Source organism: Algoriphagus aquimarinus (genome assembly GCF_007997215.1).
GTDB classification, from domain to species: Bacteria; Bacteroidota; Bacteroidia; order Cytophagales; family Cyclobacteriaceae; genus Algoriphagus; species Algoriphagus aquimarinus_A.
Window position 1 is genome coordinate 1 of record NZ_VORW01000023.1, and the last position, 57,671, is coordinate 57,671.

The 57,671-nt window shown below is 40.3% G+C and carries 58 protein-coding genes (1 of these 58 running past the window's edge); 33 read left to right on the plus strand and 25 right to left on the minus strand.

Annotated features, from left to right (window positions below):
* Positions 1-203 precede the first annotated feature (203 nt).
* Positions 204-1,010 carry a DUF6090 family protein gene (locus ESV85_RS19520; protein ID WP_146920617.1) on the plus strand — a complete coding sequence of 269 codons (807 nt, stop codon included), beginning with the start codon at positions 204-206 and terminating at the stop codon, positions 1,008-1,010.
* A 129-nt stretch (positions 1,011-1,139) separates the two neighbouring features.
* Here the strand turns inward: ESV85_RS19520 and ESV85_RS19525 are convergent, their stop codons facing one another.
* A complete protein-coding gene (locus ESV85_RS19525) occupies positions 1,140-1,304 on the minus strand; it encodes a hypothetical protein (protein WP_223276053.1) in 165 nt (54 codons plus the stop codon).
* Positions 1,305-1,425: 121 nt separating this feature from the next.
* Between ESV85_RS19525 and ESV85_RS19530 the strand changes: the two genes are divergently transcribed.
* Entirely contained in the window at positions 1,426-1,743 is a 318-nt protein-coding gene (locus ESV85_RS19530) for a hypothetical protein (RefSeq protein ID WP_191322066.1), read from the plus strand.
* Between the two features lie 223 nt (positions 1,744-1,966).
* On the opposite strand, the gene ESV85_RS19535 is transcribed toward ESV85_RS19530, so the two are convergent.
* Positions 1,967-2,362 carry a DUF1573 domain-containing protein gene (locus tag ESV85_RS19535; RefSeq protein WP_092897467.1) on the minus strand — a complete coding sequence of 132 codons (396 nt, stop codon included), beginning with the start codon at positions 2,360-2,362 and terminating at the stop codon, positions 1,967-1,969.
* 521 nt (positions 2,363-2,883) lie between these two features.
* Positions 2,884-4,338, minus strand: coding sequence for an ATP-dependent RecD-like DNA helicase (locus ESV85_RS19540; protein WP_146920621.1), 1,455 nt, complete (start codon positions 4,336-4,338; stop codon positions 2,884-2,886).
* 14 nt (positions 4,339-4,352) lie between these two features.
* On the opposite strand from ESV85_RS19540, the gene ESV85_RS19545 reads away from it, so the two are divergent.
* The 4 genes from ESV85_RS19545 (at position 4,353) to coaD (ending at position 6,881) form a co-directional block, all read left to right on the plus strand.
* The gene (locus ESV85_RS19545; RefSeq protein ID WP_146920623.1) at positions 4,353-4,862 is read left to right on the plus strand and encodes an NUDIX domain-containing protein; all 510 of its coding nucleotides are present in this window, start codon (positions 4,353-4,355) and stop codon (positions 4,860-4,862) included.
* A gap of 48 nt (positions 4,863-4,910) precedes the next feature.
* The gene (locus ESV85_RS19550; protein ID WP_146920625.1) at positions 4,911-5,492 is read left to right on the plus strand and encodes a hypothetical protein; all 582 of its coding nucleotides are present in this window, start codon (positions 4,911-4,913) and stop codon (positions 5,490-5,492) included.
* Between the two features lie 11 nt (positions 5,493-5,503).
* Positions 5,504-6,322, plus strand: coding sequence for a DUF3822 family protein (locus tag ESV85_RS19555; RefSeq protein ID WP_191322067.1), 819 nt, complete (start codon positions 5,504-5,506; stop codon positions 6,320-6,322).
* Between the two features lie 103 nt (positions 6,323-6,425).
* On the plus strand, positions 6,426-6,881 hold the full coding sequence (gene coaD, locus ESV85_RS19560) for a pantetheine-phosphate adenylyltransferase (protein ID WP_146920629.1): 456 nt from the start codon (positions 6,426-6,428) through the stop codon (positions 6,879-6,881).
* On the opposite strand, the gene ESV85_RS19565 is transcribed toward coaD, so the two are convergent.
* Positions 6,869-7,555, minus strand: coding sequence for an NUDIX hydrolase (locus ESV85_RS19565; protein ID WP_146920630.1), 687 nt, complete (start codon positions 7,553-7,555; stop codon positions 6,869-6,871). The two genes, coaD and ESV85_RS19565, sit on opposite strands and share 13 nt — an antisense overlap.
* Before the next feature lie 99 nt (positions 7,556-7,654).
* Between ESV85_RS19565 and pyrE the strand changes: the two genes are divergently transcribed.
* The gene (gene pyrE, locus ESV85_RS19570) at positions 7,655-8,299 is read left to right on the plus strand and encodes an orotate phosphoribosyltransferase (RefSeq protein WP_146920632.1); all 645 of its coding nucleotides are present in this window, start codon (positions 7,655-7,657) and stop codon (positions 8,297-8,299) included.
* 64 nt (positions 8,300-8,363) lie between these two features.
* Here pyrE and ESV85_RS19575 read toward each other — a convergent pair whose 3' ends face one another.
* The 7 genes from ESV85_RS19575 to ESV85_RS19605 form a co-directional block, all read right to left on the minus strand.
* Positions 8,364-9,554, minus strand: coding sequence for a hypothetical protein (locus ESV85_RS19575; RefSeq protein ID WP_146920634.1), 1,191 nt, complete (start codon positions 9,552-9,554; stop codon positions 8,364-8,366).
* A gap of 6 nt (positions 9,555-9,560) precedes the next feature.
* Complete coding sequence (locus tag ESV85_RS19580) at positions 9,561-10,391, minus strand: glutamine amidotransferase-related protein (protein WP_317130807.1); 831 nt, start codon at positions 10,389-10,391, stop codon at positions 9,561-9,563.
* A 215-nt stretch (positions 10,392-10,606) separates the two neighbouring features.
* Entirely contained in the window at positions 10,607-11,725 is a 1,119-nt protein-coding gene (locus ESV85_RS19585) for a carboxylate-amine ligase (protein ID WP_146920636.1), read from the minus strand.
* Between the two features lie 23 nt (positions 11,726-11,748).
* Positions 11,749-12,705 (minus strand): RimK family alpha-L-glutamate ligase, encoded by a 957-nt coding sequence (locus tag ESV85_RS19590; RefSeq protein WP_146920638.1) that lies wholly within the window; start codon positions 12,703-12,705, stop codon positions 11,749-11,751.
* 142 nt (positions 12,706-12,847) lie between these two features.
* On the minus strand, positions 12,848-13,561 hold the full coding sequence (locus ESV85_RS19595; protein WP_146920640.1) for an esterase family protein: 714 nt from the start codon (positions 13,559-13,561) through the stop codon (positions 12,848-12,850).
* A gap of 118 nt (positions 13,562-13,679) precedes the next feature.
* Positions 13,680-14,099: a hypothetical protein gene (locus ESV85_RS19600; RefSeq protein ID WP_146920642.1), complete on the minus strand. Its 420-nt coding sequence runs from the start codon at positions 14,097-14,099 to the stop codon at positions 13,680-13,682.
* A gap of 186 nt (positions 14,100-14,285) precedes the next feature.
* On the minus strand, positions 14,286-14,798 hold the full coding sequence (locus ESV85_RS19605; RefSeq protein ID WP_146920644.1) for a gamma carbonic anhydrase family protein: 513 nt from the start codon (positions 14,796-14,798) through the stop codon (positions 14,286-14,288).
* Between the two features lie 137 nt (positions 14,799-14,935).
* Between ESV85_RS19605 and ESV85_RS19610 the strand changes: the two genes are divergently transcribed.
* The 8 genes from ESV85_RS19610 to secG all read left to right on the plus strand — a co-directional run bounded on the left by ESV85_RS19610 (position 14,936) and on the right by secG (position 23,285).
* Positions 14,936-15,658 (plus strand): YceI family protein, encoded by a 723-nt coding sequence (locus ESV85_RS19610; protein ID WP_146920646.1) that lies wholly within the window; start codon positions 14,936-14,938, stop codon positions 15,656-15,658.
* A gap of 61 nt (positions 15,659-15,719) precedes the next feature.
* Positions 15,720-16,970: an anthranilate synthase component I family protein gene (locus ESV85_RS19615; protein WP_146920648.1), complete on the plus strand. Its 1,251-nt coding sequence runs from the start codon at positions 15,720-15,722 to the stop codon at positions 16,968-16,970.
* Between the two features lie 46 nt (positions 16,971-17,016).
* Entirely contained in the window at positions 17,017-18,063 is a 1,047-nt protein-coding gene (gene dinB, locus ESV85_RS19620) for a DNA polymerase IV (protein WP_410488867.1), read from the plus strand.
* Positions 18,064-18,197: 134 nt separating this feature from the next.
* Positions 18,198-19,673, plus strand: coding sequence for a tRNA (N6-isopentenyl adenosine(37)-C2)-methylthiotransferase MiaB (gene miaB / locus ESV85_RS19625; protein ID WP_146920650.1), 1,476 nt, complete (start codon positions 18,198-18,200; stop codon positions 19,671-19,673).
* A complete protein-coding gene (locus ESV85_RS19630) occupies positions 19,673-20,962 on the plus strand; it encodes a sigma-54 interaction domain-containing protein (RefSeq protein ID WP_146920652.1) in 1,290 nt (429 codons plus the stop codon). The genes miaB and ESV85_RS19630 overlap by 1 nt, the downstream gene beginning before the upstream one ends.
* Entirely contained in the window at positions 20,946-21,485 is a 540-nt protein-coding gene (gene lptE / locus ESV85_RS19635) for an LPS assembly lipoprotein LptE (protein WP_146920654.1), read from the plus strand. The genes ESV85_RS19630 and lptE overlap by 17 nt, the downstream gene beginning before the upstream one ends.
* A 33-nt stretch (positions 21,486-21,518) precedes the next feature.
* Entirely contained in the window at positions 21,519-22,907 is a 1,389-nt protein-coding gene (locus ESV85_RS22590) for a hypothetical protein (RefSeq protein WP_223276055.1), read from the plus strand.
* 12 nt (positions 22,908-22,919) lie between these two features.
* A complete protein-coding gene (gene secG / locus ESV85_RS19645) occupies positions 22,920-23,285 on the plus strand; it encodes a preprotein translocase subunit SecG (RefSeq protein WP_146920656.1) in 366 nt (121 codons plus the stop codon).
* A gap of 104 nt (positions 23,286-23,389) precedes the next feature.
* On the opposite strand, the gene ESV85_RS19650 is transcribed toward secG, so the two are convergent.
* Positions 23,390-24,100: a hypothetical protein gene (locus ESV85_RS19650; RefSeq protein WP_146920658.1), complete on the minus strand. Its 711-nt coding sequence runs from the start codon at positions 24,098-24,100 to the stop codon at positions 23,390-23,392.
* 213 nt (positions 24,101-24,313) lie between these two features.
* Here ESV85_RS19650 and groES point away from each other — a divergent pair, with 213 nt between their 5' ends.
* The 3 genes from groES to ESV85_RS19665 all read left to right on the plus strand — a co-directional run bounded on the left by groES (position 24,314) and on the right by ESV85_RS19665 (position 26,821).
* Positions 24,314-24,592 (plus strand): co-chaperone GroES, encoded by a 279-nt coding sequence (groES, locus tag ESV85_RS19655; RefSeq protein WP_086542933.1) that lies wholly within the window; start codon positions 24,314-24,316, stop codon positions 24,590-24,592.
* Between the two features lie 39 nt (positions 24,593-24,631).
* Complete coding sequence (gene groL / locus ESV85_RS19660) at positions 24,632-26,260, plus strand: chaperonin GroEL (protein WP_146920660.1); 1,629 nt, start codon at positions 24,632-24,634, stop codon at positions 26,258-26,260.
* A 171-nt stretch (positions 26,261-26,431) separates the two neighbouring features.
* Positions 26,432-26,821 carry a response regulator gene (locus ESV85_RS19665; protein ID WP_146920662.1) on the plus strand — a complete coding sequence of 130 codons (390 nt, stop codon included), beginning with the start codon at positions 26,432-26,434 and terminating at the stop codon, positions 26,819-26,821.
* A gap of 16 nt (positions 26,822-26,837) precedes the next feature.
* On the opposite strand, the gene ESV85_RS19670 is transcribed toward ESV85_RS19665, so the two are convergent.
* The 4 genes from ESV85_RS19670 to ESV85_RS19685 form a co-directional block, all read right to left on the minus strand.
* Positions 26,838-27,950, minus strand: a complete 1,113-nt coding sequence (locus ESV85_RS19670) for a serine hydrolase domain-containing protein (RefSeq protein ID WP_146920664.1) — start codon at positions 27,948-27,950, stop codon at positions 26,838-26,840.
* 18 nt (positions 27,951-27,968) lie between these two features.
* Positions 27,969-29,477, minus strand: a complete 1,509-nt coding sequence (locus tag ESV85_RS19675; protein WP_146920666.1) for a S10 family peptidase — start codon at positions 29,475-29,477, stop codon at positions 27,969-27,971.
* Between the two features lie 67 nt (positions 29,478-29,544).
* Positions 29,545-30,822 (minus strand): metal-dependent hydrolase family protein, encoded by a 1,278-nt coding sequence (locus ESV85_RS19680; protein ID WP_146920668.1) that lies wholly within the window; start codon positions 30,820-30,822, stop codon positions 29,545-29,547.
* 48 nt (positions 30,823-30,870) lie between these two features.
* Positions 30,871-31,278 (minus strand): GNAT family N-acetyltransferase, encoded by a 408-nt coding sequence (locus ESV85_RS19685; protein ID WP_146920670.1) that lies wholly within the window; start codon positions 31,276-31,278, stop codon positions 30,871-30,873.
* 25 nt (positions 31,279-31,303) lie between these two features.
* On the opposite strand from ESV85_RS19685, the gene ESV85_RS19690 reads away from it, so the two are divergent.
* Positions 31,304-31,564, plus strand: a complete 261-nt coding sequence (locus ESV85_RS19690) for a hypothetical protein (RefSeq protein WP_146920671.1) — start codon at positions 31,304-31,306, stop codon at positions 31,562-31,564.
* Positions 31,565-31,700: 136 nt separating this feature from the next.
* Here the strand turns inward: ESV85_RS19690 and ESV85_RS19695 are convergent, their stop codons facing one another.
* Positions 31,701-31,943, minus strand: coding sequence for a GNAT family N-acetyltransferase (locus ESV85_RS19695; protein ID WP_223276056.1), 243 nt, complete (start codon positions 31,941-31,943; stop codon positions 31,701-31,703).
* Positions 31,944-32,452: 509 nt separating this feature from the next.
* On the opposite strand from ESV85_RS19695, the gene ESV85_RS19705 reads away from it, so the two are divergent.
* Entirely contained in the window at positions 32,453-32,851 is a 399-nt protein-coding gene (locus tag ESV85_RS19705) for an endonuclease domain-containing protein (protein WP_146920673.1), read from the plus strand.
* 188 nt (positions 32,852-33,039) lie between these two features.
* On the opposite strand, the gene ESV85_RS19710 is transcribed toward ESV85_RS19705, so the two are convergent.
* From ESV85_RS19710 to ESV85_RS19720, 3 genes are all read right to left on the minus strand, one after another.
* The gene (locus ESV85_RS19710) at positions 33,040-34,365 is read right to left on the minus strand and encodes a DEAD/DEAH box helicase (RefSeq protein ID WP_223276057.1); all 1,326 of its coding nucleotides are present in this window, start codon (positions 34,363-34,365) and stop codon (positions 33,040-33,042) included.
* Positions 34,366-34,418: 53 nt separating this feature from the next.
* Positions 34,419-34,787, minus strand: coding sequence for a DUF2116 family Zn-ribbon domain-containing protein (locus tag ESV85_RS19715; protein WP_146920675.1), 369 nt, complete (start codon positions 34,785-34,787; stop codon positions 34,419-34,421).
* 81 nt (positions 34,788-34,868) lie between these two features.
* Positions 34,869-35,279, minus strand: a complete 411-nt coding sequence (locus tag ESV85_RS19720) for a hypothetical protein (RefSeq protein WP_191322068.1) — start codon at positions 35,277-35,279, stop codon at positions 34,869-34,871.
* Between the two features lie 523 nt (positions 35,280-35,802).
* Between ESV85_RS19720 and ESV85_RS19725 the strand changes: the two genes are divergently transcribed.
* Positions 35,803-40,434 (plus strand): chemotaxis protein CheB, encoded by a 4,632-nt coding sequence (locus ESV85_RS19725; RefSeq protein WP_146920678.1) that lies wholly within the window; start codon positions 35,803-35,805, stop codon positions 40,432-40,434.
* A gap of 21 nt (positions 40,435-40,455) precedes the next feature.
* Positions 40,456-40,842 carry a response regulator gene (locus ESV85_RS19730; protein WP_146920680.1) on the plus strand — a complete coding sequence of 129 codons (387 nt, stop codon included), beginning with the start codon at positions 40,456-40,458 and terminating at the stop codon, positions 40,840-40,842.
* 164 nt (positions 40,843-41,006) lie between these two features.
* Here ESV85_RS19730 and ESV85_RS22795 read toward each other — a convergent pair whose 3' ends face one another.
* From ESV85_RS22795 to ESV85_RS19755, 5 genes are all read right to left on the minus strand, one after another.
* The gene (locus ESV85_RS22795) at positions 41,007-41,162 is read right to left on the minus strand and encodes a four helix bundle protein (protein ID WP_146920682.1); all 156 of its coding nucleotides are present in this window, start codon (positions 41,160-41,162) and stop codon (positions 41,007-41,009) included.
* Positions 41,159-41,674, minus strand: coding sequence for an ABC transporter permease (locus tag ESV85_RS19740; RefSeq protein ID WP_146920683.1), 516 nt, complete (start codon positions 41,672-41,674; stop codon positions 41,159-41,161). Before ESV85_RS19740 ends, ESV85_RS22795 begins: the two co-directional genes overlap by 4 nt.
* 774 nt (positions 41,675-42,448) lie before the next feature.
* On the minus strand, positions 42,449-43,006 hold the full coding sequence (locus ESV85_RS19745) for a transposase (RefSeq protein WP_223276058.1): 558 nt from the start codon (positions 43,004-43,006) through the stop codon (positions 42,449-42,451).
* Positions 43,007-43,413: 407 nt separating this feature from the next.
* Positions 43,414-44,061: a hypothetical protein gene (locus ESV85_RS19750; protein ID WP_317130808.1), complete on the minus strand. Its 648-nt coding sequence runs from the start codon at positions 44,059-44,061 to the stop codon at positions 43,414-43,416.
* A gap of 200 nt (positions 44,062-44,261) precedes the next feature.
* Positions 44,262-46,625 carry an ABC transporter permease gene (locus ESV85_RS19755; protein ID WP_146920685.1) on the minus strand — a complete coding sequence of 788 codons (2,364 nt, stop codon included), beginning with the start codon at positions 46,623-46,625 and terminating at the stop codon, positions 44,262-44,264.
* Between the two features lie 635 nt (positions 46,626-47,260).
* On the opposite strand from ESV85_RS19755, the gene ESV85_RS19760 reads away from it, so the two are divergent.
* The 11 genes from ESV85_RS19760 to ESV85_RS19810 form a co-directional block, all read left to right on the plus strand.
* Positions 47,261-47,440: a hypothetical protein gene (locus tag ESV85_RS19760; protein WP_191322069.1), complete on the plus strand. Its 180-nt coding sequence runs from the start codon at positions 47,261-47,263 to the stop codon at positions 47,438-47,440.
* A gap of 11 nt (positions 47,441-47,451) precedes the next feature.
* Positions 47,452-48,321 (plus strand): SDR family oxidoreductase, encoded by an 870-nt coding sequence (locus ESV85_RS19765; protein ID WP_146920689.1) that lies wholly within the window; start codon positions 47,452-47,454, stop codon positions 48,319-48,321.
* Between the two features lie 395 nt (positions 48,322-48,716).
* Positions 48,717-49,880 (plus strand): FG-GAP-like repeat-containing protein, encoded by a 1,164-nt coding sequence (locus ESV85_RS19770; protein ID WP_146920691.1) that lies wholly within the window; start codon positions 48,717-48,719, stop codon positions 49,878-49,880.
* A 328-nt stretch (positions 49,881-50,208) separates the two neighbouring features.
* The gene (locus ESV85_RS19775) at positions 50,209-51,537 is read left to right on the plus strand and encodes a hypothetical protein (protein ID WP_146920693.1); all 1,329 of its coding nucleotides are present in this window, start codon (positions 50,209-50,211) and stop codon (positions 51,535-51,537) included.
* Between the two features lie 152 nt (positions 51,538-51,689).
* Positions 51,690-52,595 (plus strand): hypothetical protein, encoded by a 906-nt coding sequence (locus ESV85_RS19780; protein ID WP_146920695.1) that lies wholly within the window; start codon positions 51,690-51,692, stop codon positions 52,593-52,595.
* The gene (locus tag ESV85_RS19785) at positions 52,588-53,238 is read left to right on the plus strand and encodes a hypothetical protein (protein ID WP_146920697.1); all 651 of its coding nucleotides are present in this window, start codon (positions 52,588-52,590) and stop codon (positions 53,236-53,238) included. The genes ESV85_RS19780 and ESV85_RS19785 overlap by 8 nt, the downstream gene beginning before the upstream one ends.
* A gap of 502 nt (positions 53,239-53,740) precedes the next feature.
* Positions 53,741-54,205 (plus strand): helix-hairpin-helix domain-containing protein, encoded by a 465-nt coding sequence (locus ESV85_RS19790; protein ID WP_146920699.1) that lies wholly within the window; start codon positions 53,741-53,743, stop codon positions 54,203-54,205.
* 221 nt (positions 54,206-54,426) lie between these two features.
* Complete coding sequence (locus ESV85_RS19795) at positions 54,427-54,867, plus strand: hypothetical protein (RefSeq protein WP_146920701.1); 441 nt, start codon at positions 54,427-54,429, stop codon at positions 54,865-54,867.
* A 2-nt stretch (positions 54,868-54,869) separates the two neighbouring features.
* Positions 54,870-55,211, plus strand: coding sequence for a hypothetical protein (locus tag ESV85_RS19800; RefSeq protein WP_146920703.1), 342 nt, complete (start codon positions 54,870-54,872; stop codon positions 55,209-55,211).
* 413 nt (positions 55,212-55,624) lie between these two features.
* A complete protein-coding gene (locus ESV85_RS22595; RefSeq protein ID WP_223276059.1) occupies positions 55,625-56,641 on the plus strand; it encodes a DUF1566 domain-containing protein in 1,017 nt (338 codons plus the stop codon).
* 265 nt (positions 56,642-56,906) lie between these two features.
* Positions 56,907-57,671 carry the 5' portion of an alpha/beta hydrolase family protein gene (locus tag ESV85_RS19810; protein ID WP_146920704.1) on the plus strand. Its footprint extends 36 nt past the window's final position, so only the first 765 of its 801 coding nucleotides appear in the window; it begins with the start codon at positions 56,907-56,909; its stop codon lies off the right edge, out of view.

The window sequence follows — 57,671 nt, forward strand, 5'->3', positions numbered from 1 at the left end:
TGCATACCTCGCGGTAAACCACCTTGCCACTTGCTTGGCTTCGGGTAACGACTCCCGCGCTTAAGGGACTTTCACCCGTTGGAACGACCATCTTTTTGGTCTATATTCACCATTCAAGGCACACACATTCTGTATAGTGCATACCCTGCGGGATACGCACCATACAGTTGCCGTTAGCCTTCATTAAGAAACAAAAAAAACCAATGATAAAATTCTTTAGAAAAATTAGAGAACGGCTTTTGACTGAAAATAAGTTTAGCAAATACCTACTTTATGCAATTGGAGAAATTGTTTTAGTTGTAATAGGAATTTTGATTGCTTTACAGATAAATAATGCAAATGAGATTCAAAAAACAGAACTAAGAAATACAAAGAATTTAAAGTCATTGGTGGAAGAACTTAAGTCCAATAAGGTGACTATTACAAAGAACCTGAATACTGTTAGAAATCAAATTAGCAATTCACTTCATCATATCGATTCATTGAGTAATCCAGATTACGAAATAGCTGATTTAGAGACTTATTTTCTGCACTCGCAAAATGATCTTGGCCCAATATCTATTAATTCAGTTGCTACAACTTCATTAAGCGAATTGGTTTCATCTGGCGGGTACAGTGAAATCGCATCTGATTCGATAAAAGGAAGCGTTTCGGAATATCAAAGGCAAATAAATGATTTAGATAAAAGCATTTCTGCATTTCAAACCTATTGGAACAATATAGAACTTCCTTATACAATAGACCATCACAGTCTTTTGGATATGTGGCTCAAAGAACAACATGTAGACTTAAAGAAAACAGAAAAGCAAATAGAACGTAAACTTCCTGATTTCAAGAGAAACATCCGCTATTTCCCTGTTCAAATGGATGCCTATAAAAATAATCGTGCCTATGCAAATATGTATGTTCTTCGGTTTTTTGAACTGAGTCGTATACTGGAGAGTATAGAAACCCTCGATAGTTCGGTCGATAAATTAACTGAAAAGATTATTGAAGTTCTTGAAGAATAATTACATAAAAAACGAAAGGCTAGTCGAGTAGACGGCCTCGCCAACCATTAAGTTGACGAGGTGCGCCTCTCACACCACCGTACGTACGGGTCTTCCCGATAAAAATCGGGACAGGCTGTATACGGCGGTTCACTGGATTGTAGGTTGCGTTTTGAGGTAGTAGAAAAGCATCGATTCGTACCCTTTTCTTCTCAGGCGAGACAAAGTGATCGTAGTATTCAGTATCGCACTCTGAGCTACTACCCATCCTCCTTTTCTGGTTCTACTCCATGCATACGCATGATTCTGATCCACTCCCAATTTGATCAGGTTTTTACGTTTCCGCTCAGGCTTCTTCCAGTCATCATATGTTCGAACTCACCTGGCAGCCGATTTCGATGAATGTGCATCCCTTTATGCAGAAAAGGCAGTTTATATGATTCCTGGAAGACCTCCACTTATAGGCAGAAGTGAAATAAAGGCTTATTTAAAAGAATCATTTACAGGTCATGAAGATGTTAAAATTCTTGACATGAAAGAACCTGCTGAAAAGATGGTATTATTTGGAAATTATGCTGCTGTCAGAGGAACTGGTTATGATGATATTTTAAACGCAGATTCATCGATAACTAAATCGACTTATAAATGGATGGTATTAGCTCATAAAAATCCAGAAGGTATTTGGGAGATTGACTGGGATATTTATAACAATGACCAAATAAAAACAAAAGCTAATACTGTATATAGCAAATAGTGCATTTGGTGGTTTACAAAAGTTCAGTTCTTTTTTACGAATACCGCCAAATCATAGATTTGGCTTTTAGGAATGAATAAATTAAAAAGAAAAAACAACGTATTGGCTCAGCACAAACTTGAAAGGTTATCGATTTCTACTGCCTTACTTGCCATATACTAAACGTTACCAAAAAAGCCTCCCGATTTCTCAAGAGGCTTTACTAATTATTTTTACTTTTTAATTACTTGGTCTTAGGCAGAACGTTTGAAATCAAGGATACTTTCTCGATAGGCTCTGAAGCATTGGAGTAAATTCTCACTACAGAATTCTGCTTGCCCATTTTTCCAGTTGAATTGAAAGATACTTTGATCTCTGAAGTTTTACCTGGAGCGATAGGCTCCTTCGGCCAGCTTGGAACTGTACATCCACAAGTTGCGGCTACATTCGAAATGATCAATGGGGTAGTTCCCGTGTTTGTCAACTGAAAGGTGTGCTCTACTTTATCTCCTTGGGTGATGTCACCGAAATCAATTGATTTTTCTTTAAAAGTGATGGCAGCACCACTTTGTTCCTGAGCATTGGCATTAAAAGCAAATACCAAAGCAAAGACGGTCAATAAGAATCCTAATTTTTTCATATGGTTTTAATTTATTTTTTAATGATCATCCAAATAACTATTGGGGGAAATCTCGCATGGATAAAATTCATATCACAGGGTGACAATCTCCCTCAAGCTCGATTTCATGGCTATAATTATTTGGTTATCAAATATTCAATTTTTTGTGTCAACTTCAAAATAACGGAATCCAAAGGTTTTAGATGCCTTCGACCTAGACTATATTGAAAATACCTTGCCAAAAGCGATTTCCAAGGGCTGAATTATTTTAACCACGGTGGGCACAGAGGATACCACAGAGACCACAGCTATAAGTTTTTCATTTTTCGAGACACAACTTGAGTACTGTTCCCCTCGACCATGGTCGGGGTCCGAATTTTAGACTCACATTATTCCAAATGCACGGTGGCCGAGCGAAGTCGAGGCCAACCTCCTGCCTCAAAACTACTTACTTTTTACTTCTCTCCCCCTACTTCCTACTTCTCACATTTCGCCTCCACTCTGTCTTGATACTTATGTCTTGCGTCTAATATCTTATCCCACTAAAACTCCGGATCCTCAGTCTCCTTTGGCTTTACGAAGAATACAGGGGCAAAATTCACTAGGTAAAGTTCCTCTGTAGCTCTGGTAATCGCAGTATAAAGCCACCTGGTAAAATCCTTATCCACTTGATTTTCGGGCAGGTATCCTTGATCCACGAACACCGCTTTCCACTGTCCTCCTTGCGCTTTATGGCAAGTCAAAGCATAGGCAAACTTGATTTGCAGCGCATTGAGAAAAGGATCTTTCTTGATCAACTCCTTGCGCTCCACCTTACTGGCCACGTCTGCATAATCTTCTGACACTTGCTGGTACAAGCTTCTGTATTGATCACGCGTCAGCGAAGGGCTGGGGGAATAAAGGGTATCCAGAATCACTTTTGCCTCAAAATGGGGCTCTTCTGGGTAATCTAGCAGCCGAAGTTCCAATGTGGCAAATCGCAACCCATAGAACTCCTCAAAAGAACGGATTTTCATTACCTCTGCCATGTCTCCGTTTGCCAAGAAATTCACCTTTTCGGACTCAGCCATGTAGGTGTAATTGTTCTTCACGATCATCAGTAAATCTCCAGAGCTGATTTCATCCTCGAAAAAATGGATCGTTCGCCTGATGTACAGGTTATATTGTACTGCTGCTTTATTAGATCGGGTGATGATCGTCGTATTCTCCGTATCATACTTATCATACGCATACCTCAGCCCATCCTCCAGTCGCTCTCCGGTCATTTTGAAAGTGTCTTTAAACTGACTCGTGCTGATCTGTATCTCTTGCTTCTCCTGTAGCAGCTGATGCCTTAGATTAGTGGCATTATAAAGAATACCAGATTCCAGTCGCTGACGCATCACTTCCGTCAATTCGATAAAGTCTGCATCCAGTCGAAAATGTCTCAGCAGGTAATCAGCTTCAAGTGCAGGACTAAATTCAGATCCCACTGGTGGAAGTTGGGCAGTGTCACCTACTAAGATTAGTCGATTATTCTGTCCGTGGAAAACAAAGTTGATTAAGTCCCCGAGCAAATTACCCGACATTCCTCCATCATCAGCGAGCATGGATGATTCATCAATAATAAAAACGGTGTCCTTGTAATAATTCTTTTGAAGGATAAATCCCCCTCCCAAACTCCCATCCTCGGCCTTGGGCTTATAAATAATCTTATGAATCGTATAAGCAGCTCTCCCAGAGTAATTACTCATTACCTTGGCAGCACGACCTGTGGGAGCAAGCAAAAGCGAGCGCATGGATAATTTGGGAAGCGCCTGCACCAAAGCTGAGATCACAGAAGTCTTTCCTGTACCCGCATAGCCACGCAGGACAAAAGTTGGCTTTTTCTCTGGCTCCATGAGTAGGAAGTAATCCATCTTGGAGAAAAAAGCAGCCTGACCCGAAGTGGGCTCAAATGGAAAATATTTACTTAGCAATGCGGATGGTCTCGGCAAGGACTCATTATCTTTACTCATACAGACGAATGTAAATGCCAAAAGACAAAATCAGCAAGGAAATCGAAGCAAAGTTCGGAAATCATCTCAGGTCACGCGTGAATGGCATCCTGATAGAAGACGGAAAAATCCTGATGATCAAACATTTAATGGGAAATGGCAAGATCATGTGGTCTGTTCCCGGTGGTGGAATGCATTTTGGACACAATGCATCTGAAAATTTAATACGAGAGTTTTCTGAGGAAACAGGCCTAGATATAGAAGTAAAAGACTATCTTTTCGTCCATGAATACCTTGCGGCACCACTTCATGCGATGGAACATTTCTTTAGTGTGGAAAAAATTGGGGGGAATTTAACAGTAGGTACGGATCCTGAGCTCTATGCAGATTCTCAAATTATCGAAGAAGTCACTTGGATGAGCATAAATGAAATCCGATCATTGCCTAATGAAGCCCTTCATCAAATCTTTTGGGGAATTAAATCCCTTGAGGACTTAGTATTGTTGCGAGGATATTTTAATTTTGAAAATAATTCTCTAAAATAGCACGATTTAAAACCTTCAACCTTACCCAGATTCTTAAAATTTTAGCAAATGAATTTATCAAAAGTACTATCCTTAGTCTTCTTAGTAGTTGCACTTGGTCTTGGCTACCTTCTCTGGAAAGGTGTTGACGACGTAGTTGAAGGCGAGAAAAGAATTGCTCTCATAGAAGCAGCAATCATCGAAAAATTGCAAATGCTTAGAGATGCTGAGTTGGCGTTTCAAGCTTCTAATGGTAGGTATGCCGCGAACTGGAATGAATTGAAAACATTTATCGCATCTGGTCAGATTTGGCTTGTCCAAAGAACTGAATCAACTAAACTTCTTGACTACGGTAAGGAAGAAACTACTGTAACATTCGATACACTTGGTTCCGTACCAGTAATCGATTCTCTATTCAACGAAAGAAAATATCCTGATTTCAATCTAGAGGCGCTAGCAGTAGTTCCAGGTTCTGGTGGAAAACAATTCGAATTCTTCGCTGACAAAGTGGAAAGAAACTCTTATGAAGTCTCTGTTTTTGAGATTAGAGATCCTGCTCCAGTAAATCCAAACAGAAGATTGAACAACAACGAAAAAGCCTTGAAAGTAGGTTCAAGAACAGATGCCTCTACAGAGGGTAACTGGAAATAATACCTCCTATTTTGGAAAGCAACCTTAAAGTATTTAAAAGTGATAGGTTTGATGTGGAAGACGCAGCAAGCCTATCACTTTTTTTATATCCTGATTCCTTATTCATTTTTGCAAAGGATAAGAACCAGTCGAATATTGGTATTCACGAATACATAAACTTCAACTGGGCTTCTTTGGAACAGCTGCTGACTTCTGATCATCTACTGAGAACAGACCTACCAGCGAAGATCTATCTGCATCAACCTGAATTCAGCCTTGTTCCTGGTGTTTTATTTCAACCTGGTCAAGAAGCTACTTATTTAGCCTTTGCATCAGAGCCACAAGCGAACACAAGCTATTTCAACACTCCTCTAGACAGCAACAACCTTCAGGTTCTATCTTGCATCTCAGGCAAGCTAAAGAAGACACTGGAAGCTCGCTTTTCTGACCTGACATTCCATCACGGATCTGTTTGTTTCCTTTCTTATCTATTCAAAGAAAGATTTAACCTAATCGGGCAGGAGATCTTAGTCAGCATATTTGGAAATCAAATCTATGCAGCCGCATTTTCCAATCAGGAACTTGCCGTCTTCAATATCTTCTCTATTGACTCCAAAGAAGATATTTTGAAATATGCCTTGGTCCTTATCGATCAATTGAAATTTGATCGGAACCATGTACGCATTAGCATCTTTGGTGCAACAAATGAAAGTGGTATTACTGAAGATTGGGGAAAGGAATACTTTCACAATTTCCGCATGTTAACTCCCCATGCAAATCAGAATTTCACTCATGGATTCAAGCATTTGAAATCAGTCAATCTATTTGAGACTAATTGGCAATTTGATTAAACCATGAAACCATCGCAACTCACGCTAAACATTCAACACTCGTGCAATGATTAGTTTGGTGCTCATAGGTTTCAGGTGCTCAAAGAATAAATAAAATAATCACATGAAAAAAATTGCCATTTTCCCTGGCTCTTTCGATCCTTACACACTAGGTCATCACGATATTGTGATGAGAAGCCTGGATCTATTCGATGAAGTGATTATCGGCATTGGCTACAATTCGACGAAGAAATCTAGATACTTTGAAATCGACGTAATGGTAGCAAAAGTAGAATCTGTGTATGAAAACATCCCTGGCGTAAAGGTGATTGTTTACAATGAATTGACCTCTACCCTAGCCAAAAAGCATAACGCGAAATTTCTGATCAGAGGACTGAGAAACACGACAGATTTCGAATACGAGAATACAATCAGCCAAATGAACCGGTACTTAAATACCGAGTTGGAGACAGTTTTCTTGATCACTTCACCTAGATATGCTGCGATCAGCTCCACGATTATCCGAGAAGTGCACCGCTTTGGTGGTGATGTATCAGAATTCCTACCTTACAATATTTGAGGCTTTAGATGTGTCTTGATGTATTGCTTGAAAAGAAAGCGCATTGATGGATAAGAATTGATCAAGGCAATTTTAGCATCCCCCTCATAAAACCATCGGATATCGTCTATTCCCTCCTCCTTTTGCGGAGCCATTTGGGAATCATTCAAACAATCCATTTCAAACCAGTACGTTTTCTTCAGAATACTCTTTCGATCTTGAGTATAGGTGTGCCAGGTATTGCAGATCTGCCTACCTGCTTTTACTTTTATAGCGCATTCCTCCTCCACTTCCCGTACCGCACATTGCTTGGGTGTCTCTCCTTTTTCGAACTTTCCCTTCGGAAAATCCCACTTTCCAAGACGGAAAATAAGGAGCATCTTATCTTTTTTAGAAACTACGCCGCCAGCAGCTTTGATGATTGAAAAACGACTTTTTACAAACTTTTTCAAAGCAGCTTTATCCTTTGTCACCAAAGTAATTGAATCTAGATCCTTCAGTTTTCGAGTCCTGAGGGTATATAGCAATCGGATAATCAGATCATGAGAAGGTTCATGAAATAGGATATCATCTTTCCATGGTAAATGGGCAGGCAAGTCTTCTTGCTGGTGATAAACAGTTTCATAAGACTTCGAAGGATTTAGCTCCTCATAGCTTATCAGATCAAATGGCTTGTCATTCACGAAGATTCTCATGGGTGAATCAAAGTTTTGGCATGGTTGGAATTAGTCAAAAGTGCATATTTTTTTCACTTGCTACAACCTTAGCCGAACTTTATCGCTTATTTTTAAGCCATGGAAATTTTAGACGCGAACGTGGCTGCTGAAGTAGCCGACAAATTATTAGAAATTCAAGCCATCAGATTACAACCTGAAAAGCCTTTCACATGGGCTTCTGGCTGGAAATCACCTATTTACTGTGACAACAGGCTTTCCCTATCTTTTCCTAAGGTAAGGACGATGATCAAGGAGCAGTTGGTGAAAAGCATTCAGCATTATTTTCCAAACGTGGAAGCAATTGCAGGAGTCGCTACTGCCGGGATTCCTCAGGGAGCTTTGCTGGCAAATGATCTTGATCTACCCTTCATCTATGTACGATCCAAAGCCAAAGGGCATGGAATGGAAAACATGATCGAGGGAAAGGTGGTGCCTGGCCAAAAGGTAGTCGTAGTGGAAGATTTAGTCTCTACGGGAGGTAGCTCACTCAAAGCAACTCAAGACTTGTTAGACGCAGGATTTGATGTACTAGGGATGGTTGCCATTTTCAGCTACGGATTTGATGTGGCCGCTCAAAACTTCGAGAAAGCAGGTGTGAAACTTGTCTGTCTTAGCCATTATGAAGCGATGCTCCCAATGGCTGTTCAGAGAAAATATATTACAGGAGATACGCTGGAATCCCTTTCGGAATGGAGAAAAGACCCAGCAATCTGGAAACAATAAGAACTTTTAGAACGAACAAAGGCAGCGAGAAATCACTGCCTTTGTTCGTTTATGGGTAAGGGCACTACTTCTCAAAAAGCCCAATAGAACCACCTACCCAGTCTTTGTCCTTGTTGAATTTCACACCGATCATCTCGCCTCGACTGAGTCTCACTAGATTCCCCACCAAGGTAGGTTTCTCATCTTTCTCTGGCCAAAGAGCTAGAATTCTCACTTCTACTTTCACCTTGCCCTCAGGCGATTGGATCACAGGAGCATAGGCTACTTTCTTTTGGAGAATGTACAAATCCTTATCCTTTACAGCTTTTACATCAGCTTTGGTCACATTGAAAATCACGCCTGATCCTGAAAAAGAAAACAAAGGCTTCAAGACATAATTCTCCAAATCCTCCGGTATCTCTTCCATCTCGCTTAGCAACTTTGTCTCAATAAAGTATTGCCCTTGCATATAGGGCAATATAAATTTGGAAATCCTCGTGTACCAGTTCGGATGTCCTGCCCACTCCACATCCAGCTTTTCTTCAAAACTGAACTGTAGCTTCAAGTCCTTCCGAAGATCCAACTCATCAAAAATCACTCGGTTATAAATCCGCTTGATCCTCACTTTTTCTCCAGCTTCATTTCTATAAAAAAGTTGCGCCCCCTCTTTGATCACTTCCGTCACGCAGATGATTGGAATGCCTAGATCTCTATGGCAATAGTAAAAGTCAATCTTTGTATTCTGCTTCTCCGGCTCAATTTCCAATAGAACCACTTCTGAAGTATCGTTGTCATTCAGCACAACTTCCTTCAACTTAGTCAAATAGGCCTCTTCATCCATTCCCGACAGATAAGGAGTCATTTCTGAAGTAAAAGGATAGTACTTCAGAATCTTCCGAAAGAGATTGAATTGGAAATTAAAGATGGAAGGGAATCCTTGCACCTCAATGAGCTTTGGCATAATCCGCCCATTCACTTCACAAATACCGAAGTCAATCGCCATAAACTGCGTATGGGCATCTTCATTCGGTACCGCAGTATTTAGATCTATAGCTCGCTGAGTAATTGCCTTAAAATCTTGCTTTCTTACAAAAGCACACACTTCTTCGCAAGCTTCTTCCAGTTGCTTTTTCACTTCATCTGGAATGAAAAAAGGAGTTTCTGCTACTCTGAAGGTGGGTGAATAATTGAAATCCGCAGCTAAATCTTCAAGAAAAGCCTGATATTTTTCTATTGAAAATTCAGTGTTAAACTGAGCTCTGCGGGATACTATCATAAAGGATTAAATTAAAGTAAGCGATTTCGAAGCTTTGGCTTTCTGAATGGATTGCTCAAGAAAATTTGGAATCAGCGTTTCATTCGTTTTATAGATTTTGTCTTCATCTATCAAATGCTCAAGCATCTTTCTAAACTTTATTTTTCCCTTGACCGCTATGATTTTCTCTTTGACCTCCGCTTTTTTCAAATGTGCTAAAAAGCTTACGGGGTCAGCTTCAGGATGAAATTGAGTCCCCACTATTTCATCTGTAAACCGAATGGCCATGATTGCACGCTCGTATTCCACATGATCCCTGATCTTTTCCAATGCGATGATTTTTGCTCCCAGCACCTTAAATTTCTTCATATCCGGCTGAATCACCTGATAGTCTCTAGAATCAATTGCCCAGAAAGGGTTGTCTAGGTTTTGCAACAAAGCATCCTTTTGTCCTTCTGCAGTCTTGTGAACAGACATCACTCCGAAAGAAGTGGATTTGCGCTTGGTGAGTGTACCAAGGCCAAAATGCCTGCACGCCATTTGGAATGAATGACAAATTAATAGAATGTGTTTTTTATGATTATGGTTTTGATTCCAAATCCATATCTGATCTAGAAAATCATAATATTTCAAATCCCAATTTCCATCACCTTCCTCAGGACTGCCTGGACCACCAGTCGAGATAAACATATCATAGTCCCGAATCTCAGGAATCTCTGCCTTACCTCTTACATCAAATATTTTATAAGTCAACTGACCTTCAAATCTGGCTACGATATCCTTGATACAACGCATCCCCTGATTGGGCTCGCCATCGTACATATCTAATATAGCCAAGTTCAATTTCCTCTTTCCCACGTTGCCTGTTTGGTTTATTTAGCCCGCAAAGGTAATCAAAGCACTTAAACCTGAAGTATACATTAGAAAATCTACTACGGTCTCAACCCGCTTTAAAATCAGACGTATTACTTCACTTTTCGAACCCACCGTAGCGGAGCTACGCCGCGATCTCCAAAGTGACTGATTTTCTTGCAGTTTGAGACCTCGATACGAATCCTAATGCATAATCCAGGTTAAATCCCCTCTGTAAACTTTGAAGTGATCATATCTACGACTTTTTTCAGATCCTGTGTCTTTTCAAATACTGCCAATTGCTGATCTGCACCAGTGCCATTTTTTAATATTTGATGCACATACTCAATTTCTTCTCTACTACCCAGTTCATCTACTACGTCATCTACAAAATCCAGAAGTTCCATAATCAACTCATAGGTAGGCACCTCTATTTTCCTACCAAAATCAATCAATTTACCCTCAATACCATTCCTCGCAGCACGGAATTTATTTTCACGAATTAAGGCAATTCTGTAGATATTAAAACTGGTATTGCTCAGCAGAAGTCTATACAGCTTGGCAACAACGGCTTGGATCAAAGCCACTATGCAATTCGTCTCATTCACAGTGAGACACATATCGCAAATACGAAATTCTATTGTGCTGAAAAATGGGTGAATTCTAAGATCCCACCATATTTTCTTAGGGTTATCAATACAATTGGTTTTCACCAAGGTCTCCAGATAATTATCATAGGACTGAACAGAATCAAAATACTCAGGCAATCCAGTTCGCGGAAATTTGGCAAAAATCTTAGCTCTAAACGCTTTAAAACCTGTATTTCTACCTTCCCAAAATGGTGAGTTGGTGGTCAAAGCATAAATATGAGGTAGAAAATAGCAGGCTTGATTCATCAGCTGGAGAGCCACTTCCCTATTATCAATTCCCACATGCACATGGAGCCCGAAAATCAGATTCGATCTGGCAATGTCTTTTAATTCATCTACAATAGTATGGTATCTGGGATCGTCTGTGATTTCCTGATCTTGCCATCGTGCAAATGGATGTGTACTGGCTGCTCCTACCAATAAACCCTGATTTGCGGCCAACTCCGAGATTTTATTCCTGAGATAGGCTACTTCTTTACGCGTCTCTGACACATTTTCGCAGACATTAGTACCCACTTCCACTACTGATTGATGCATTTCAGCTTTCACCTGTTCCTTCAGTGTGATTTTCCCACCCTCCACTATTTTAGACATGTGCGAGCGTAGATCCCTGGTTTCAGGATCTATAATCTGATATTCTTCTTCTACTCCTAAGGTAAATCTGGGAAGTTTTTTGAGGGATGAGGCCATGGTTATTTGTTAAGCTAAAAATTCTAAAATCTCTTGGTACTGCTTACAGCATCTCTCATAAATGTACCCCAGGTTAGATTCATTTTCCCAGGTTTCTGAGCTTTAGCATAGCTAATCGCCATTTTCGCAGCTTCCTCCACTACCCATTCAAAATTCTCTTGGCCTACCGAATTCACATCCGCATCTGGAGCAGGATTCCCAAAATCAATCGCATAAGGAATGCCATCCTTCACCGCAAACTCCACTGTATTGAAATCATATCCAAGTCCATGGCAAAGGCGAAGGGTATAATCTTTAACCGTAGCCAATAACTTCTTAGACGTAGGTGGCCCATCTACCACATAGCGCAAATGATGGGGATTTCGTGGTTCGTAAGGCATGATTTTCACTGCTTTGCCTCCTAGACAATACACCCTGAAATACTCTTCAAACACGATTTCTTCTTGAAGCATCATTACAAGCTGTCCAGTCTCAGGATGCGTTCTGAAAAATTCTGCTTTATCCTCAAGGCGATAAACGTTCTTCCAACCACCACCGGCGTAAGGCTTCATATAAGCTGGAAACCCTACGTAGTCGAATATACCTTCCCAATCCAAAGGGGCTACAAGGTTCCTAAATGATTTGCTCGTAGTATCGTCAGGATGCTTCGCTGAAGGCAAAATAACTGTTTTGGGAAGTGGAACTCCCAATTGATCTGCAAGCGCATTGTTAAAAAATTTATCATCAGCACTCCACCAAAATGGATTATTGATAACCGCAGTCCCAGTCAAAGCTGCATTTTTCAAATACGCTCTATAGAAAGGCACATCTTGAGAAATCCTGTCTATAATAACGGCATATTCTGACAGGTGATTTTGAATCACTTTGTCAATTTGTACCGCCTCAGCAATGATTCCTTTCTCTGCTTTTTGATTTACCCGGTCAATAAATGCCTGAGGAAAAGTGTCCTCCATACCGAAAAGTATTCCTATTTTTTTCATATGATTATATTTTTTTTTGAATGGCCATATGCCCGCCCATCAGACGCCAGTCGGACGGAGAATCTCGCACATCTTTTAATCATTTCAATGTGTGATTTTATAACCATGCTCGATTTCATATCTAAATGGATAATAAGTTGACCTAGTTAAACTTGATTCTGCTGAGGTAGTGAGGGAACATTTCCTTCCATACCTCCCAATCATGCGCTCGATTTTGACGAACATCAAACCAATGAGCTATATTTTTTGCTTTAAGAGTTTCATGGAGTTTGATATTGGCATCGTAGCAGATATCCCAATTAGAGGTTCCCAAGACTATATCCATCTTCCATAGTTCTTGGTCATTTAAATTAGGAAGGTATTCGAGTGGATTATTGTAAAAGATGTCATCATGTTGATATCCATCCATGAAGCTCCGAATATCAAATGCACCCGACATGCTAAATAGGTGGCTAACATAGCCAGGATGCCTAAAAGCAAAATTTGCAGCATGATAACCACCGAAACTGCACCCTGCCATTACAACTTTACCAACAGGAGTATTCAGGCGAATACGTTCCACTACCTCATGACAAATCATTTTGTCATAAGCTACGTGATGCTGAATTCTCTGATGAGGATGAATACTTTTATTGTAAAAACTATCGGCATCATTACTTATGGGACAATAGATTTTTAACAAACCCTGCTCGATATACCATTGGGCAGATTTCACTAGACCCATATCGCGATTTTCGTGAAAGGACCCTTTCGAAGTGGGGAAAATCACTACCGGGTATCCCGCATGTCCAAACACCAACATTTCCACGTCCCGTTGCAGGTTAGGAGAAAACCATTTTAAATACTCTTCTTTCATAGATAAAATTTCAACTAACAGTGAAAAATCAGAGGTTTTCTCTCACTTTCAAATACTAGTCAAAATTTCCTAAAAAGAAAAGTAACTGAGGTTAGCTTATTAATAAAAAATTAAGCTGCTACCTATTTAAATTCAGATCTGGCTGATTTTTAAGAACATAATTTCTAATCAAATAGGAAATAAAACTTACGGAAAAAAAACCTACTACAAGCCATTTAGATGTGGTGAAAAAAGAAGCAATAAATCCTAAAACCTGATTTTCTACAGGGAATTTGATCAATAGAATAGTCACCATCAGATTTTCACACAAGTCTAAAATAAAAACTAAGAATGGGAAAATTGCCAGAGCTTTGCTTTTCATGAACCGGACCATGAAAGCACTAAAGAGTAATAGGTATACTACCATGTAAGCTGTATCTAAAGCCCAAATCACAATCAGGTAATTCTCTCTGACTTTTGGACCCATACTTTTTAAAGAATCATAAGCTTCATTAGCTGAATAAGCAAAGCGTACGTCCAGAGCTAAATCTCTGGGCATAAAGTAGTTGAGAAGAAGATTAAACAGAATAAATAAGACAAGTAAGACAAGTAAACTTGAAGACTTACTTAGTTTTCTAAAAATTTCTTTCATAAAAAAAATCTAATAAAAATGAATTATGATCAATTTAGTTGATTTTCGTCAAAAATTAACAGCAGACCGTTTTTCTGAACGTAGAAACTAGGATCAGGTTGTATACCAACTCGCATACATAGGATAGTTTCTGGCGGTTCTTGAGATTACTTCATCCATTTCCGCACCTGTGTCCTTCACTTTTCTGGCTGGAATACCTGCATAAATTGAATTTGGTTCTACCACTGTGTTTGCCAATACTACAGCGCCAGCGGCGATGACAGCTCCAGAATGAACCACCGCTCCATCCATCACTATTGCCCCCATTCCTACTAATACTCGATCATGAATTGTACAGCCATGAACTATTGCATTATGTGCAATTGAAACTTCATTACCTATATAAGTGCCAGCTTTCTGATAGGAACAATGGATCACAGCACCATCTTGGATATTGGAATTGTTGCCAATTCGAATTTCATGAACATCTCCACGAATTACAGCATTGAACCAAACTGTGCAATTGTCTCCCATAATCACATCACCTACAATCGTAGCGTTTGGTGCTAACCAACAACTCGTCCCAAAGGTGGGAGTTTTATTATTCACATCAAGTAACAGTGCCATTTTTCGGAAGACAAATTTCAGTTCATTAATCACTATCTAAAAAACAAAGTTTCACTTTTTCTTTTGAGTAATGAACTTTTTGGCAAACTTTGAGTTTACATGTATATACACACAAATTTGAAAACCAACTCAGAACAATGAAAACTATCAAACCAACAGGCCTAATTCTAGCAGCCACATTGATGGCGTTTGCATGTAGCAAACCAGCCGAAACTGTAGAAGCAACTGATGCTCAAGAAGTAGCATCTTCCGAAGGAACTACATTGACTTTGAATCCAGCAGCATCAAAAATTGCTTGGATGGGTTACAAACCTACTGGTCAGCATAATGGCATAATTCCTGCTACCACGGGTACTGTCGTAGTAAACGGCACAGAAGTGACCGGCGGATCATTCACATTTGACATCACTGCACTTGAAATCCACGATATGGAAGCCGGTACAGAGATGCATGGCAAAATGAGCACACACTTGCTATCAGATGATTTCTTCGATGCAGCTAATCACCCAACTGCAACTTTCGAAATCACTTCAGTTGAGCCATTTAAAGCTGAAGACGTAGTTACAGACGAAGAGCAATTTGCTTCTGACAACACGCCTAAATCTAACAGCGAACTTTCTCCTGAAGCTCCTAATTACTGGGTAAGCGGAAACTTGACTATGAGAGGAACCACTAAAAACATCACGTTCCCTGCTACAATCAATGTAGGCGATGGAACTGTAACTGCTAAAGCTGGTTTCAACATCGATAGAACTGATTGGGGACTTGCTTATGGAGACGAAGCTACTGTAGCTGACAAAGCAAAAGACAAATTCGTTTACAACAATGTAGGATTAGTATTGGACGTCAAAGCTAATTAATTCATAACAAACTCATTTGAAAGAGGAATTCTAACAGGATTCCTCTTTTTTTGTGCTACCAATGCAAAGCACCTCCTTCATCTACCCCATCCCAGATCCCTCATGGATCGAAAAACTTTGCAGATGGGCAGACGTGCACTTTGACTTTTTTGCCTTTACAAACGGGAATGGACAGCACTATCCAGAAGAACCTTTTGCTACACGGTTCTTTGCGGGAAATATTCAATTATCTAAGACAGATGTCTGGAGTGTATCTACCAACTTTAAAAAAGTCGGAATCATCGGATACGACTTTAAAAATCGACTAGAAAAGCTCAAAAGTGAGAACAAACCATTTTTCGAGCTGCCTGAGATCTGTTTCTTCCAACCCTCTTTTTCTTTAGCGTTTGACGGGGAAAACATCTGTTCTGAAAATGAATTGTCTGATGATTTCTGGAAAGAAATAGATAGAACCAACCTTCCAATCTCAACAAACACAGCCTGTCTTGTCAAGCCAAAAATCTCTAAGGAGAAATACCTGAAAACGGTAAAAAAAATTCAGGATCACATCATTGAAGGCAATACCTATGAGAGCAATTTTTGCCAAGCTTATTCCGGATCATTTGAAACTTGGGATCCCATTGCAGCTTATTTCAAGTTGAACGAGCTTTCTCCCATGCCCCTTTCATTCCTTTTCAAAGCTAAGTCTCAGTGGATAGTTTCAGCATCTCCAGAACGCTACTTGAAAAGAGCAGGTACCAAAATCATCGCGCAACCTATCAAAGGAACTATCAAACGCGGGAAATCTACCCTTGAAGATGAGAGTAACAGAAAAACACTGGCCAATAGTGAAAAGGAACAAGCCGAAAATCTAATGATCACCGATCTGATGCGGAATGATCTTTCGAAGGTTTCAAAAACAGGATCAGTGAAAGTCAAAGAATTATTCGGCATTTATCCTCTGCCTAGAGTATTTCAGATGATCAGCACAATAGTTTCTGAGCTGAAAGAAGATGTAAGCTTCTCTGATATCATCCAAGCCTCATTCCCAATGGGAAGTATGACTGGAGCTCCAAAGATCCGTACCATGGAAATCATCGAGGAACTAGAGAGCTTTAAGAGAGGTTGGTTTTCTGGAGCTTTTGGGGTGATTGAAGAGAATGGAGATTTTGATTTCTCAGTCATCATTCGTAGCATAATAGCTGATCTGGAAGTGAAAAAACTCTACTTTGGAGTGGGCAGTGCTATCACTTACGATGCAAATGCCGCTCAGGAATATGAGGAATGCAATCTCAAAGCCCAGGCAATCCTAGAAATACTCGGTGGGAAATGAAAACGAAATATTAGCCCCTCCTATTCGGAAAATCATCCATGTGGACATGGACGCATTTTACGCATCGGTGGAGCAGCTTGATCATCCCGAGTGGCGAGGAAAACCTCTTGTCGTGGGTGGAAATGCAGCAAGAGGCGTAGTTGCAGCGGCAAGTTATGAAGCAAGAAAGTTCGGCGTGTATTCTGCCATGCCTTCTGTCTTGGCTGCTCGGAAATGCCCTCAACTTATTTTTGCTCCTGCGAGATTTGATCGATACAAGGAGATTTCCAGTCAGATCCGGGAAGTTTTTTACGAATACACCGACCTAGTTGAGCCACTTTCGCTGGACGAGGCATTTATGGATGTGACGGAAAACAAAAAAGGTCTAAAGTCAGCCATTCTGATAGCCAAGCAAATCCGCCAAAAGATCAAAGAGCGTACAGGATTGAATGCTTCGGCAGGTGTCTCCTATAATAAGTTCTTAGCTAAAATCGCCTCTGACCTGAACAAGCCTAATGGTCAGGCAGTGATTCTTCCTGAAGAAGCTGAGGGGTTTTTAGAAAAATTACCCATCAAAAAATTCTTCGGGATAGGGAAAGTAACGGCAGAGAAAATGAGTGGCCTGGGAATACACAATGGAAAAGACCTCAAACAATTTTCCCTGCAGTATCTCACCCGAAAGTTTGGCAAATCAGGCATCCATTATTTCAACATCGTTCGAGGCATTCACCTTTCCGAAGTGCAGCCACATCGGATTCGCAAATCTCTCAGTGCAGAGAATACGTTTGAAAAAGATCTCTTGGCGATGGAAGATCTACTTTCTGAATTGAAGCAAATCTGTGATGAGCTAATCAAGCGAATTAAAAAGTCGGGGATCAAAGGCAGGACTGTAACCTTGAAAATCAAATTCTCAGATTTCACCCAGCAAACCCGAAGCAAAACTCAGGAACAATATCCAGATGAAGAGCTTATCTGGGAGATATCCCAAGAACTTCTGGCTCAAGAACCCTTCGAGAAATCAATTCGCTTACTAGGGCTTGGCATCTCCAATCTCAATATCATCGAAGAACATCAGCACTTTGGAGAACAGCTCAAGATTCCATTTGAAGTATAGGAAGAGTAATTTAAACAGGGCTATTTTACCTATTAGCGAATATTAGGCTTATTAACAAAATAAAAGAATCATACTTCCTGCCATTTTGTCCGCATTTTAGTAATTTCGCCATCCGAAAGAAGGAAAAAAGGTACATGACCAATTTAATTGCAGACATAGATATCATCTCAGCAGAGGAAGCTCAAGCATGCGACTTCAAAATCACTGCAGATGAAAACACAGGCAAATCCCGAAAACTCTACATTGAGAGCTACGGTTGCGCCATGAATTTTGCGGATTCAGAGATTGTAGCGGCTATCATGAAAGAAGGTGGATTTGATACCACTTCTGATTTTTATCAAGCAGATGTCATTTTTCTCAACACCTGCTCCATCCGCGAAAAAGCCGAGCAAACAGTACGAAAGCGTCTCACTGATTTTCAAAGAGCCAAAAGAAGTAAGCCCGGAATGACAATCGGCGTACTGGGATGCATGGCTGAGCGACTAAAAGAGAAGCTTCTCGAAGAAGAAAAAATAGTGGATATCGTCGTAGGTCCGGATGCTTACAGAGATCTTCCAAATCTGCTTTCAGTAGCCGAAGACGGTCAGAAAGCGGTAAACACATTTCTTTCCCGCGAGGAAACTTACGCAGACATCTCTCCTGTTCGTCTGAATTCCAATGGAGTAACAGCATTCGTCTCTATCATGCGTGGTTGTGACAACATGTGTTCTTTTTGTGTCGTGCCTTTCACTCGTGGTAGAGAAAGAAGCCGTGACCCCTATTCCATCGTCAACGAAGCAAAGGATCTTTTCTCAAGAGGATTTAAGGAGGTTACCCTACTTGGACAAAATGTAGACAGTTACAAATGGTCTCCTGAAGAGAATAACAAAGCCCGGCTAAACAAAAAAGAAGATGAATCAACTACAGTTATCAACTTTGCCAATTTATTGGAAATGGTTGCCTTGGTAGACCCAAATCTTCGGGTGCGCTTCTCTACTTCACATCCCAAAGACATCACAGATGAGGTATTGCACACGATAAAGAAGTATGATAATATCTGCAAATACATCCATTTGCCAGCTCAAAGTGGCAATTCTCGTGTGTTGGAGATGATGAATAGAACCTACGATCGTGAATGGTACTTGGAGAGAGTTTCCAAAATCAGAGAGATCCTTGGTGAAGAATGTGGAATCTCTTCCGACATGATCACGGGATTCTGCAGCGAAACAGAAGAAGAACATCAGGACACACTTTCCTTGATGGACATAGTAAAATTCGATTTTTCTTACATGTTCTACTACTCCGAAAGACCTGGGACTTTGGCAGCAAAGAAATACCCAGATGATATTTCTCTAGAAATAAAAAAACGAAGACTGTCTGACGTCATCGCAAAGCAGAGTTCAACTTCTCTAATGAGAAACAAACTAGACCTCGGGAAAGAGCAGATAATACTAGTAGAAGGAGCTTCGAAGAAATCCGCAAATGACTTCAAAGGCAGAAACTCCGCAAATAAAGTAGTGATCGTACCTGCTGGAAACTATTCCAAAGGTGATTACCTAAAGGTGAAAATCATTGATTGCACTCCAGCAACATTGTTTGGTGAAGTGATTGAAATAAACCCAAAAAATTAATGATTACTAATCCGGAAATACAAAGCGTCAAACAGCGCTTCGGCATCATAGGCAATAGTCCACATTTGAACCATGCGATTCAGGTAGCTATGCAAGCCGCTCCTACTGACATGACTGTGCTGATCACGGGTGAAAGTGGTAGTGGAAAGGAAAGTTTCTCGAAGATTATCCATTCACTCAGCCTTCGTAAGCATGGCAAGTTCATAGCTATCAACTGTGGTGCTATTCCCGAAGGAACCATTGATTCCGAACTTTTCGGTCATGAGAAAGGCTCATTCACAGGCGCCCATGAATCCAGAAAGGGATATTTTGAAGTTACAGACGGCGGATCTATCTTCCTTGATGAAATCGGCGAAATGCCTCTTGGCACACAGGCAAGACTGCTTCGTGTACTAGAAAACGGGGAATTCATCAAAGTAGGATCTTCCAAAGTTCTCAAAACGAATGTCCGCGTAATCACTGCTACCAATGTCAAACTGCTCAATGCGGTAGAAAAGGGCAAGTTCAGGGAAGACCTTTATTACAGGCTCAATACAGTTCCGATTTTTGTTCCTCCACTGAGAGAGCGTGGTGAAGACATGGTTTTGCTATTCAGAAAATTCACTTCAGACTTTGCTGAGAAGTATCATGTTCGCCCAATTTCCTTAGATCCCGAAGGTCAGGCAGCTTTGATGCGTTATTCTTTTCCTGGCAATATTCGTCAGCTGAAAAATATTGCGGAGCAAATATCTCTCTTGGAAAATGAGCGGGAAGTAGATGCTTCTACTTTGGCTAACTACCTTCCTTCAGACAATTCCCGCCTTCCTATGACACTTCCAAGCTTGGGTAAAAATAGTGAGGCTTCAGATTTCTCTGAAAGAGATTTGTTGTACAAGGTACTGTTTGATATGAAAAAAGACATGACTGAATTGAAAAAACTTGTGTTGGAAACATATCAAAATGGCGGACTGAATCAAAATATCATCCAAAAGCATCAGGGGCTTTTTGAAGACATGGATAGTGGATTTGGCAGTAAAGAAAGTACGGAATCCAGCTCTAGTTACGTTCCTTTAGTGATCGATTCTAAAAAACCCAACACATCAAACGAGGATGATTATGAGCATGATGCCTTTGAGGACATCATTCATGAAGAAGATGACAACTCGCTTTCGCTAGAAAAGAAAGAAAAAGAAATGATTCTCAGAGCTTTGCGCAAGCACAATAATAAGCGAAAATATGCAGCAAGTGATCTAGGGATATCAGAACGCACACTTTACAGAAAGATCAAACAATATGAAATTGACCAATAAACTTACGCTCCTTATTCTGGGATTGGTCTTTTTCCTTTTCCAAAGCTGTGCGGTCAAATACAGCTTCACAGGTACCAATATTAATTATGAAGAAGTGAAGACTTTCACAGTAGACAACTTCTTCAATGATTCCGGCGGAGGAACGGCGAATATTCAGCAGAAATTCACTGAAGCGCTTAAAGAATACTACCAAAGAAATACCCAATTAGAATTGGTGCGGTCGAATGGTAATCTGCAATTCATGGGAGCGATCACACGATACACGCTGACTCCTCAGGCTGCTGTATCCAGTGGGGATCCAAATCTCCCGGATCGTGCAGGTAATATGCGACTGACTATCAGTGTGGAAGTGGAATACATCAACACCACTAACGAAGAAGAAAATTTAAAAAGGGCATTTTCCTTTTTTAAGGATTATGACCCGAGGACTACGACCTTTTTGGATGTGGAAAATGACTTAGTAGACGAAATATTCACCAGCATTATTCAGGATATCTTCACGGCAACAGTTGCTAACTGGTAATTTCATTATATTAAAGCTAAAAGGAATATTCAATTGAACTCAGCCCAATTTTTAGAAATACTCCAAAAAGCAGATTCTTTAGATTACAGTGAGATACAGCAATTACAGAAGGTTCAGGAAAACTTCCCCTACTTTCAAATTCCATATATCATCACTGCCCGCTATGAATATCAGAATAATGTAACTGAAAAAACTTCGGCTCTAGCCTATGCAGCGATCACAAGTCCAGATAGAATTTGGCTTAAAACTCTGATAGAAAAGAAGGAAGAAACTGCTGTCACTCCTAAAGAGGATGGGATAGAAACGAGCAAAAAAGAAGAGGAAAGAGTATTAGTAGATGAGAAGAATAAGCCGACAGACCTTATCAAAGGTATTAGCAAAAAAGAAGTCAAAGTAGAATCGATCAAAGAGATCGAAGCAAACCAGAATAATGAGAAACTTGCAGCAGGCAGCGCTCAAACTATATTTAATCTAAGTGCTGCCACCATGCGCTTAACGATTGTTATTGATGTAGAATATATCAGCACATCAAATGAAGAAGAAATTTTAAAAAGACCCTTCACGTTTTTCAAGGATTACGATCCAAGAACTACTACTTTCCTTGACATGGAAAAGGAGTTGATAGATGAGATTTACACTATCATACAAGATATCTTCACATCAACAGTCGCTAACTCGTATTTTACCTATATTCAAGCCAAAAGAAATATTCCCGTGAACGCAGCCCAATTTTTAGAAATAATCCAAAAAGCCGATCCTTTAGATCGCAGTGAGATTCTGCAGCTTCAGAAGGTGCAGGATAATTTCCCTTATTTTCAAATCCCTCATATCCTTACAGCTCGCTATGAATTCCAGAAAGATGGGACAGAAAAAACTCCCTCTATAGGTTATGCAGCTATCACAAGTCCAGATAGAATTTGGCTTAAAACACTGATTGAGAAGGCGGAAGAAAAAGTTGTTATACCTAAAACAACTACTCCAGAAATAGAAGTTAAAGCTGAAGAAAAGTCAGAACCTACACCAACCCCTATTGCTAAAGAGGAAGTAACTCCAGAAGTAGTGAAACCAAAACCTAGAAGAAGAAAACCTCCGAAAGATGATCTGATCGAAACGATCAGGAGAAAAGAGAAAAGAGTAATTGTTGACGAAAAGACGATCGAGCAAATTGACTTGATCAAGGCGTTTAGCAAAAAAGATATCAAACTTGCAACGATCAAAGAGATTGAAGCAAATCAGAATACAGAGAACCTCGCAGCAGCCAGTACTAAGATCAATGACAAATTGATGTCAGAGTCTTACGCGAAAATTCTTGCCAAACAGGGCAAGAAGCAATTAGCTAAAGAAATTTATGAGAAGTTGGTATTGAAGTTTCCGGATAAAAGGACTTACTTTGCGGACTTGATCGAAAAACTGAAAGATTAACACCCACATTATATGTTTACTTTATTGATTACAATTATTCTAATTTTAGCGGTATTGCTAATCTTGGTTATCCTTGGACAGAATTCTAAAGGTGGAGCTGGTGCAGCATTTGGCGGTAGTGCTTCTCAAATCATGGGTGTTACCCGTACTGGAAATGTGCTTGAAAAAGCTACATGGATACTGGCTATCTCAATCCTTGCATTATCGTTGGCATCTTCTGCCTTCTATACAGGAGCACAATCCAACCAATTCTCTTCTCCAAACATTGATAGCGCTAAGCAGCAAGTAGTTGCTCCTACTTTTGGTGAGTCAGAAAGCTTACTTCCAGCAGCCACTGAAGAAACTCCAGTTGAGACTGACACTACTTCAGGAAACTAAGTAGAATAATTTCATACGACATTAAAAAGTCTGCTCCTTACCGGGCAGACTTTTTCAGTTTATATCTCTTTACGAACTTTTCAAACCGTGCTATTGAGCTCAAGCTAACTAGTCACAGACTTTAGAAGAAGCCGCTTACTGATTGGAATGAGTGTCTCTTCGATCGGGAATTCTTGCTGACTGTGGATTCTCCAAGTAGCAGGATTTGGAAGCTCCTTGATCTCTCGGATCAGATCCATTTTTATTTTTTCTAGCGTATTGACCAAGCTGCGTTGAAAAACTCCTACCAGCCACATGCTTATACTCCGAAATTTTTCACCGGCAAAATGCAGCAAACTTGACTTGTAGCGAAAAGCATGAACTTCCTTATTTTGCTCTCTAGACAGCAAAATATAACCTTCCTGATTATAGATTGGAACGATACCAACCGGTTCAAATTCCAATTGATCTTCCACATAATCGTAAATCGTCTTCCCCTCTTCAATTTGTGAAACCAGCTTTGGCAATGCGAATTCAGTAATCATGGAAAGTTCCTTCATTATGCCGTCTTCGCCTACTTTAGAATGGTAATTCAACTTACCTTTTTGAAAATCAATGGAATCTAAGGTTTTTGGAAAAAGCTTATCCATCTCTGAGCTACCTGATTTCAATTCATTCAAATCGCGATAGTGATCGATCAAATCAGAGAGCACAGGGTAGAGTTTCATTGCATTAAAATGCTTGTTCGTTTCCTGCAGATAGGCCAACAACTGATACTTCTTATACTCGAAATCAATATGGCCTTCGGTAATCCAGTTTTTCGGTAGAGTTGTCATAAGAATAGCTTTGGATATAAATTACGAATTTCTGACAATTCTGAAGCGAGAAGAGCAAAAATGTCAGGCTCTCCTGCCAAAAAAAACAGCCTTCCTCCTTCTTTTCACAATCAATTACAGCCGATTTGTCAGCCTTTAACCCAATTCTTTCCTTGGCACAGGAAGTGCTAATAGGCAAGTACATTTTAATCTAACCTTAAACGAATTTATACTATGTCAAATGTGAACATCAAACCTCTTGCAGATAGAGTTTTGGTACAACCTGCTGCAGCTGAAGAGAAAACAGCTTCTGGACTTTATATCCCGGATACCGCTAAAGAAAAACCACAGAAAGGAACTGTAGTGGCAGTAGGTAACGGTAAAAAAGATGAGCCACTAACTGTTAAAGTTGGCGATACAGTATTGTACGGTAAATATTCAGGAACTGAATTGAGCGTAGAAGGCAGTGACTATCTGATCATGAGAGAATCAGACATCTTTGCAATCCTTTAATTAATCATCCCTAATCGTTAACAAAAAACACTTAACAATATGGCTAAGCAATTATTTTTCAACACAAGTGCAAGAGACCAACTGAAGAAAGGCGTTGATGCACTTGCTGATGCAGTAAAAGTAACATTGGGTCCTAAAGGACGTAATGTGATCATTGACAAAAAATTCGGTGCACCTACTATCACTAAAGATGGTGTATCTGTTGCAAAAGAAATCGAATTGGCAGAGCCAATCGAAAACATGGGCGCTCAGCTTGTGAAAGAAGTAGCTTCAAAAACTGCTGACAACGCTGGTGACGGTACTACTACTGCTACTGTCCTTGCTCAATCTATCTTCGGTGTAGGTATCAAAAACGTAGCTGCCGGAGCTAATCCAATGGATCTTAAAAGAGGTATTGACAAAGCTGTAGCGGCGGTAGTGAAGCAACTACAAGCTGATTCTAAGCAAATCTCTACTTCTAAGGAAATCGCTCAAGTAGCGACTGTATCTGCTAACAATGATGAGGAAATCGGTTTAATGATTTCTAACGCAATGGAAAAAGTAGGTAAAGACGGTGTGATCACTGTAGAAGAAGCAAAAGGTACTGAAACTGATGTGAAAACTGTAGAAGGTATGCAGTTTGACAGAGGTTACCTTTCTCCTTACTTCGTGACTAACACGGAGAAAATGGAAGTTGAATTGGAGCAGCCTTACATCTTGATCTACGACAAGAAGATCTCTTCGATGAAGGAATTGCTTCCAGTTCTTGAGCCAGTAGCTCAGTCAGGCAAAGGTTTGGTTATCATCTCTGAAGATGTAGATGGCGAAGCTCTTGCTACACTAGTAGTGAACAAGATCAGAGGCGCTTTGAAAGTAGCTGCTGTGAAAGCTCCAGGTTTCGGTGATAGAAGAAAAGCAATGTTGGAAGACATCGCTATCCTTACTGGTGGAACAGTAATCTCTGAAGAAAGAGGTTTCAAACTAGAAAATGCAACTATTGATATGCTTGGAAGAGCTGAGAAAATCAATATTGACAAAGACAATACTACTCTAGTGAATGGTGCTGGTGATAAAGCTGCTATCAAAGGCAGAATCGCTGAAATCAAAGCTCAGATAGACAAAACTACTTCTGATTACGACAGAGAGAAACTGCAGGAAAGACTTGCTAAACTTTCTGGTGGTGTAGCCATCCTTTATATCGGTGCTGCTACTGAAGTAGAAATGAAAGAAAAGAAAGACCGTGTAGACGATGCACTTCATGCTACTAGAGCAGCAGTACAAGAAGGTGTTGTTGTTGGTGGTGGTGTAGCACTTGTAAGAGCTGCTGAAGCACTTAACAACCTTAAAGGTCTTAACGAAGATGAAGATACTGGTATCAACATCATCAGACAGGCTATCGAATCTCCATTGAGAACTATCGTTTCCAATGCAGGTGGTGAGCCTTCTGTAGTGATCAATAAGATCAGAGAGCACAAAGGTAACTATGGCTACAACGCTAGAACGGATGTTTACGAAGACTTATTCAAGGCGGGCGTAATTGATCCTACTAAAGTAACTCGTTTAGCTCTTGAGAATGCAGCATCTATTGCAGCACTTCTTTTGACTACTGAGTGTGTAGTAGCTGATAAGAAAGAAGATTCTTCTTCTATGCCTCCAATGGGTGGCGGCGGAATGGGTGGCATGATGTAATCATCACCCTAGTAAATAATACAAAAGGAGATCCAATGGATCTCCTTTTTTTACTTTACACCCCAAATTAATTCACCTTAAAATAAAAAAGGTAGTTAATCATTTTTCTTGAATCGGTATTAATTGTATTTTGGCTTCACCAAACGGTTTTTTTCTACCTTAATCATCTAAATGACCCATTTTGACACAATTTTTCTAGTGGATGATGATCCCATAAATAACCTTATAAATAAAAGGCTACTTGGGAAAATTGGCATTTCTGAGAATATCGTGGAATTTCTAGAAGGCGAAGAAGCGCTAGACAAACTCAATGATTTTGAGCCACAACACTCGCTTCTCATTTTTTTAGATATTAACATGCCTGTCTTGAATGGCTGGGAGTTTCTTGATAAATACCTGGAATTATATGGACACAGATCGGATAAAATAGTAATTCTTTCCAGTTCTATTGATTACCAGGACAGGTTCAAAGCTCAGGGCTATGAAATTGTATCTGGATTTTTGGAAAAGCCCCTTACCCTTGGAAAAATCGAGGAAATTAGAAATCAAGGGATTTTATAATCCCTCAAACAAGACACTAGTACTTTCCTATTACAGGGCCCAGTCGTTCCCAAATATCTCTGATAAGCAGAAATGGAACCAGCGAGTTATCACCTGCTCCACCCATTCTGACAATCACTAACCCTTCAGAAGGAATCACCATCAGGAACTGCCCATTTTTGCCCATTGCCTGATACATATCAGCTGGAGCATTTGGCACTAGCATCCCAGGATAAATCGTTTGAGACTGAGGGACCATATAGGAGCTCTTTCCATTCAGCCAAGTAAGATAGCCGTAGCTTCGATTGAGGCTTTGAGAAGACTGCGACAGCTCATCAAAAAAGTCACCAGACCAAATCTGATTTCCATCCCAGTTTCCGTCAGCAAGCAACAAAAGTCCAAATCTAGCAAAGGATCGCGCATCGCTATAAAACACATTGTTCTCTCCGGTTTTCTGCCAAAAACCTTTCATACCTATCTTTCCTCCTAAATTCTCAGTAAAGAAATTTTGAAAACTTTGGCCAGAAGCATTTTGAACGACCTGCTCTAATAAGGTATAAGGAGCATTGTGATAGGCCCATCTTTTACCTGGCTCAGCTAGGAATACTAAAGAAGATGGGCTGGTATCATCCTGATTTGCGACTCCATCATCCAATCCTGTAGTCATTATAAGCTGATGAATTAATCGAATATCACGTTCTTGACTGTTGGTTAGTGATGTCCAGCCTTCTCCAAGGTATTTCTGTGTTCTGTCGGTTGTATTCAGCAATTTTTTGTTTTCGGCGATACCCACCAAAGTAGCGGTGAGTGTTTTTCCAGCAGATGCCCAATACCAATAAGAGTTTTCATCCATTTTCCCTACACCTGTAAGCTTATCGCCCCAGTATTCTTCAATGACTATTTTACCGTCTTTAAGAATGATAAAAGCTCTGGTGTCCTGCGTAGGTAACCAAGCTAGAAATTCCGCAAATTTCACTCCATCCCAGCCTAATTCAGCCGCAGATTGCTTATCCCACAGAGATGATTCAGTTGAGGGAAAATAAAGTTTCGATGTATTGGGCGAGGGTTTTTGAGCTTCGGCGCAGGAATAAAAAAGTAAAATAAAGCACCCCAAAAAGAAATGCTTTATATAATCATTTAAATATTTCATAGAAATTTAATATTCATACTATTTCCTCAAAGTATCCTCTATGAATTTTTTCACATCCTCACGAAAAAGCTTCGCAGAAGGCAAATCCGTATACATCATGTGGCCAGCCTCATAGTAGGTCATGATGATTCTATCACTGGCAGACATAGGTAGTCCAAGGTGCGCTATGGAATGCTCTACTCCATAGAATACAGTGGCAAGATCATAATATCCATTCATAATTAACACCTTCACATTCGGATCCTTACTCATCGCATCAGCCATATCGGGAAGTGTGGTCACAGCACCATCAGTTCCCCAATATTGATTTCCTCTATGCGACCAATCCCATTTGAATCCTTGCTTACTATAGGCAGAAGTAGAATAATTCAAATCCTTACTTACTCCTAGCGCTCCATGGAAGTAGTCCAAAAAACCCATGGTATAAGCAGGGGAAATAGCATCGCTTTGAGGATCAGTGAATGCACTCATAGACATGGGATCAATATTAATCCCTTTATATCGGGAGTCCAGACGGCCCACAGTCATTTCCTCATCCCGAAGCAATTCTTGGAAAAACTCACCCGCATCCATTTTCAAGTCAGCTCTCTTCCAAATTGCTGCACTGATTCCTGTAAAGCCTTCTAGTTTTTGAGCAATTGCACCTTCTGCACTTTCTGATAGCTTGTTTCCTTTAAATAAAGCCGGAGCATATTCATTTTCGGTAAACTCCCTTACTTGCTGCACAAAAGCTGGTAAATCACTTGTCTTGTTTGGCACTTTGTCATGATACCAAGCAGTGGCGGCCATAGTTGGTAGATAAGCGATGTATGAAATATCTTCTGTAGGCACAAAGAACAAGGTTCTCAGATCAAAGACCGAAGACACCATAATCACTCCGTTTAATGCATAACCACGGTCAAGCAAGTAGCTCATCACTCCTGCATTTCGAAATGTACCATAGCTTTCTCCCAAAATATATTTTGGTGAGTTTAATCGATTATGCTCTTTCAAAAACTGCATAATAAATAAGCTTACGCTACGTATATCCTGATCCACTCCCCAGAAATCTTTTCCAGTAGCCTCTCCTATTGGCACACTCAAACCTGTTCCCACAGGATCCATCATCACGACGTCAGCTACATCTAAAATAGAAAATTCATTATTAGTCAATTCATATGGAGCACTTGCATTGTAATTAGGATCATCGATCACAATCCTTTTTGGCCCCATGATCCCCATATGAAGCCAGTAAGAAGAACTTCCCGGTCCACCATTATATGAGAAAACAATGGGTCTATTCTTTTCAGGATTTTCTTTGAAATAGGCAGTAAAACCAAATAGTGCAATCGGTTTGTTATTTTCATCCTTCAATTCAAATGTTCCAGCTTTTGCATTTAGATTGATTGTTTTACCATCAATTGTAACTGATTGCTTAGACTCAAAAACTTGAGCTTTTTGAAGAGAATCAGTTGATTTTTCAGTTTTATCCTGAGCTGTAGCTAGGCCTGAAAAGAGTATAAAAAGAAATAAAAGTCTAATTTTCATAATAGTTTATTACGGTTACAAGTAGTTCGATTAAAGTAGGAATTGTCTTATTAAAGACCATTCGATTTTACTGCTTCACGACCTTTCCTTCTTTCATCACAAATACGACATCCTTCATCACCTTGATATCTTTCTCCGGATCTCCAGTGACCGCAATAATATCAGCCAATTTCCCAGCTTCGATTGATCCAAGTTTATCTTCAATTCCCAGAAACTGAGCATTGGTTAATGTTGCTGTCTGAATGGCTTCTAAATTTGGCATTCCTACTTCGGTCATGTAGATAAATTCGCGATAATTTTCACCATGTGGAAATACTCCCGCATCTGTACCGAAGGCAATTTTTACTCCTTTTTTATAAGCTTTACCAAAAGTTTCTTGAATCTGAGGACCTATTCTCTTAGCTTTCTCTGCCACTACCGCCGGATAATATCCAGGAATCTCCGCAAAAGCAGCAGCTGACATACCCGCTGTCACTGTTGGGACAAGCCAAGTACCGTTTTCTTTCATCATATCCATTGTTTCATCAGACATCATTGTGCCGTGCTCAATAGATGTCACTCCTGCTTTGATTGCACGCTGCATACCTTCATCCCCATGAGCATGCGCTGCTACCATTATTCCAAAATCCTTGGCAGTCTGAACTACGGCGTCTAATTCATCCTGAGCAAACTGAGGTGCTGATCCATCCCTAGCAACCGAAAGTACTCCTCCAGTAGCCGTAACTTTTATCAAATCTGCTCCAAACTTAACTTGCTGACGAACAGCTTTTCTAGCTTCATATGGCCCGTTAATCACTCCTTCATCCGGCCCTGGATCACGCATCAAATCTCTCTTTACACCATTGGTAGGATCAGCATGACCTCCCGTTGGAGCGATTGATTTGCCTGCGGTATAGATACGGGGACCTACCACTTTTCCAGAGTTAATTGCGTCGCGCAAGGCAATGTTGACTCCAGACCCTCCCAAATCACGAACCGTTGTAAATCCTGCCATAATCGTTTTTTGGGCGAAGTGAATCGACTTGAAAGCCACATCCGCTTCATTTTCCCGGAAACCGTCCACATATCGTGTAGGGCCTGTTTCTCCCTCAATATGCACATGCATATCCATTAAGCCGGGCATCACTGTGCTACCTTTCAGATCTATAGCCGAATCTCCTGAACCCGGATTTTGATAGCCAGCAGTTACTGAAACAATTTTCTGCCCTTCAATTACGATCGTTTGCTCGCTAAGAATTTTTTTGCTTCGGACATCGACTAATTTGCCAGCATGTATGTAAGTCTTTTGTGCAAAGACTGTCAAGGAAAATAGCAAGGCTATTCCACTCAGTACAATTTTTTTCATAAAGTGAAAAATTCGGTTGGTTAATATAAGAAGCAGTTTAACGAAAAATCATGAAAAAGCCACTCCAGCCTTCAGGTGATAGTAGCACTCATGCAGGTGGAAACCCAGTTTCTCGTAAAATCCTATAGCTTTTTCAGCGGCAAAAAGAACTAATCTGGTATCTGGCACTAAGCTTCTTGCAAACTTGAGCATACTTCTACCTATTCCTTCACCTTGCCTTGCCGAAATCACGGCTAAATCAGCAATGAACGTTCGATAGGAAAAATCTGACAATGCCCTAAGTACACCGACAACCAGTTCACCATCACGTGCTACGATCACTAAATTGGAGTTGCGAAGCATTTTTTCTAAATGCTCTGGATCATGCATTGGACGTCTTTTCCCCAATCCTGAATCATCTAGGATATAAATAAACTCCTGAAGGGATAAGTTCTTTTCTATTTCATAAGAAACCATTATTTTGAGATATAATTAGTTAACAATGACAAGGGGAGCAGGCTTTATTTCTTCAGCAAACAAGTCTTCGAAGGATAATCGAAATTTGGGAAAAATCCGTTCCAAAGCGTCGAATCCTGATGGGATTTCCCGAGAAAAAAACATGGATAAAGCTGATCACAAAAGTATAGATGACAGCATCAAGTTTAGAAACAGCAGGTATACTTCTTTCTCCAGAAGCGGATACTTCTTCATGATAATGGTAATCCTTACATTGGTATGGCTTGTCTGGACACTCTTTTTTTAGAAAGTTCTAATACACACGCTTTTCTACCAACAAAGAGACAAAAGCATTACAAGTTTCGGTCAACATTAGCATTTAGGCCACTTCGGTCATCGGTCTTCCGTCCGGCTGGCTAGCAAAGAATTTTAGGTAACTGGCATCATCCGATAGCTATCGGATGGGGATAATCGCTAGTACTAAATAAGCACATCTCGCAATTCTTCTTTTTTCTTAAGCATCGCCTTAGCGAAAGGACACATGGAATGACTTTGATATCTTCCTTTCGCACGTAGTCAACCAGTTCACCCAGCAACTTCTCTCCGATTCCCTGACCTTTCCGGCTTTCATCTACCTCTGTATGCTCGATGATCATTTTCTTTGGCCCAGCCATTACATAGACCATTGTGTAAAGCCTTTTTTATTAGAATTCTCGGAATTCCGCCACTCGAAAGTAGCTCCGTACGCATCCGTATTTAGCCCCAGATGCTTCTGATACCAATTCTTAGTCTTACTCGGATCTTCTACTTTAAAAAAATATTCCCCCTATTCCTGTGACACGTTTTTTCATGTGATTTAATGTGGCTTAGTGAGGTATTAAGGTAAGAAATAAAAAAGAGCTCTTATACTCTACCTGTATTTTGAAAACGGATCAACTCCTTCTTGGTAAAGGAGAATAGTCGTTCCCTCGGAAAGTTAAAAAATCCCCCTTGCTCCTTTGAAAAGGGGGAGTCGCGTCAGCTGAACTTCAACTATTGACTTCAAGTGTTTACATGCAATTACTTGATTATAGACAACAACTCACTGCACTCTATCACACCCTAAATGATTCAAATATATTTTGAACACGGATCAACTCCCCCTTTGTAAAGGGGGTAAGGGGGATTTAACCCCATATTTTTTTAAATTAACCGTATGTATTTTTTGCCATACAATAAATCATTACGTGAATTCTCCAGAGAACTTAGAGCCCATAGCACTCTTTCTGAAATACTACTTTGGCAGAAGTTAAGAGCGAGTCAATTCCGAGGTTATGGCTTCAATAGACAAAAACCTCTAGGCAATTACATTGTTGATCTATACAGCAATAAATTAAATCTAATAATTGAAATAGATGGTGACTCACACTTTAATGAACAAGCTATACTAGAAGACGAGGTTCGTCAGCAAATTCTGGAAAAAAATGGTTTAAATTTCCTTAGATTTCTGGACATCGATGTGAAGAAAAATATGGAGTTTGTACTAAGTGAATTGAACTTTTACATTGATGAATGGGAAGATAAAAATGGAATTCCTAGAAGTTATTTTAAGTAAATAAAACGCACACTTACATTGATAAAAATCCCTTTTTTCCCCTTTGGAAACAAGATGAGTAGTTCCCTCAGGAATGGTAAAAAATCCCCCGTGCCCCCTTTGAAAAGGGGGAGTCGCATCAGATGAACCTCAACTATTGACTCCAAATAGTTACATGCAATCATTTAAGTATATAGAACTACTGAAAACTAATTCGCTTCCTCGATTTTCACTTTCACTTTCTTCACTCGTTCATTTTTCAATTTTGGCATCAGCTTTTGCACCAAATTACTTTTCACGGCTACATAGGAAGCGAAATCCATGATTGTGATCAACCCGATTTCTGCGCTTGTTAATCCACCTTTCTTGGTCAGCATCCCTACGATATCTCCCTTACTGACTTTATCTTTCTTGCCTGCACTCACATAGAGACAGGTCCATTCCTGAGGAACTGGTGGTACTAGCTTCTCTCCTACTTTGAATTCCTCGATAAACTCAGCTATGTAGTCCGGTCTAGACTCATCGTTTGCCAAGATCATATAAGACTGCCCTTCAGCATGCATCCTGGCTGTCCTTCCATTTCTATGGATAAAAGCATCTTCCTTTGGAGGCAATTGGTAATGAACTATATGCTTGATCTCTGGGATATCCAAACCGCGTGAAGCTAGATCTGTCGCGATTAATAAATTGGTGACTTTGCTTCGGAATCTGATCAGGTTCTTTTCCCTGTCAATCTGCTCCAAACCGCCGTGCAATACTGAATGAAAATAATTATAGTCGTTGAGCAAAATACTCAGTCGATCGACAGCATCCCGATGATTACAAAAAACAATGCAAGACTCGTCCTGAAATCCTGCTACCAAACGCATCAGCATTTCTCCTTTTTCCTTGCTTGAGCTATGGACCACTTTGAGCTCCAACTTGGACTCAACCACATCCTTCAGAAAATTAACCGTACGATGATCTATAAATGGTAGAAAATCAGGCATTCTTTTCAGCAGAGTGGCCGAAGTAAGCAAGTGTCTTTGCTGTCCGTTAAGCGCTCCAAAAATCACTTTCAACTGCTCATGAAAGCCCATTTGTAGAGACTTGTCAAATTCATCCAAAACTACCGTGTGGATAGTTTTGGGATCAAAAGAACCTCTTTCTATATGGTCAGCCAATCTTCCTGGCGTGCCGATGATTACCGCTGGTGATTCGCCCAAGCTATTTGATTCCAATTTGGATGAGTGACCTCCATAAACTGTACTCACTCTGAAGGGAGTTTTCATGCCTTTGAAAACCTGCTCGATCTGGATTGCCAATTCTCTGGAAGGCACAATGATCAGTGCCTGCACTTCCCGTACATTTTCCTTGAGGGAATTTAAAAGTGGAATCAGAAAGGCTACAGTTTTACCTGAGCCCGTTGGTGATAAGAGTACGAGATGGGGATTTTTGGCAGCTCTGGAGATGAATTCGGTCTGCATTTCGTTGAGGCTATCAATCGAAAGGCTTTTGAGATACTGGGCGGTAGATTCTGTTTGTTTTTCTGACACGCGCAAAAGTACCAATTTACTGCGAGCTAAGTAGCCAAAATCATTGCGGCACGCTAAACTTCCTTTCCTTTCACCACCAAAAACCAATCACCTTCCAGCGCCAAATAACCATAGTCGTAGCAATAATGATAGATATTACCTTTTTTGGTCTCGTAGAGATGCGTGAAATATTTGAACTGAAAGCCATCACGAAGGAGTCTTTCCCGTGTCGTTTTCGCCATTTCCTCGCCTGAGGGAATGATTTCTTCCAAGATATTCCTGTTCTTTTTCAGGCTGTGATTGACCCTACGAATATAATTGGTCGACAGTGCATTTTGCTGATTATTGTAGGTATTGCGGCATTGATCATCACAGAATTTCTTATCGATTCTGCCTTGAATCACATCCCCACAATTCAAACAGTATTTTTTCTCTAGTGCCATATGCTAAAAAGTTTGATCTAATTTAACCGATTAGTTTGAAAAAAATCAATCAAACTAATCGGTATCAAATTTTCTATCTACTCATTTCTCAAAGTTCAGCGTATTCAGATTGAAAGTACTCCAGATCGTAATAGCCTCATCCGTCACATACACGAAGTATAAGTCCCCAAAGTAATCTGTTGCAGGAATAGTGAAGGAAGCATCAAACCATCCTTCTTGTGCACCTGAAGCAGGTCGGGAATCTTTGGTTAGCATTCCTGATTCTGCCAAGAGTTTACCATCTGGAGATCCAGCTCTTACTTGAAGTTTCCCTACCGTATTTCCAGGCATGATGGAAAGCGTTATTTTCTTAATCTGATTGAGGTCAATATCTCTAAACAAAAGATAAGATCCAGATGCTGTGAATTGCACATAATGCTCATCCACCGGATTTGCCCTAGCGGCCCCTTCCAACCCATCTGCGCTGTATGCTGAAACGGTAGTATTTCTCAATTTCAGCTGACTCGTAGTCTTAATCGCAGGAATGCCATTGGCTCCATTATCTTCATAAGAGGCTTGAACCTGATAGGATCATCCGTATTATCAACCCGGAAATCCCCATCGTCAATGCTCAATGACTCCATATTCAATTCCACTTTTATGCCATCCAAAAACCTTCGGAACGGATGTATCAGATAGGATAAGCACTTTTTATAAGAAATCAATCGAACAATATTGTTCGCCTGCGGTCGATAATGATTGAGGCATAGAAAAACACGAAGATTGATTTTCTGGTTTTATGTGATTGAAAGCAAGCAGGCTTCTAGCTAATGACTAGGATTGCTGAGAGAAATCAAAGCAGGATGAGAAGCTCAAAAATATTCCCTTATCTATTCAAGTCGCTTCAAAATATCATTGAAACAATAATTAGGCTTGACAATGTGTCGGAGCAACTTAAATCACCTACCTTATAGCTATCCGCAAAATCTGCAGCTATCAACCTTATCGAAATCTTTAATAGACAGCCTATCAAAGTTTGTTTTTAGTACCAATGGTAACAGCAAAAAAAACTAAGACCCAACCGCCTGCCACTGTGCAGAACTTTCCCATTGTAGGCATTGGAGCGAGTGCAGGAGGGCTTGATGCCTTTATGCGATTGCTCACGGCAATACCCGAAAGTTCAGGAATGGCCTATGTGTTGGTACAGCATTTGGACCCATCTCACGAAAGTATGTTACCGGAGATTTTACAACGGGTCACAAAAATTCCTGTCCATGAAATTACCGAAGACATCCATTTGGCGCCCGACCATATTTACATCATACCTTCCAACAAAATATTAACATCAACCGATGGGGTGCTGCAACTCGCGCCGCGCGATAAAAAAATTCTAAATCTCTCCATTGATATTTTCTTTAAAACGCTGGCCGAAGTGCATAAAGAGTTTGCAGTAGGTGTGATCTTGTCAGGCACAGGTAAAGATGGAACAAATGGTTTGAAAGCCATCAAGGACTATGGCGGTATTAGCATTGCGCAAGATATGGAATCAGCAGCGTATGATGGCATGCCGGAAAGTGCCATCAATGCAGGCGTGGTTGATTTTATTTTAGCGCCCGAACAAATTCCTGAGCAGCTTTTGCAAATCAGCAGGATAGATAAAATAAGTCCTGTTCACAAAAAAGAAACACAAGAGGCCAAAGACGATGAAGCTGTTTTCAAACAAATTCTTTCACAGCTTCACCAGCGTAGCGGCGTTGATTTTACCCATTATAAAGATCCAACGTTACGCAGGCGCATCGCGAGGCGGATTGCCATTGTAAAAAAGAAAAATCTTACCAGCTATTTAGATTTTTTGCGTAAAGATAAAGACGAACAGGATGCCCTTTTTCAGGACATGCTCATTCCTGTAACTTCTTTTTTCAGAGACCCAAAATCTTTTCTGGCATTAACTGAAACCGTTTTTCCTTCCATCCTGAAAAATAAAAATCCTGATGCACCTATTCGTATTTGGATTGCGGGTTGCTCCACAGGTGAGGAAATTTATTCAATCGCTATCTGCCTTAAGGAATTCTTGGGAGCGAATTCCGATAGCTATCAGGACCGAACAAAAATTCAGATCTTCGCTTCCGATATTTCTGAAAAAGCAATTAAGAAAGCACGTTCAGGAATTTACACGAAAGCCGATGTGGAAGGGCTTTCTGCATCTCAGCTCGAAACTTATTTTACAAAAAACAATGGTGGCTATGAAGTGAACAAAGTCATTCGTGATATGTGCGTGATTGCCCCTCACAATTTTTTAAAAGACCCTCCATTTGCCAAAATGGATTTAATCAGTTGCCGTAATGTGCTCATCTATATGGATACGTTTTTGCAACAGAAAGCATTCGCTACGTTTCATTACGCTCTGAAAGAAAACGGATTTCTGTTTCTTGGTAAATCTGAATCCATTGGCGCGTCATCCGATTTGTTTGCACAAGTGGCAAAGAAAGAAAAAATCTATTCACGCAAGCGGGTTGCGGGCCGGTTCAGGCATGTTGCCACTGAATTAAAAAAAGACAAATTGACCACGAAAGCCAAGACTGTGGCCAAAAATGAAGCTACGCAAACCGACTTCAAGAAGAGTGCTGAGGCAATAATGATTGCCAAATCACCTGCTAGCGTTGTGGTGAATGAACAACTGGACATTGTGCACATTCACGGAGATATCACACCGTTTCTTCAGGCACCGCAAGGCAAACCCACTCACAATCTTTTGCTAATGGCACGAGATGGTTTAACCTTTGAATTACGAAACGCCATTCACAAAGCCTCCAAAGAACAAAAAACAATCACTACGGAAAAGATTCCTGTAAAAATAAATGCCCATATGCAGGATTCTGATAGCCATCGGGACGGGCAAGAGAAACAAATTTTGGTAGCGATGGAGATTATTCCACTTACCGATACTGTTGAACAGCATTACTTAATTCGTTTTGAGAAAACGATAGTTCCGACAGCGCAGGACGAAAAATCAGCTGCAGGAGGCAAAACAAAAATAGGCGAAGCAGTAAAGCGAAACGAGCAATTAGAAAAAGAATTAGAGCACAACCGTGAAGACATGCGGGCCATCACTGAAGACATGGAAGCGGCTAATGAAGAACTGCAAAGCGCCAATGAAGAATTGCAGAGCAGTAATGAGGAGATGCAAAGTTTAAATGAAGAATTGGAAACCTCCAAAGAGGAACTTCAGTCAACCAACGAAGAACTAATCATCATCAATCAGGAATTGTTTGAAAAGCAGGAACAACTCAGTGCAGCCCGTCTTTATTCTGACAGCATTGTTAGTACTATCCGCCATCCGCTCATTGTTCTTGATAAAGACCTTTGCATAAAAACCGCTAATACTGCCTTTTACAAAAAATTTAATGTGGATGAAAAGGAGACAGAAAATAAATGGTTTTATGAAATTCAGCATCATCAGTTTGATGATTTTAAACTTCGCTCACTACTCGTAAAAGTTCTTTCTCAAAAAAACCGTATTGATGACTTTGAGATCATCCTCAATCTTCCAGGAATCGGTGAGCGCACCCTGCTGATGAATGCACAGCAGATTAAAAATGAAAAGACAGCTGAGCAATTAATACTACTTGCTATCGAAGATGTTACCGAACAGGCAGCAGCCCGAGAGATTATTTTAGAAAATAAAAAACTTTCGGAGAAGGAGCGTAAGATGCTGGTCGATTTCTTTATGCAAGTACCTGCAATGTGTGCCATTCTCAAAGGACCTGAATATGTATTTGAATTTGCCAACCCTGCTTACAGGGAGTTTGTCGGCAATCGTGAACTTATAGGTAAACCGCTGCTTGAAGCATTACCCGAAATTACAGGGCAGGACTTTATTGAACTGCTTGATAATGTATATAACACGGGCGAAACATTTACTGCAAAAGAAATGTCCGTTACCTTGGATAAAGGCAATGGAAAACTCGAACAAGTTTATGTTAATTTATCATATCAGTTATTTAAAAATGACAAAGGTGAAATAGAAGGTATTTTGTCTTTTGTTTATGATGTAACGGAACAGGTAAATGCACGCAAACAAATTGAAGCCAGCGAAAAACGGTTCAGCAATATTCTTGAGCAATCCATTATGGCAGTTGGGATTTTGAAAGGAACGGATATGGTAGTAAGCTTTGCCAATGAACCACTTTTAGCTACCTGGGGAAAAGAGGATGATATCATTGGAAAGCCGCTCCTTGAAGTGTTGCCTGAATTAAAAGACCAAGGGTTTCCAGAATTGTTGCAAGAGGTGTATTCCACAGGTGTGCCTTATTACGGATACGAAGCTAAAGTCAATCTTATCCTCAACGGAAAAGAAGAAATCAAATATTACAATTTTGTATATCAGCCCTATACTGAAATTGACAATAGTATCACAGGCATTACGATACTTGCCACAGAGGTAACCGAACAAGTGCTGGGGAAAAAACAAATTGAAGAACGCAATAAGGATCAAATACAATTGTCACAGTATTTAAAACTTGCAACTGATTCTGGTAATGTTGGCGTTTGGTCTTTAGATATCGCTTCATCGAAATTGGAGTGGTCTAACATTCATAAAAAATTATGGGGATATGATGATCTTCTTGAAGAACTAACCTACGAAGACTGGCATAAAGTGATTTTGCCAGAGGATAAAGAATTGGCTTTCCGAAAAATAGAAGAATCAAAGCTGAAACGTAGTTTTTATGAGGTTGATTATCGAATTAACCGTGCAAATGATGGAGCTGTGGTCTGGATAAAATCAACAGGACAGTATCAATATGACGAGTTTGGTGAAGCACATACACTTTCGGGGATCAGTATTGACATTACCAAACAAAAAAGTTTTACAGAAGAATTGGAAATAAAGGTCAAACAGCGAACAGCTTCACTCAAAAAATCAAATGAAGAACTAAAGCAATCTAACATTCAGCTAGACCAGTTTGCATACATAGCCAGTCATGATCTCCAAGAGCCATTACGTAAAATATTAACCTTTTCTTTGCTCTTGCAGGATAAATACACTAACGGGCTGAATAAAGAAGTAAAATCCTATCTCCACAAAATTGAAGGTGCTTCCAGCCGGATGACCACACTCATTCAAGACTTGCTCAATTATTCTCGGCTACTCCACCACGAAAAATTATTCGCATCAACCGACCTCAATGGCACCCTGGATCATATTCTGAATGATTTTGAATTACTCATACAGGAAAAGAAAGCCAAAATAAAAATTGGACAACTCCCAACGGTCAATGCCATCGCATTTCAAATGAGCCAGCTATTTCATAACCTGATCAGCAATTCATTGAAATTCTCTAAAAAAGATGTTCCACCAATCATTACCATCACTTCCCGAAAACTTCCCGAAAAAGAAATTAAGAAATATTCAAGTTTAGATCCTTTTGTGCCCTATGTAGAAATTATTTTCAAAGACAACGGCATCGGCTTTGAACAAAAATACGCAAAAAAAATATTCACTATCTTTCAGCGTTTGCACGACAAAGAAACCTACAACGGAACAGGCATTGGGCTAGCTTTGTGCAAGAAAATTGTTGAAAACCATCAAGGAGAAATATTTTCAAATGTAAAAGAAAATGAAGGCGCTATATTTCATATCATCCTCCCAATTAAAAAGCGTGAATAAATTTCAAGATTACTGCTGATTATGGAACAGAAAAATATCATGATCATAGACGATGATGCAGACGACAGGTACTTCTTCAAAGATGCATTAGCAAAAATGCCACATGCTGTGGAGTGTATGGAGGCAAATGGTGGTCAGGAGGCGTTTGAGCTATTGAGGAAAGCGAGTCAGTTACCGAATTATATTTTCCTTGATATAAATATGCCACTAATAGATGGGCGTGAATGTTTGAAGCAATTGAAAAGCGATGAGAAACTAAAACATATTCCTGTCATCATGTATTCAACTTCTTTTTCAGGGGAAAGCATCATCGAATTTCACAAACTTGGAGCATCAAGTTGTCTTTATAAACCAACAGACCTTAAAAAATTAACCGCTCAAATCCTTGAGGCGATTGGGGAGCAGTAGGCAGTTTTCAGGGAGCAGTGGGCAGTTTTGGTTTGATGAGTAGAATGATATTACAACTTATGTACACCGGATTTTTCAGGGTTTGCTGTCATATAGCCTGTTAATTCCCCGATTTCTATAGTCTCTTGATCCCACTAGGACTAGGTGTTTTAGGAAATGTATCCTCAAGCGAAAGAAAACTCAATCCAGACTTGTGTCTCAGTATTTTCCGTTTCAGCGTCGGAAAGCTTTGAAATGAAATGAGCCGGATACCTTCTTTTCCGATAACCCTCAGCAATATTTGCGCAGACAGACCGGCTTGACCGTTTTTTTTTGATCAATCAAAGAATATTTTTCCCTGAAGGAAATTTTTTAGTAGCCTCATATTCTCCGTGATTACCACATTACGAGAATCTGCAAGCGCCTTTTCCTTATTTCCAGCGAGCAAATTGAGATCAAAAACGGCAAAGAAATTTGGCTCGGCATAGAAGACATTTTCCTCTCGGAAGACCTGATCTTTATTATTCCCAGAACCCGGTTGAATCGTGAAATCATTCCATTTCAACACCCGCGTGACAGCTTCCACCTCAGAAATATCCGCTTGAATTCTCGGGCCGAGCGAAGGTGGTGCAGTAGCATAACTCGCCGTGCTGTAATCTCCCCAGTGGGAGGTAATCCTAAAAACCGATTCGGAATCCGGATAGAAGTGATCGTAGTTCACCTCATCCTGAATGAAAATCATAATCATCAAAAACCCGGAAATCCCCATGGTCAGTCCCAAAACATTGAGAACAGTGTAGAGTCTGTTTTTCCTCAAAACTCTCCAGCCGATTTTAAGGTAGTTTTTCCACATTTTTTGATGATTTAAAAATTGAAAGATTGCAAAATTTGAAAATTGGTTTCACATGTCACTCCACTGCTCAATGACTCCATATACAATTCCACTTTTATGCCATCCAAAAACCTTCGGAACGGATTTATCAGATAGGATAAGCACTTTTTATAAGAAATCAATCGAACAATATTGTTCGCTTGCGGTCGATAATGATTGAGGCATAGAAAAATACGAAGATTGATTTTCTGGTTTTTGGTAACTTGTTTTGGTTTGGTCTGCCTTTCAGCGTTCTGACCTTTCACCGTGGTCTGTGTTTCCGTGGTCGGTGTCCCGCCACCGTGGTCTGTGTCCCACCACCGTAGTCTGTGTCCCGCCACCGTGGTCTGTGTTTCCGTGGTCGGTGTCCCGCCACCGTGGTCTGTGTCCCACCACCGTAGTCTGTGTCCCGCCACCGTGGTCTGTGTCCCACAGACCACTTTAAGTTTATTTCGTTTCGGTCTGTGTGACACAGACCGAGGTCGAGTGTCTCACGATAAATCTTTCTCCTCCGTGGTCTGTGTCCCACAGACCACTATTTTTTCAGTTTATTTCTTTCGGTCTTTGAGTCACAGGCCGAGGTGAAGGTAACAGATTCGCCTACTCAGATCGTTTATCATAACTCACTTCCTCCGTGGTCTGTGTCCCACAGACCACTATTTTTTCAGTTTATTTCTTTCGGTCTTTGAGACACAGGCCGAGGTGAAGGTAACAGGTTCGCCTACTCAGATCGTTTATCATAACTCCCCACTCACATTAAAACCTATCCATATAATGAGTTATAAAGCCAAAATCATCAGCCCCTTTCTCATAAAACATAGCTGAAGACCATCTGTAGTTTTCAGGGCTATCCGCAAGATTCCAATGTGCTTGTAGCGGGTTATTGTGGAGATAAGTTAGCTTTTGTTCCAATTTCTCTTTAGAGTCCATTAAAATTGCCAGTGGGTCTCGCTGCCAAATTCTAAATAAGCGATCGTTATCATCAACTTTAAATTCAGATAATCTATTAGGGCTTACTGCATTTAAGTTATTGATAATCATATGACTAGTGTATTTATTGAAACTAGCATAAGGCATTTCTTTACCATTTGGCTCCTTCATTTCCCAAATCACATGAAGGTGATTGGGCATGATGACAAATCCATAGACTACCACCATACCCCTTGAAACCAATTCTCGCCAGGACGAGATAATAATCTCTTTGTACTGATTATTTTCTAAAACACACTTCCAGTCCTTAATAGTATTTGTCCAAAAATATACGGAATCAAATTCCATCCGGGAGTTGCGGTATTTGCTGTCTTGATGTTCCATAGTCTTATGGTTAAAAAAAATAAATTATCTACGCCCTATCCTAAAACTAACCTAATCCCATGACATTGATTGAAAAAAATCCGTAGTCTGTGTCCTCCGTGGTCTGTGTCCCGTCCGTGGTCTGTCCCGCCACCTCGGTCTGTGTCCCACAGACCGCAACTATTTCGGTCTGTGGGACACAGACCGAGGTGAATCGCTCAAAGTCGATCTAGAATTGTCCTTCCCCGTAGTCTGTGTCCCACAGACCACTTTAAATTTATTTCATTTCGGTCTGTGACACAGACCGAGGTGGAGATAAAATAGAGGTGAACGTATTTGGTAAAAATCTAACAGTGGTCTGTGTCCCACAGACCACAACTATTTCGGTCTGTGGGACACAGACCGAGGAAGAAGGGAAGAATAAAAATCTAACCACCCAACCTCCGCATCACCAATGCATCAATTATTTCAAAAAGCTGCTTGGGGTGACGAGTTCGCCAACTCATATCATCAAGCTTCGCTCCCATGACCAGATATCGGTCTATACCAAACCTGCTCATTTCAGACAAGACATGATCTCGCAAGTTTAGCATAACAATCCAACCGTCTTCTAATTCATCTTGCCATTCGTCGTAGTAATCATCAGCCTCCAGATCGCCGTGGAAGTTGAGCACATTCTCACAAATCAGAATGTATTTGTTGATGCCCTCTCCGATCATCAATTCAATGATATTCCGCTTCAAAGTCATAATATCATTGTTCAGCAGGTCATTCCACTCACCTATCAATTCGATTACAGCAAAACCATGGTGATAGTCTGCATAGATTACTTTCAGAAAAAGCGTCTCACTTTCCATGCTATCCCACTGCGGGTGAATCAGAAAATTGTAGATGGAATCCGTAAAATGAACCTCGCTGTTCTGATATTCAAAAAACGGAGATTGAGGATCTTCTGCAGCGATGTAAAGATTTCTCCAGTTAAAGTAAGGCTCAAGCGTATGCATGGTAGGTAAACAGATCTGACTAAGGTAAAGTTGCAGTGGATCATTCCATTTGAAACTTCCTTTATGGCTCAATCCATGCTAAACGAGATTATGTAACTACGTCATCCGATAGCTACCTGATGCGAGCTTGCGTGCCGAAGGTTGGGAGACCCTTAGGCCGACGCGGCAATCCAGTAAAGGTCAGTACTTCTTATAACTAGATTGCTTCACTCCTCCGTCATTACCAATGACGTTCATAAATCCGAAATCACATATCTCAAATCATAAATCCCCTACTCGCTTTTAATCGCCTTCACCGGATTGGAATTCGCTGCTTTTAGGGATTGGATGGTCACAGTCAGCAGCGCTACTCCCATAATCGTGGCAGCAGCAAGCGGTATAAACCACCACTCAAAACTAATCTTGTATTGGTAGCCATTCAGCCAGTCCTGCATCACCCAGAATGCCAATCCAGAGCCAATGACTATCGACAGAAATACGATGAGGATAAACTCCTTATTGATCACCTGAAGAATAGATAAAGTGGAAGCTCCCAATACTTTTCTGATTCCAATTTCCTTGGTCTTTTGCTCGGCAATATGTGCAGAAAGCCCCAATAGACCCAAGCAGGAAATGATAATGGTCAAAATACTGAAGTATTGCGCCAAGTCTCTCAATCTCACATCTTCCTGATAGAGACGTGCATAATTCTCATCCATAAAACTGTACTCAAAAGGGAATTCAGGATTAAGGTTGCCAGCCACAGATTCCAGATAAGCAATCGTTTCCTGAATATTTGCTGTATTGACTTTCACATATCCTTGCCAGGTATTTACAGGATCCAATAGCAAAATAGCTGGTGCTACGTTTTGTCTAAAGCTTTCAAAATGAAAATCTTTTACGACACCTGTGATGCCTCTTTCATCTTCCCCCATTCTAAAAAACTCGCTTCCTTCATGGTCTTTTTGCATCAAATCATAAGCCGTTTGGTTAAGAATTGCTCCAGAGACTGAATCCGCTCCATTTGCCCTATCAAATGCTCTCCCGTTTACCAATACCAATCCGGAAGTTTCTATAAAATCATAATCCACCCGGATGATTTCAAAAAGTGCTGCATTTTCAGGATCTTTTCCTTCCCAGGAAACTCCTCCCGTATTTGAGTTTCTCCCCAGAAAACCAAAGGAAGATCGGCTGACGGATTCAATATTTTCATTCTTTTCCAATTCGGCCTTGAATACATCAAAACTCTCTAAAAGCTTTCCTTCCAAAGGAATCTGAATCAATTGGTCTTTGGAATAGCCCAAATCTTGATTCATCGCAAAACTGATTTGCTGATATACCACCAAGGTGGAAACAATCAGGATAGTCGCTAATATAAACTGGAATAATACCAGTCCTTTTCTAGCCATCACCACCCCTTTACCGGCTTTGGTAAATGACCTGAATACGGAAACAACTTTGGTAGCTGAAAGGTAAAATGCAGGATAGCTTCCCGCTACAATCCCTGTGAAAAGAATGACAGAAATGAGCTGCAGCCAGAAAAATCCTGTCCCATAAGGCACAGACATCAATTTTCCTGTCAGGTTGTTGAATATGGGTAAAGTAGCCTGAACCAAAACCACCGCAATGATCCCCGCAAAAAAAGTAATCAATAGAGACTCACTCATAAACTGCATGACCAAAGAACTCTTATCGGCACCTGCCACTTTCCTCACGCCCACTTCCTTTGCACGCTTTTGGGATTTGGCAGTGCTGAGATTCATAAAATTAATGCAGGCAATGATCAGAACAAAGAGCCCGATCATGGCAAAAAGCTTCACATTTTTGATCCTACCTTCTACTAGTTGACCATCTTTCCAGCTCCCATGGAGGTAGTAATCTCCATAAGGATAAGCAAACAAGCGAACATTGGATTCTTCATTTCTATCCTTGATATAATTCTCAATACTAGCAGAAAACTTATCTCCGTCTACTCCTTCTCTCAACCGAATGACTGTTCTTGGGCCATTATTGCCCCATTCTTCCAGCCAGTCGTTTTCTTCGAAAAAGACAGAATAAGGAAGCACAAAGTCAAATTGCATAGCTGAACTAGTAGGGAAGTCCTTGACCACACCCTGAACAATATAGTTTTTGGAATCGGTCCCACCTTTTATCTCTACATCCTCACCTACCACATCCGTTCTACCAAAAAGTGAAATGGCCCCACTTTCAGTCAAGACCACCTGATTATTTTCAGTAAGCATGGAATTGAGGTCACCCTCTACCACACCATAGGAATATATTTTCAGGAAATCAGGCATGGCATGCAAGCCTTCCAATTTGATACGCTTGTCCTGTTGGATAAATAGCAAATTCTGCATCCAAGTGTAGGTGGCGGCATATTCCACATCCGCTAAGGTTTCTTTCATGCTTTCAGCCAGCACACCGGGCGTAGAAGTAGTAGTAAAAATATCCGATCCATAGGACTGATGCTCCATCATTTGATACACTCGTTCCGCATCCGGCAATTCCTTATTGACATTCATCTCAGAAGTCACCCAAAGTCCAATTAGTATTGCTGCCCAAAGCCCCAGTGAGAGGCCAAATAGATTGATGAAGAAAGTCAGTTTATGCTTTGCAAAACCTCTCAATGCGATTTTAAAATAGTTCTTTAACATGTAGTTGTGTACTAAGTATGCCTGTTGGTTATCTTGATCTCAAAAATCTCTTGCTAGTTCTATTACTAGAGATGCATGCCGATACCAAACAGTTGCATAGAGAATGCCAGCAGAGAAAAACAGCCCCGTATGACTTCCAGAAGGCTTTTTCACTAAAAACTCCTTGTCCGACTTTGATGGTTTTTGGTCGCTTTCGGGCGAATTTTCTAAAACTCTGAATCTTAATACATCCATGAAATTGAAGGATCTTATCAGGATTGAAGGATCACAAAACCTGATGTACTCTTTGAGAATAGAGAAAAAGTCGAAGAACTGGCCAGGAAGCTGAATTCATCATCCACTAAGCCGGTAAAATTCAATTAAAATTGAATAATTCCTAAAATGTCGCATTTGTACAAGACAAATATTTTCCAATCAGATACATTTAAAATCAGGTTTAAAGACCGGTTTTACTTTTAATTTCTATTTTTTTAACAACCAAACTCCAATGTTTAGATAACATGAGCTTTTTACGCCTACTTTTTCACCTTTTCCCTTTTAAAAAAATCATAAACACAGCCATTAAAAATCCTTTGAAATCAGGTGACCAATCTGTCCCGATATTACTCCTTTTCTTTTGGGCTTCCTTTAAAGGGATGAACGTCGAAAATGTTTTCACCACCGACATGCCCACACTTTTAGAAGTTTCCATTTACAGAAACAGTATTTATACCAAGCAATTTCAGAGCGGTTCCTGGTTGGGAGTGAAGGAATTAGCCTTTCCAGAATTGATGGGAAAATTGAACTTGAAGTACACTTATCCAAATAACTATTAAATTTTAGAAACATGAAAAACATTCTTATAACAGGCTGCAGCACCGGATTCGGCTTTTTGGCAGCCAAAGTTTTTGCACAAAAAGGGCATCATGTATATGCCACTATGCGCAATATCGAAAGCAGTAACAAAGCACATGCAGATGAACTTCGCGCATTTGCAAAAGACAATCAGGTGAAAATTGATGTGTTAGAGATCGACGTCACCTCAGATAAAAGTGTCAACGATGCTGTGGCACAAATCGACAAAGTAGATGTGCTCATCAACAATGCCGGTCGAGGCTATGGCGGTCCTATTGAGGCATTTACATCCCAGCAGGTATTGGATCAGCTGGACCTGAATATCGTAGGCAATATCAGAATGGTAAAAGCAGTTTTACCCAAAATGCGCGCTCAAAAAAGCGGTTTGATTATTCAGCTCAGTTCTATTGCAGGTCGTTGTGCTGTGCCGGGTTTTGGAGTGTACCATGCCAGCAAATGGGGTGTAGAAGGCCTCAGCGAATCCATGCGCTACGAATTGTCACCTCTGGGAATAGATGTGGTGATTGTACAGCCAGGACCATTTGAAACACAATTCTTTTCAACACTTGTTAATTCCGAGGATGCAGAAATAGCCTCAGCCTACGAGCATGTCGGCAAATTTGGTGAAGGGTTTGCCAGCAGTACCATGGCGGCTTTTGCAGATCCTAATGCACCCACAGACCCAATCATAATTGTAGAAGCATTTGAAAACCTGATCAACATGCCGAATGGCTCCCGCCCTTTGCGCACCATGGTAGGTTTGAATTTTGGACTTCAGGCAGTCAACGAGGTCACCGAACCTATTCGCCAAGGATTACTTCAGGCCTTTGAAATAAGCGATTGGGATGGGCCACGGGAGTAAAGTTAGGAGTTGGAGGTAGGAGGTAGGAAGTTGGAAGTCGGGAAGTTGTCAGCCTGAGCACTGTCATTGTAAATTCCACACCATGGTCGGTGTCTCGCAGACAACTATAATTCACCGTGGTCTGTGTCCCACAGACCACTATTATTCTCCCTGATTTGTGTCTCCCACCGTGGTCTGTGTCCCACAGACCACCATTATTCTCCCTGATCTGTGTCCCACAGACCATTAATCTTCCAGAATATTTCGTTTCGGTCTGTGGGACACAGACCGAGGTGAAGAGACACAGACCGAGGTGGACCGCGGTAAAGCATCCGATAGCTATCGGATGACGTTTCCTGGCGAGTAAAATTCCGCTCAATTTTTCTAACTTTAGAATACACCAAAATTTTTGAACTATGACCCTGCTGATTTTACCATGGCTCGCACTTTTATTTTCCCTGGACAGCCCAAACTTTGAATCCCAACTCATAGACTCCAATGTCTCTATAGGCTATGGCGTGGTCGTAGGTGATGTGGATGGAGACGGAAAGCCGGATTTGATATTGGCAGATAAAAAACAATTTGTGTGGTACCGAAACGGGGATTGGAAGCGCTTTGTATTGGCAGAAAACTTGACCGAGCGCGATAATGTCTGCATAGCAGCGCGGGATATCGATGGAGATGGAAAGGTGGAGATAGCAGTAGGTGCGCAGTGGAACCCGGGAGAAACCAGCGATGAAACTCAATCCGGTTCGGTGCATTACCTCATCCGACCAGCCGACCCTACTCAACTTTGGACAGCGGTGCAACTTCCGCACGAGCCAACGGTGCATCGCATGTATTGGGTGAAAACAGGGAGCGATACCTATCAACTCATCGTGCTTCCACTTCACGGTCGGGGAAATAAAGCGGGTGAAGGAGCCGGAGTGAAGGTAATTGGCTATGAGAAACCTGCAGACCCAAAAGATCCTTGGAAAACGAACCTCATCGATGAATCCATGCATCTGACGCATAATATGATTTCCAAAGACCTAGGCGTGGGCGAAGGCGAGACGATTTTTATAGGGGGAAAAGAAGGTGTAAAAAGCTTTTCATTTCAGGATAACAACTGGTTTGCCGGACCTACACGTGAGTCACCTCCCGGACATGAATCTTATGGTGAATTGGCTCTTGCAGAAATTCCCGGCCGAGGAATGCTACTGGCTGGAGTGGAGCCCATGCATGGCAATCAAGTGACAGCATTCACAGCAACCCAGGAATCTTCCCAGCCACAGCGGATCGTCTTGGATAAAAGCCTGAAGGAAGGTCATGGGATTGTGACGGGGGATTTCTTGGGAAACGGCACTGTACAAATCGTGGCTGGATGGCGGACACCAAATGAAGCTGGAGATAAAGGAATCAAACTTTACGAACCTGTAAACGAGAACTATACAGAATTCAAAGCCCACTGGATCGATCAAAACGGCATGGCAACCGAAAGTCTAACTGCTGCTGATCTTAACGGGGATGGAAAACTCGATCTGATTGCGGCCGGCCGATCTACCAACAACTTGAAGATTTACTGGAATCGAAGGGAGTAAGGTGGTGTAGGTCATTGCCTGCCTTCCGGTAGGCAGACGATCCCGAGAATCGGGAGAAGCAATCTCCTTTCAGACTTCAGAGGTTGTACATCTGATTGGAGGTTTGATTCTTAAGGATTCAAACTATTCTTTTCCTCTTCACCTAATTCACTTGCATAACTAAAATTACTAATGTATTTTCAGGAGCTTTTAAGAGAGGAAGAACTGGAATTTTTTGAGGGGTAAAAGTCAAAAAGGTACATGTACTTGTACAACTCTGAAAAGTAAGACAACAAAAGCTATAGCTTTAATCAATTTGGTAGCAATAATAATTTACAAAGAGAATACTATGGAAACAGAGGATGAAAATTTGAATGAACCAATAAGTATTTCTGCGTTGGGAAAACTTTCAGACCCAATTAGTGATATTTACAAAGCGTTTAATGGTCCCTTACAAAATATTAGTTCGTTCAATCGAACCACTGAGTTATTTGCTTCAAATGTCAATTTACTTGGATCCTCATTGACTATGGACTACCTAACAGATACCATGGCCAAAATCACTTCTGAGTTCGACCATATAAATAAATTCACGAGTCCTATTAAATCGTTGGGGATTACTTCTGCTTTTATAGAACCACTAATGACTTCATCACTATCAATTTCGAAGTTGACAGAAACAGCGACATTTATTGGATTGTCAAATAACTTAAAGGAGGGAAAATCATGGTTAAGTGACTATGAATCCAAAAATGTGTTGATAAGTAATAATTATGATAATTTAGTTAAAGGAAGTCTGGCTTCTCCATTGCTCGCAGGAACAACCTATAATTTTAATTCTGGGATAAACAAGTTGCACGAGTTAATTACAGTTAATGATGGGCTTATAAATCAATTTTCACTTCAGGCAACTTTGGGCAAAGTAACTGAGCTGAATCTTTTTGCAGAAAAATCATTAACAAGTATCTCGGCATTAGGAGATATCGGTTTAGTCATTGGAATGTCAAAAGATCTTCAGTTGAAACTTTCTTCAAGCTTAAATCTTCTAACTGATAGTTATAAAGATATTTTTAAAGGTTTTGAGAATACACCAACAACAATACTTGATCTAAACCCAACTCTACTGAGAGGAATTCCAACTCAACTATTTAACACTTCTAATTTGCTTGAATCAATATCCATTACAGAAATAGAAGATATCAAAGAAGAAGAAATAAAGACGGATATAATTTATGAAAATGAAATTGGTCTATCCTACTATTTAAATAAACTGGACAAAGAACTATATAAAATGTGGATGGGCGCCAAGGAAGCTCTGAAATCAAAGAATCCAGATAGAGTTAGGCACTTTTCAATTTCAATTAGAGAACTGTTGACACATGTCCTTCATTCCTTGGCAGCAACAGACAAAGTAAAAGATTGGACAAAAAACCCAGAACATTACCATGATGGTAGACCCACAAGAAAGGCTCGAATTTTATACATTTGTCGTGATATTAGGACAAAAAATTTCGAAAAGTATGTTAATGCTGATGTAAATTCTATGATTGAGTTTATTAATCTGTTTCAAGAAGGCTCACATTCTAAAAGCCCATCATTTTCCGACAAGCAATTGATTGCAATGCGGACTAAAGCAGAATCAACTTTAAAGTTTCTATTAGAGATTTCGGAGAAATAATAACATCTGCAAAAAATGGATAATATCAATTTTATGTTGCAGTGTAAACATTAAATACATATTTTAGTGGAACGATCATTAACGGCGAAAAAATTCGACATCGTAACCCCAAATCTGCTTATTTTTTAAAGATGTTTACTTTAATAAATTAAATGAAAGCAATCCTTCAACATAAATCAAGAAGACGTAGTTTCCTTATAACAGTTTCACTAATTCTATTTGTGATATTTATAGTTAGAATTTATGTTATCCCATATCATTTCTTTTCAAATAAAAGTGAAGGATTGGTCTACTTTATCTCCATTTTAGACAAGATATCCACTTCATTAATTGTATCTATTTTTATAGCTTGGTTCTTATTTAAAATTGAAGTTCCAGAAGAAGTTACCAAATTAGAAATAATAGAACCTAATCGTTTGAAAGAACTTTTTGTTAGAGCAAGACTTGATACTAATTTTTGGTTCTTTTCAGGAGGGACAGGGCGGTATACTAGGGCGGTAACTATACCAGAAATAACTAAGATTTCGAAAGACCTAAATGAAAGTAGAAACTTCAAAATTCTTCTTATGAACCCAAAAGACAAAAATCTTTGTAATAAATATGCCAATTATAGAAACTCTCTAAAATCAGCGAAAAACACTATTTGGACAACAAATTATGTTCAAAATGAAATTATAGCCACAATATGTTCTGCCTACATTCATAAATCTTTGAACCCTCTCTTAGAAATAAACCTCTTTCTTAAAAGTACTTTTTCAACAATGCGGATAGATCTTAGTCAAAGTAATTGTATTGTTACAAAAGAGGACAAGAAAGATTTAGCATTACTTATGCCTAATAACACATATCTCTATAAAACATACAAGGAAGAAGTTTTTCATCAATCAAAACAATGTGACCAACTAGATATGAATGGTTATATTGAAAATGTAATCTTTGGATCTATTAAAGCAAAAGATATTGAGGAGATTTGTATGCATTTTCAATTTCATGTTATTAATCCTGACTATGAAAAAATAGCTAAAATATTGAACGATAATATTAATCCCTATGGATGAAAGTTTTTACAACGAATTAAGGATTGATTTTAAAAACAACGACATTAAAAGTATAAAAGAACACGTATCTCTACTTTTATATCAAAGTGCACAGGGTTACTTAAGAGATAAACTTCGAGTACACCCATTAGGGTTTTTATTCTGTCGATTACACCAATTCTCCAATAATGAGACAATTAGAATTCATATATGGTACGATAAAGAAAATATTCAAAAGCCATTAATGGATATTCACAATCATTTCTATAGTATTACTAGTTTCATTGTTGTTGGTTCGGTATCAAATACATTATACAAAGCTTCATTAGCAGAGCCGTATACTCACTCAACTTACATCGGCTCTTATCAAAACAATGAAAGGAGGATTCTGTCTAAAAATGATGAGTATTATAAATTGGAAGAATTAGAAACACACATCATCAATGAAGGAGAATTGTACACGATAGGAAAATCAGAAGTACACAGAGGTGACTCCATTGCTAACTTTTCTATTTCCTTAGTATTTACTGAGGATCCTGGTAATCCTTCCCCGTTAGTATTTGGTCCAATTGATGGTTTGAGCAAATACGAATATTCAAGTAATCTAGTGGATGAGCTTCAATTAAGAGAACTGGAAAATCAAATAAAGTACCTAGTCGAGTAGGTCAGGGGGAATTCCCCCCGCTCGGGGTAGTCAAATCATTGATTGGAACTGGTTGGGATTTGTAATTCCACCCATATATCACAACCCATTTGTAATGGGTTAAAAACCTTCGAGGTTCCCCACTGAGCGTAGTCAAATCATTGCATTGGACTGGGTGGGATTTGTAATTCCACCCTAATATCATTACCCCCACTGAGCGTAGTCAAATCATTGATTGGAACTGGGTGGGATTTGTAATCCCCCTCTCGGCGTAGTCAGATCATCCTTGGGACTGGGTGGGATTTGTAATTCCACCCTGATATTCTAACTCATTTGTAATGGGTAAAAATCCTTCGAGCTTTTAAAAACTTCAAAGGTTGATCAAGACTCTTATTTAGCCTTTTTACCAGACGTCCTTTTATTAACTCTTTGCTATTCACACTATACAAACTATACCAGATAACAACATAATTGACTTTTGATTAGTATAATTGTCCGAAAGTATCAAGAGCATTCAAAGCGAATGAAAAGCAGCAGAAACATACAATTGGAACTAAGCGATAGCGAGCGAAAAAGCATGCGAGCCCATAAAGTAAAGAAATCCGAAATCTTAAATTATGCTTCGGATGAATTGGAATTGCTACTCGGTGTATCTGAATCCAGAGCAAAAGAAATCCATGCCTTAGCTGATTTTCAGCAGATCCCATCTGTAGGAATCCAATTCGCCAAAGATTTGGTATTCTTGGGATATTATAGCATCGAAGACCTTAAAAGGAAAAACGGGGCTGAATTAACGAATGACTATGAAAAAAAGAAAGGGTTCAGAACCGATCCGTGCGTGGAAGATCAATTTAGACTAGCAGCTGACTTTGCCGTAAATCGGGATTACGCTAAAAGTTGGTGGGATTTCACGTCCGAAAGAAAAAAGTATAGAAGTAAACATGGCTATCCATTGGACAGACCAAAACTGAATTGGACGGAAAGCTGATCTACAAGCGAGTGCTATGTATGCATTGCCGGTAAGCAGGTCCCCCACTGAGCGTAATCATATCATTGCCTTGGACTGGGTGTAGTTTTTAACTACACCTTCCTATTCTAACCAATTTATAATTGGTAAATAACCCCCTAATATCCTTAGCTATTTGTAATAGCTTAAAAACCTTCTCGAAGTTTTCTGAACCTTTTCTCAGCAGTCCAGTAAAAACTATTATGAAAATCTTAGTAATACTATTTTTCGCGATGTTGAGTTCTGGATTGTATGCTCAGTCGGTAATCGTAAATCCTGATGGAACTCACTCTGTGGTTATTGATCATGGCGTTCACAAAGTAATTGTCAATCCTAATGGGACCCACTCCGTTGCCGTGAGTTCGGGCACCAGCAATATCATAGTAAATCCCGATGGTACTCATTCACAGATTATTGGGAATGGAAACTCGAAAATCATTGTAAATCCAAACGGAACGCATTCCATCCTTACCACACAGGGTAATTTCCAGCGAGTGATTGCAAATCCAAATTCAGGATCCCAACCCTTTTTCTTCAAAAAGCGGGGAAGCAAAATGATCATCCTTCGTGACGGCTCAATTCTTCATTTCAAAAAAGTAAAGCAAAAGAGGAAGTCAAGAACAAAAACCATCAGACACCTGTAGAAATGAGCAAAAAAAGCATCAACCTCTTGACCCTTGTCTCAGCCACTCTTATTCTCAGCAATATCTTTTCAGTATATATAAATGCGTTTACAGAAGGAATTTTTATATCGTATTTATTTCAAACCGAAAAAGCGGAGTTTGAATTTTGGACAATGCCTTCAAAAGGGAGAGATGCTGAAATAATGGAAGGACATTTTGCAAGCTTCAAAGATGCGCACCCGGAATATTCAGACCTTAAACTGTATCGGACTTTTAAAAGAAATCCATTAAAGTTTTGGAATTGGTATGTCTACCTGACCAGTGAGCGATACGACTACGAATACCAAGAAGAAATAAGGAAATGACGGTAGTGGTGATTTGTTCTGGGCCTTCGAAATGCCTTCGCCTCCGCTGAGCGTAGTCAAATCATTTCCTTGGTCTGGGTGGGATTCCACGACACTCGTCGTAGTCGAATCGCTACTTAGGACTGGGTGCGCGCCTGATTTGCCCAACCACAATGTGTCTAACTGGCGGCAGACAGGGTTTAATTTCAAAAACCCAAACCTCCCGAAAAAAATCCCGACAATTAATTCGAAATCAAACTGAATCCAATTTCCATCTATCTCTCCTCCGAAAATTAATCTATACTGTAGGGGAAGTAAATCACGCAGATCGTCCTAGGTTGAGGTCCTGTTGCTCTTTATTTTTTTATCTTTTTGAAATTTACAGCAATGTTAAGTGGCTAAAAATTATTTTATATCCTTAAAATTTAATTCCAATGAAAAAGTTTTTAACTCCATTATTAGCCGTACTCTTTCTGTATTCCTGCGGAATAGATAGCATAAACGACATACAACCTGACCAGGGAAACAGCGCTGAACTGCTAAGCAAAAATATTGACACAGATTTGCTCAACGCAAACATGCGGATAGCTCCGACTGTATCTTGTGCTGATGGTTGTATTGAACCGGGAAGTTCAACTTTCTATCCTGCTTCCGATATGGCTTCACTAAGCGTTGGCAAGAACACAAAATCGGTCAGCTACAAAGCTTACAACACTGAAACAGATTTTGTGGTGGAAGTGACCTATGCCATCACTGCTGGACCTTCAAAGGCAAAGGCAACCATTACGATTGATATTGATGGCGATGAAATGGAATACACAGAGGTGAGCTCAGGCACTACGGTCAGCCATACGGTTCCGCTTGCTGACGGCTGGGCCGGATGCGATGAAGTTTCCTTTAGCGTGGTACAGGAGGGATTGGGCACGCCAATCACATTTAGCGAAAGCTATGACTTAATACCTGTTTGTGCCGAAGAATCATTGGAAATAGGTGATGCATACCAGGGCGGTATCATTGCCTATATCTTACAGGACGTTGACCCGGGCTATGTGGCAGGTGAAACCCACGGCATAATAACTGCTCTAGAAGACCAAGGTTTTGCAGCATGGGGTTGTTTTGAAGGTTTAATTGTTGGTACAAGTACAGCAATAGGAACAGGTGCAGCTAATACCATAGCTATAGTGAACAGTTGTGCAGAAGCAGGAATCGCAGCTAAGTTATGTGATGATTTAGTTATAGTTGAATATGACGATTGGTATTTACCCAGCAAAGATGAGTTGAACAAACTTTATCTGAATAGTGAGGCAATTGGCGGTTTTGGTAATTACTTCTATTGGAGTTCTTCGGAGAGCGTCGACGGCTTTGCGTGGGAGCAGAGGTTTAACGATAGCGGTCAGTTCACCAACGTTAAGAGCAACGCGAGTAGAGTTCGTGCGGTTCGGGCTTTTTAACTATTCATCTCCCGATAGCTTTCGGGATTAACTATTTAAAAATTATCCCTACTCCGTGGCCTGTGGAGACACAGGCCACTTAATAACCAAATCATTTCGGTTTGTGAGGACCTGCCTACCGGCAAAGTAGGCACAGACCGAGTCCATTGAAGTGATTCAAATTCGCCTCTTTTAGCACAAAGGTCTGCCTTACCCTTCATCCCAACCCATCAATTTTTTCTGTCTTTTGGGTTATCTTACCCCTTGTAACAGCAGCAATTCACCCATGAAAACCTTTAAGCTCCTTTTATTTCTCAGCTTCACTTTTCTATTCATCCTCAGTGCTTCGGCTCAAGATCAAGCTTTTGAGAAATACACCGTCCGCAATTTCTCTTTTCAGGGTCATGCAGCCAAAGTGGTCTTCCCAAACCAAGCCAATGAAAATGGCTATTGGGTGTGGAGAGCGAGATTCTGGGGGCACGAACCGCAGTTGGACAAGGCATTGCTGGAAAAAGGCTTTCATGTAGTCTATGTAGATGTGGCGGATCTCTATGGAAATGAGGAAGCGGTGAAGATTTGGGATGCGTTCTATGCCTATTGCAGAACCGAGTTTAAGCTCAACGAGAAAGTGGTTTTGGAAGGAATGAGCCGAGGTGGTTTGATCATTTACAATTGGGCTGCCAAGAACACCGACAAGGTTTTCACTATCTATGCCGATGCGCCTGTTTGCGATATTAAGAGTTGGCCGGGAGGATTATACTCTGGCAAAGGCAGTCCCACTGACTGGGAAAAGTGTCTGAAAGCCTATGGGCTGGACGCTACTTCTGTGCTCGATTTCAAAGGAATTCCGATTTACAATAGCATTGCGATAGCCAAGGCTGGCATCCCCGTGATCCATGTATATGGAGAAGCGGATGAAGTAGTTCCTGCCTCAGAAAACACGGATTTATTGGCCGCTGAGTTCAGAAAAGCCGGTGGCACCATCAAGCTCATTGGCAAGCCTGGAGTCGGTCATCATCCTCATAGTTTGGAAGATCCCACTCCTATTTTG

What these genes read in the sequence shown, in the direction of transcription:
- coaD (WP_146920629.1), top strand. Translation starts at nt 6,426, where the DNA reads ATGAAAAAAATTGCCATTTTCCCTGGCTCTTTCGATCCTTACACACTA.
- ESV85_RS19695 (WP_223276056.1), bottom strand. Translation starts at nt 31,943, where the DNA reads ATGGTCTATGTAATGGCTGGGCCAAAGAAAATGATCATCGAGCATACA.
- ESV85_RS19705 (WP_146920673.1), top strand. Translation starts at nt 32,453, where the DNA reads ATGTATTTTTTGCCATACAATAAATCATTACGTGAATTCTCCAGAGAA.
- ESV85_RS19650 (WP_146920658.1), bottom strand. Translation starts at nt 24,100, where the DNA reads ATGACAACTCTACCGAAAAACTGGATTACCGAAGGCCATATTGATTTC.
- ESV85_RS19600 (WP_146920642.1), bottom strand. Translation starts at nt 14,099, where the DNA reads ATGCCCAGAGATTTAGCTCTGGACGTACGCTTTGCTTATTCAGCTAAT.
- ESV85_RS19630 (WP_146920652.1), top strand. Translation starts at nt 19,673, where the DNA reads ATGATTACTAATCCGGAAATACAAAGCGTCAAACAGCGCTTCGGCATC.
- ESV85_RS19685 (WP_146920670.1), bottom strand. Translation starts at nt 31,278, where the DNA reads ATGGTTTCTTATGAAATAGAAAAGAACTTATCCCTTCAGGAGTTTATT.
- ESV85_RS19795 (WP_146920701.1), top strand. Translation starts at nt 54,427, where the DNA reads ATGAAAATCTTAGTAATACTATTTTTCGCGATGTTGAGTTCTGGATTG.
- ESV85_RS19595 (WP_146920640.1), bottom strand. Translation starts at nt 13,561, where the DNA reads ATGAAAGAAGAGTATTTAAAATGGTTTTCTCCTAACCTGCAACGGGAC.
- ESV85_RS19565 (WP_146920630.1), bottom strand. Translation starts at nt 7,555, where the DNA reads ATGAGAATCTTCGTGAATGACAAGCCATTTGATCTGATAAGCTATGAG.
- ESV85_RS19715 (WP_146920675.1), bottom strand. Translation starts at nt 34,787, where the DNA reads ATGGCACTAGAGAAAAAATACTGTTTGAATTGTGGGGATGTGATTCAA.
- groL (WP_146920660.1), top strand. Translation starts at nt 24,632, where the DNA reads ATGGCTAAGCAATTATTTTTCAACACAAGTGCAAGAGACCAACTGAAG.
- ESV85_RS19545 (WP_146920623.1), top strand. Translation starts at nt 4,353, where the DNA reads ATGCCAAAAGACAAAATCAGCAAGGAAATCGAAGCAAAGTTCGGAAAT.
- ESV85_RS19590 (WP_146920638.1), bottom strand. Translation starts at nt 12,705, where the DNA reads ATGAAAAAAATAGGAATACTTTTCGGTATGGAGGACACTTTTCCTCAG.
- ESV85_RS19770 (WP_146920691.1), top strand. Translation starts at nt 48,717, where the DNA reads ATGACCCTGCTGATTTTACCATGGCTCGCACTTTTATTTTCCCTGGAC.
- ESV85_RS19675 (WP_146920666.1), bottom strand. Translation starts at nt 29,477, where the DNA reads ATGAAAATTAGACTTTTATTTCTTTTTATACTCTTTTCAGGCCTAGCT.
- ESV85_RS19520 (WP_146920617.1), top strand. Translation starts at nt 204, where the DNA reads ATGATAAAATTCTTTAGAAAAATTAGAGAACGGCTTTTGACTGAAAAT.
- ESV85_RS19670 (WP_146920664.1), bottom strand. Translation starts at nt 27,950, where the DNA reads ATGAAATATTTAAATGATTATATAAAGCATTTCTTTTTGGGGTGCTTT.
- ESV85_RS19550 (WP_146920625.1), top strand. Translation starts at nt 4,911, where the DNA reads ATGAATTTATCAAAAGTACTATCCTTAGTCTTCTTAGTAGTTGCACTT.
- ESV85_RS19740 (WP_146920683.1), bottom strand. Translation starts at nt 41,674, where the DNA reads ATGTGGAAAAACTACCTTAAAATCGGCTGGAGAGTTTTGAGGAAAAAC.
- ESV85_RS19535 (WP_092897467.1), bottom strand. Translation starts at nt 2,362, where the DNA reads ATGAAAAAATTAGGATTCTTATTGACCGTCTTTGCTTTGGTATTTGCT.
- ESV85_RS19785 (WP_146920697.1), top strand. Translation starts at nt 52,588, where the DNA reads ATGGATGAAAGTTTTTACAACGAATTAAGGATTGATTTTAAAAACAAC.
- dinB (WP_410488867.1), top strand. Translation starts at nt 17,017, where the DNA reads ATGGACGCATTTTACGCATCGGTGGAGCAGCTTGATCATCCCGAGTGG.
- ESV85_RS19540 (WP_146920621.1), bottom strand. Translation starts at nt 4,338, where the DNA reads ATGAGTAAAGATAATGAGTCCTTGCCGAGACCATCCGCATTGCTAAGT.
- secG (WP_146920656.1), top strand. Translation starts at nt 22,920, where the DNA reads ATGTTTACTTTATTGATTACAATTATTCTAATTTTAGCGGTATTGCTA.
- miaB (WP_146920650.1), top strand. Translation starts at nt 18,198, where the DNA reads ATGACCAATTTAATTGCAGACATAGATATCATCTCAGCAGAGGAAGCT.
- ESV85_RS19745 (WP_223276058.1), bottom strand. Translation starts at nt 43,006, where the DNA reads ATGGAACATCAAGACAGCAAATACCGCAACTCCCGGATGGAATTTGAT.
- ESV85_RS19780 (WP_146920695.1), top strand. Translation starts at nt 51,690, where the DNA reads ATGAAAGCAATCCTTCAACATAAATCAAGAAGACGTAGTTTCCTTATA.
- ESV85_RS19575 (WP_146920634.1), bottom strand. Translation starts at nt 9,554, where the DNA reads ATGATAGTATCCCGCAGAGCTCAGTTTAACACTGAATTTTCAATAGAA.
- groES (WP_086542933.1), top strand. Translation starts at nt 24,314, where the DNA reads ATGTCAAATGTGAACATCAAACCTCTTGCAGATAGAGTTTTGGTACAA.
- ESV85_RS19610 (WP_146920646.1), top strand. Translation starts at nt 14,936, where the DNA reads ATGAAAACTATCAAACCAACAGGCCTAATTCTAGCAGCCACATTGATG.
- lptE (WP_146920654.1), top strand. Translation starts at nt 20,946, where the DNA reads ATGAAATTGACCAATAAACTTACGCTCCTTATTCTGGGATTGGTCTTT.
- ESV85_RS19615 (WP_146920648.1), top strand. Translation starts at nt 15,720, where the DNA reads ATGCAAAGCACCTCCTTCATCTACCCCATCCCAGATCCCTCATGGATC.
- ESV85_RS19690 (WP_146920671.1), top strand. Translation starts at nt 31,304, where the DNA reads ATGACAAGGGGAGCAGGCTTTATTTCTTCAGCAAACAAGTCTTCGAAG.
- ESV85_RS19730 (WP_146920680.1), top strand. Translation starts at nt 40,456, where the DNA reads ATGGAACAGAAAAATATCATGATCATAGACGATGATGCAGACGACAGG.
- ESV85_RS19775 (WP_146920693.1), top strand. Translation starts at nt 50,209, where the DNA reads ATGGAAACAGAGGATGAAAATTTGAATGAACCAATAAGTATTTCTGCG.
- ESV85_RS19665 (WP_146920662.1), top strand. Translation starts at nt 26,432, where the DNA reads ATGACCCATTTTGACACAATTTTTCTAGTGGATGATGATCCCATAAAT.
- ESV85_RS19800 (WP_146920703.1), top strand. Translation starts at nt 54,870, where the DNA reads ATGAGCAAAAAAAGCATCAACCTCTTGACCCTTGTCTCAGCCACTCTT.
- ESV85_RS22595 (WP_223276059.1), top strand. Translation starts at nt 55,625, where the DNA reads ATGAAAAAGTTTTTAACTCCATTATTAGCCGTACTCTTTCTGTATTCC.
- ESV85_RS19765 (WP_146920689.1), top strand. Translation starts at nt 47,452, where the DNA reads ATGAAAAACATTCTTATAACAGGCTGCAGCACCGGATTCGGCTTTTTG.
- ESV85_RS19680 (WP_146920668.1), bottom strand. Translation starts at nt 30,822, where the DNA reads ATGAAAAAAATTGTACTGAGTGGAATAGCCTTGCTATTTTCCTTGACA.
- ESV85_RS19605 (WP_146920644.1), bottom strand. Translation starts at nt 14,798, where the DNA reads ATGGCACTGTTACTTGATGTGAATAATAAAACTCCCACCTTTGGGACG.
- ESV85_RS19585 (WP_146920636.1), bottom strand. Translation starts at nt 11,725, where the DNA reads ATGGCCTCATCCCTCAAAAAACTTCCCAGATTTACCTTAGGAGTAGAA.
- pyrE (WP_146920632.1), top strand. Translation starts at nt 7,655, where the DNA reads ATGGAAATTTTAGACGCGAACGTGGCTGCTGAAGTAGCCGACAAATTA.
- ESV85_RS19760 (WP_191322069.1), top strand. Translation starts at nt 47,261, where the DNA reads ATGAACGTCGAAAATGTTTTCACCACCGACATGCCCACACTTTTAGAA.
- ESV85_RS19530 (WP_191322066.1), top strand. Translation starts at nt 1,426, where the DNA reads ATGATTCCTGGAAGACCTCCACTTATAGGCAGAAGTGAAATAAAGGCT.
- ESV85_RS19755 (WP_146920685.1), bottom strand. Translation starts at nt 46,625, where the DNA reads ATGTTAAAGAACTATTTTAAAATCGCATTGAGAGGTTTTGCAAAGCAT.
- ESV85_RS19790 (WP_146920699.1), top strand. Translation starts at nt 53,741, where the DNA reads ATGAAAAGCAGCAGAAACATACAATTGGAACTAAGCGATAGCGAGCGA.